Genomic DNA, 56,900 nt, shown 5'->3' on the forward strand with positions numbered 1-56,900 from the left:
AACCGAGCGACGGAGGCCGATAACAAGAACCCCCCCCCCCCCCCCCCTCGCTCCCCCCCCCCCCCCCCCCCCCCCCCCCCCCCCCCCCCCGGTACTGTGCTGAAGGCGTCAGCGCACCTGGTTGCGGCTGTGGCGGGCCAGGGCGAAGACGCCCCCCGCGGTGGCGAGCATGGCCAGGGCAGAGACGGCGAACACGACGATGTCGGTGGTCATGCGATTTTTCCCCTTGCGTTGATCTCCCACTCGTCTTGACGTCCGGGTACCCGGTTTCGTGGCCCGACAGTCGTGTAATTCACACGATCGTGGAGGTAGAGGCAGTGGGACTGCGCGCACTTGAGGGGCGGGTGCTCGCCGTCGCGCCGTGGATCCTGGGCGCGTCCCTGCTCGGGCACCTGGCGATGGTGGCGTTCCAGACCAAGATGACCATGGTGGACCTGATGGTCTACCGGAACGCCTCACCCGAGCTGTTCACCGGTTTCCTCTACGACTGGCGGCTCAAGGAGTTCTCCGACCAGTTCGCCCTGCCGTTCACCTACCCGCCGTTCTCCGCGCTGGTCTTCGTGCCGCTGTCGTGGGTGCCGTGGGGCGTGGCCCGCTGGTTCTGGCAGCTCGCCTGCCTCGCCTGCCTGTGGTTCGTCACCCGCAAGTCCCTCCAGCTCGTCGGCAGCAACGACCCGCGCCGCGCGATGCTGTGGACCGGCCTGTTCGTGTGGGTCGAGCCGGTCCGCACGACCCTGAACTACGGGCAGATCAACCTGGTCCTGGCCGCCCTCCTGCTCGCCGCCATGGTCGACGCCCGCAACTGGCGGCAGGGCGCGGGCGTCGGCATCGCGGCCGGGTTGAAGCTCACGCCCGCCATCTCCGGCCTCTACTTCCTGGTCAACCGCCGCTACCAGGCCGCCGTGTGGTCGGTCGTGGCGTTCTTCGGCACGGTCGGGCTCGGCTACCTGATCTCGCCGCGCCTGTCGACCGAGTACTGGTTCCACCTGCTCGGCGACGCCTCCCGCGTCGGCCCGGTCGGTTCGGCGATCAACCAGTCGCTGCGCGGCGCGCTGTCCCGCACGGTCGGGTACGACATCGGGACCGGGCCGATCTTCCTGGGCGCCGTCGTGGTCGCCGCCGTGCTCACGGGGTTCGCGCTGCACGCGTCGGTGAAGGCCAAGGACGTGGTGGCGATGATCGTGTCCGTCCAGTTCCTCGGCCTGCTCGTGTCGCCGATCTCGTGGAGCCACCACTGGGTGTGGGCGGTGCCCGCGCTGATGTGGCTCGTCTACGCGGCCAAGCACCGGCTCGCCACGATCACGGCCGTCGCGTGGATCCTGGCGATCGGCAGCTACCTGATCTCGTTCCTGCTCAAGACGCAGCCGTCGATCTGGATCGTCTCGCGCCCCTGGTACTACTCGGCGCTGGGCTGGGTGTACCCGGCCGTGGGCGTGCTCACGCTCGTCACGGTCGCCGTGGTGCTCCGGCAGCGGACGTCGTCGACGTCACAGGAAGACGTCGAGCACCCCGTCGATCTCCTCCGCGAGTGACACGTCCAGCGCGGTGATCCCGCCGCTGGAGTGCGTGCCGCAGCGGAACGTGAGCGTGCGCCAGCGGATGTCGATGTCGGGGTGGTGGTTGTCGTTCTCCGCGATCTCCGCCACCCGGTTCACCACCTGCAGCGCCTGGGCGAAGCTCTCCAGCTCCACCGTGCGCACCAGCGCGGCGTCCTTCGCCTGCCACGAGGGCAACGAGGTCAGCGCGGCGGTCACCTGGTCGTCGGTCAGCAGCTCGGCCATGGCCCCGATCGTCCCACCGAGCGGGGTAAGCTGCGCGTTCGCCACGGGAGTCCGGTGCTGCGCCGGGCTGAGAGGAAGGCGCGCGAGCCTTCGACCGTCCACACCTGATCCGGGTCATGCCGGTGTAGGGAGAGATGATGTTCCGACGAGTGCTGCCCGCCGTGACCGCGTTCGCGCTGCTCACGGCCTGCTCGGTGACCACGTCCAGCACGCCTCCGCCGGGGGAGCGGGTCGTCACGCTGGTGACGCACGACTCGTTCGCCCTCAGCCCCGGGCTGCTGGAGCAGTTCAAGGCCGACACCGGCATCACGATCAAGCCCCTGGCCAGTGGTGACGCCGGCGAGGTGACGAACAAGCTGGTCCTGACCAAGGACGCCCCGATCGGCGACGTCGCCTTCGGCGTGGACTCCACGTTCGCGTCCCGCGCCCTGAAGGAGGGGGTGTTCGCCGAGTACGCGAGCCCCGAGGCGCAGCAGGGCGCGCAGCGCTACCAGCTCGACCCGCCGAACCGGCTGCACGCCGTCGACGTCGGCGACGTGTGCCTGAACATCGACGTCGCGGCGTTCAAGGACGTCGGCGAGCCCAAGCAGTACGCCGACCTGGCCGACCCGAAGTACAAGGACATGCTGGTGGTCGAGGACCCGGCGACGTCCTCCCCGGGCCTGGCGTTCCTGCTCGGCACGATCGCCACGTTCGGCGAGCAGAACTGGCAGAACTACTGGGGCCAGCTCAAGGCCAACGGCGTGAAGGTCGTCAGCGGCTGGGAGGAGGCCTACACGCAGGACTTCTCCGGCTCCAGCGGCAAGGGGCCGCGGCCGATCGTGGTGTCCTACGCGTCGTCGCCGTCCGCGGAGATCGGTGACGACGGCGCGCCGCGCACCAAGGCGCTGCTGGACACGTGCTACCGCCAGGTCGAGTACGCGGGCGTGCTGAACGGCGCGAAGAACGCCGAGGACGCGAAGAAGGTCCTGGACTTCCTGCTCGGCGAGCAGGTGCAGGCCGACGTGCCGGGCCAGATGTACGTCTACCCGTCGCGGGAGGGCGTCGCGCTGCCGGAGGCGTGGACGAAGGCCGCGCCGCTGCCCGCCTCCGCGCGGTCGCTGCCGGCCGCCGAGGTCGACGCGAACCGCGAGCGGTGGGTCCAGCAGTGGCGCGCGTTGGTCCAGGGCTGAGCACACGGCCGGGTCCACCCCAGCGACGACGTCCGAGCCCTCGCCTGGCCTGGTCGCTCGCCGCGCTGCTGCCGCTGGCGTTCCTGGGCGTGTTCTTCGCGTGGCCGGTGCTGGCGATCGTCGCGCTCGGCCTGGACGAGGGCGGCGTGCTGCCGGTCCTCGCCCGGGCCGACACGTGGGACCTGGTCGGGTTCACCCTCGGCCAGGCCGCCGCGGCGACGACGTTGGCGCTGGTCACGGGCCTGCCGGTGGCGTTCCTGCTGGCCCGGTGCCGGGTCCGGGGCACGGGGCTGGTGCGCGCGGCGGTGATGGTGCCGTTCGTGCTGCCGACCGTGGTGGTGGGGCTGGCGTTCCGGGCGTTGTGGCCCGACGGCGGCGTGCTGCCGATCGTGCTGGCCAACGCGTTCTTCAACGTCGCCGTGGTCGCCCGCACGGTCGGCGGCCTGTGGGCTCGGGTCGACCGGCGGGCGGAGGACGCGGCACGGGCCCTGGGCGCGTCCCGCGCCCGCGCGTTCACCTCCGTCGTGCTGCCGTCGTTGGCGCCGGCGATCGGGTCGGCGGCGTCGGTGGTGTTCCTGTTCTGCGCCACCAGCTTCGGCGTGGTGCTGGTGCTCGGCGGCGCGCGGCACCGCACCGTGGAGACCGAGATCTACCTGCGCACGGTGGAGCTGTTCGACCTGTCGGGCGCCGCCGCGCTGTCGCTGGTCCAGTTCGTCGCCGTGATCGCGGTGCTCGTGATCGGCGGCCTGGCCCGCCGCAAGCGCGAGAAGTCTCTGTCGCTGCGGATCGAGCCACCCCGCCGGCCCACCGGCGGCGAGTGGGGCGTGGTCGTCGCGGCGTGGCTGGTCGTGGCGGCGCTGCTGGCCCCGGTCGTGGGGCTGATCGCCCGATCCCTGGCCACCGACGACGGCTGGAGCTTCGCCGGGTACGCGGCGCTGGCGGGCACGGGGGAGCGCGGCACGCTGGCGGTGTCCGGCCTGGACGCGGCGCTGAACTCGGTGCGCACGGCCACCGACGCCACGCTGGTGGCGCTGCTGGTCGGCGTGACGTCCTCGATCGTCCTGGTGGGGCTGCGGCGGCACCGGTCCTGGTTCGCGGAGACCCTGGACACCGCGCTGATGCTGCCGCTGGGCGTGTCCGCCGTGACGCTCGGCTTCGGCTACCTGATCACGATGGACGCGCTGCCCGGCGACTTCCGCACCTCACCGCTGCTGGTGCCGTTGGCGCAGGCGCTGGTGGTGACCCCGTTGATCGTGCGGATCGTGCTGCCGGTGCTGCGCGCGGTGGACGAGCGGCTGCGGCAGGCGGCGGCGACGTTGGGCGCGAGCCCGTGGCGGGTGTGGCGCGAGGTGGACCTCCCGCTGGCGTCGCGGTCGCTGCTGGCGGCGGCCGGGTTCGGGTTCGTGGTGGCGCTGGGCGAGTTCGGCGCGACGAGCTTCCTGGCCCGGCCGGACGCGCCGACGCTGCCGGTGGTGATCGCGCGGCTGATGTCCCGGCCGGGTGAGCTGAACAGCCAGATGGCCTACGCGGCGTGCGCGTTGCTGATGGTGGTGACCACGGTGGCCGTGCTCGTGATCGAGCGGTTGCGCGTGCCGAGCGGCGGGGAGTTCTGATGTCGTTGCGGGTCGGCGGGTTGAGCGTGGCCTACGGGCCGGTGACCGCGGTGTCCGAGGTGGACCTGTCCATCGGGGACGGCGAGGTGGTGGCGCTGCTCGGGCCGTCCGGGTGCGGCAAGTCGACGTTGCTGCGCGCCGTGGCCGGGCTGGAACCGCCTACCGCGGGCACCGTGTCGTGGGACGGCGTCGACCTGGCCGGCACCCCCGTGCACCGGCGGGGTTTCGGGTTGGTGTTCCAGGACGGCCAGCTGTTCCCGCACCGCGACGTGGCGGGCAACGTGGCGTTCGGGCTGCGGATGCGCCGGGTGGAGCGGGAGGCGCGCGAGAAGCGGGTGGCCTCGCTGCTGGACCTGGTCGGCCTGGCGGGCTACGCCGAGCGCCGCGTGACCGAGCTGTCCGGTGGCGAGCAGCAACGGGTGGCCCTGGCCCGCGCCCTCGCGCCACGCCCCAGGCTGCTCCTGCTGGACGAACCGCTGTCCGCCCTCGACCGGGCGTTGCGGGAGCAGCTGGCGGTCGACCTGGCGCGGCTGCTGCGCGACACGGGCGCGACCGCGCTGGTGGTGACCCACGACCACGACGAGGCGTTCACCCTGGCCGACCGGGTGGCGGTGATGCGGGCGGGTCGCATCGTGCAGGTCGGCGAGCCGGCCGCGGTGTGGAAGAACCCGTCCGACGTCGAGACCGCCCGGTTCCTCGGGTGCGGCAAGGTCCTGTCGCCTGAGGACGCCGAGCGCTTCGTGGGCGTGCGGGCGCGGGTCGGCCTGCGTGCGACGGCACTGCGCGCCGACCCGGCCGGCGCCGTCGAGGCGGAGGTCCTGGAACGCGTCCACCGCCGCGACCACGTGCGGCTGCTCGTGCGGCTGGCGGGCGAGGACTTCGAGGCGGTCGCCCCGGTCGCCACCCCACCGTCACCCGGCGACCGGGTCACCCTGTCCGTGGACCACGACGGCGTCGCGGTCATCGGGTGAGCCGACCGCCCGGCGACGCCCTTCGCCCGGCCGCCTCGCCGCCGCACGTAGGCTCCCGGCCGTGACCTCCAAGCCGGTGACCGACCTGCGCGGCCTCGCGGGCTTCGTGCTGATCTCCCGCTTCCTCACCGAGCTGGCCCTGCTGGGTGGACTGGCCGCGGCCGGCGCTCGCCTCGGCGGCGGAGCGGTGCTCGGCGTGGCCCTCGCCGTCCTGCTGCCGGTGACGGCGGCGGTCGTCTGGGGCGCGGCCATCGCGCCCCGCGCGCGGCGGCGGCTGCCCGAGCCCGGCCGGTTCCTGGTGGAGCTCGTCCTGTTCGGGGCCGCCGGCCTGGCGGTGGCGCGGTCGGGGTGGCCGGTGGCCGGCATCCTGCTCGCGGTCACCGGGATCGGGTTCGCCGCCCTCACCAGGGTCTTCGCCAAGGACGGCTGAACCACGCCGTCATCGGGCGAGGTCGAGCGCGTACTCCACGTCCCCGTGCTCGGCGCCCTCGATGTAGTCGGGCCACTCCTCGTGGAACGTCCGCACGTGCGCCAACCCGACCTTCTCCAACACCCGCCGCGACCCGGTGTTCACCGCCATCGCGTACGCCACGACCCGCGTCAACCCCGTCGCGCGCCCGTGCTCCACCAACGCCGCCGCGCCCTCCGCGGCGTACCCGCGCCCCCAGTGGTCGGGGTGCAGCCGGTACCCCAGCTCGGCCACACCCCCGCCCGCCGCGCTCAGCTCGAACCACCCGATGAAGTCCCCCGACCCCTTCAGGTGCGCGGCCCACCACCCGCCGCCGAGCAGCTTCGGCAGCACGACCCGCTCCACGTCCGCCCGCGACACCGGCTTGCCGTCCTCGATGTACCGCATCACCCGCGGCTCGGCCAGCAGCCACGCCACCGCGTCCACATCGGACTCGACGAACCCGCGCAGCACCAACCGCCCGGTCTCCAACGACACCACGTCCACGTCGCCGATTGTCGGCTAGTTGTCCTTGGTGGCCAACCGCATTGCCGCCAATGACAGCCCGATCAGCACGTAGCACCCCGCCAACGCCGTGCTGCGCCACAACCCCTCGGTCGGCAACGGGTCGCGCATCACGTCGACCAGGCCCTCCCACGCGGACGTGATGAGGTACGGGTGCAGCCAGTCCAACGCGCTGAAGACGCCCAGCACCGCGAACACGATCACACCGGCCATCGTCGCCGCCATCACCACCAACGGGTGCTCGGTGCACGCCGAGATCGCCATCGCGATCGCCGCCACACCCCACACCTGCACGGTGACCAGCAGGATCGTCAGCACGATCCGCCCGAGCGCCGCGCCGAACGACAGCGTGGACCCCGACAGCGTGAGCATCCCCTCGCCGCCGAACAGCACCACACCGGTGATCGCGCCGACGAACGCGATCAACGTCACCGCGAACAACGTCATCGTGGCCACGCCGAACGCCTTGATCCCCAGCAGCCGCAGCCGACCCACCGGCGAGATCATCAACCCGCGCAACGTGCCGTGCTGCGCCTCGCCGGCCAACCCGTCCGCCGCCCAGATCGCGCCGACCAGCGGCAGCAGCAGCGGCAGCGCCAGGAACAGCGTGAACACCGGCAGCACGAGCCCGTTGCCCGCGATGATGGCGGCCAGGCCCGGCCCCGCCGGACCGTCGCCGTCGGTGGCGAACCACAGGCCGATCCCGGCCAGGATCGGCACCAGGCACAGCGACGCCAGCCCGATCACCGTCCGCGGCCGGCGCACGATCCAGCGCAGCTCCGAGCGCAGTTGCCTGCCCAGCGGAGCGCGCGCGGCGACCAGCGCGCTCATCGGGACCCCTCCTCGATCGTGTCCACGGCGGACAGGTTGTGCTCGGACTCCTCGGCCTCGGTGAGCCGGGCGAACAGGTCCTCCAGACCGGTGCGGTGACGACGCGCCTCGTGCACCTCGACCCCCGCGTCCACCAGCGTCCGCACCACCACGGGCGCGGTCGTGCCGATCAGCTCGACCCGCACGCCCTCCTCGATCGGGCGCGCCGAGATCCGACCGGCGCGCAACGCGTTCAGCGCGTCGTCCACGTCCGGCGTGACGATCAGCAGCGCGCTGCTGTCCGCGTGCAGCAGCTCGGCCAGTTCCCCTTGCGCCACCACGGTTCCCCGGTGCAGCACGGCCACGTGCGTGCACGTCGCCTCGATCTCGCTGAGCAGGTGCGACGACACGACGACCGTGCTGCCCGCCTCGTGCAGGTCCGCGATCACCTTGCGCACCTCGCGCGTGCCCGCCGGGTCCAGCCCGTTGGTCGGCTCGTCCAGCACGATCAGCTTCCGCTTCACCAGCAGCGCCGAGGCCAGCCCCAGCCGCTGCTTCATGCCCAGCGAGTACCCCCGGTAGCGCCGGTGCGCGGCGGCGGCGAGGCCGACCCGCTCCAACGCGTCCTCGACGGCCTGCTTGATGTCGCCCGAGGCGAGCAGCGGCTCGAAGGCCGCCGCCCGCCGCAGGTTCTCCCGCCCCGACAGGAACGGGTGGAAACCCGGACCCTCGACCAGCGCGCCCACGTGCGGCAACGCCTCCGCGACGCCGTCGGGCAACGCCTTGCCGAGCAGCTCGACCTCGCCCTCGGTCGGCCGCACGAGCCCGAGCAGCATGCGGATCGTGGTGGTCTTGCCCGACCCGTTGGGGCCGAGCATCCCGAGCACCGCCCCCCGCGGCACGTCGAGGTCCACCCGGTCCACCGCGACCGTGCGCCCGTACACCTTGCGCAGTCCCCGCGTCCGGGCCGCGTGGACCGGGGTGGAGCCGGTGCTCACCGGCTCCACCCGCGCGCTGGTCGAGGTACTCACTTGACCTGGCCGATCGCGTCCACGAGCACCTGCTCCGGCACCGCGCCCGCGGCCACCCGGCCGTCGTCGGCGATCAGCAGGCCGCCGACCCGGGTGGTGATGAGCGTGCCCGATCCCCACTCGCCGCTGACCGGCTTGCCCAGCTGCTTGATCAGGCCCTGCACGTCGACGTCCCCGCCTTCGCCGCGCTCCTGCCAACGGCCCTCGCGCTCGCCCTGCCGACCCTGCTCGCCCTGCACGTCGGCGAGACCGCTCAGGGCCTCGTCCGTCACGCGGGCGGCCAGCACGACGTCCCAGCCCTCGCCGATGACCTGCGGGTTCGCCTCGGTGAACGCCCGCTCGGCGGCGGCCTTGTCCTCGGCCGACGGCTCGTCGACCTCGGGCTCGGTCACCTTAGCGCCGGCCGGCGGCGTGAACGCGAACAGCGACGCGTCCTGCGGGCCGACGTTCAGCTCGGAGAACCCGACCTGCATGGCAGGCGCGTCCGTGCCGTTGGTCAGCACGGCCACCCGCAGCGGCACCCGCAGCTCCGAGTCGACCGCGACGCGCACCTCGCGCAGCACCGTCTTCTCGGTCGGCTTCGGCGTCAGCACCAGCTCGTACACCGGCCGGTTCGCCACCCGGGCGGTGCCGTCGACGGTGACGTCGCTGTACTCCTGGATCGCCGCCACCACCTGCCGCGACAGCGTCACCGGGTCCGTCGGCACGGCCTGCTGCTCGCCGCCGAGCTCCGGCTTGCCGTGCTCGAACGCGCCGTGCGGCATCTTCGTCACGGTCTGCTCGGCCGAGTCCCACAGCCACGCCGTCTGGCCGTCGTCGACGAACGTGCGCTCGGAGTCGCCGCTGGGCAGCTGCACCCGGAGCTTGCCCTGGCCGTCGGTCCAGACGCGCAGGTTGCTGGCGCCGTCCGAGGCCTGCGGCACGCCGGCGATCGCCGGGATGCCCAGGTCGTTGTCCACGTCCACCGTGCCGCCGAACGCGGCCGGCTGGGCGTTCAGCACGGACTCGACCAGCGCCTCGGCGCTCACGTCCGGCAGCACCGGTGCGGGACCGGCGCCGGCGGGCATCGCGAGGAGCCCGAGCCCGGTCGCACCGGCGACCACGCCTACCGCCGCCGCCACGACGGTCACCCTTCTCCGGTTCATGTGTCCCCTCCTCCTACCGGGCAGCCCCTTGCGACCCGACAACCCAGACACTCCTCCGCGAGCCCTGAGATCGAGCTGAGAGCGGCCCGGACGCTGAGAGCGGACTGAGACTCCCGCGCCGATTGTCCTCCTCACGGGGCATGCTGTGGGACGTGAGACCACGGGTGCTGGTTGTGGACGACGAGATCGGCGTGCGGCGTGCGTTGGAACGCGGCCTGTCCGCGGAGGGCATGGAGGTGGTGACCGCCGCCGACGGCCCCAACGCCCTGCGCGTGGCGTTGACCGGCGCGTTCGACGTGGTGCTGCTGGACATCATGCTGCCCGGCCTGTCCGGCTACCGGGTGTTGCAGCGGATGCGCGCCGAGGGGGTGCGCACGCCCGTGCTGATGGTGTCGGCCAAGGACGGCGAGGTCGACCAGGCCGACGGCCTCGACCTCGGCGCCGACGGCTACCTGGTGAAACCGTTCTCGTTCGTGGTGCTCGTGGCGCAGGTCCGGGCGTTGCTGCGGCGCAACTCCGCCGACCTGGCGCGGCGCAGGCTCAAGCTGGGCGAGCTGGTGGTGGACCGCGCCATGCGCGAGGTGAGCTGGGCCGGCGAGCCGGTGTCGCTGTCGCCGCGCGAGTACGCCGTGCTCGACGTGCTGGCCAGCCGGGCCGGATCCGTCGTGACCAAGGACGAGCTGCTGCGCACGGTGTGGGGCGACGAGCAGGCCGCCACCCGCAACGCGGTCGAGGTCTACGTCGGCTACCTGCGGCGCAAGCTCGACGCGATGGGCGCGGGCGAGGTCGTGCGCACCGTGCGCGGCCACGGCTACCTGGCGTCCACGCCCGACCTCGACGCGGCGCTGGGTTCGGCGGGGACCAGGCGCAGGTGAACCCGCGCCGGTGGTGGCCACCGCGCCGGTGGTGGCTGCGGCGGACGCTGCGGTTCCGGATCACCGTCGTGGCGACCGGCGTGGCCCTGCTGTGCCTGCTCGCGTTCACCCTCCTCGCACCCCAGCTGATCGGGTACGTGCAGGTCAACGCGGTGGACCGGGAGCTGGCCAAGGCGGAGAACACGCGGGTGCTCGACACCGCGGGCAACCCGCTGGACGGCGGGCCGAAACCCGACCTGACCGCGGCGGAGATCCGCGCGCTCAAGTCCGGCGAACCCGTGCTGCGGATCGACGGCCCCAGCGCGCACCGGTGGGTCGGCCGGGTGGAGTTCGCCGCCGACGGCACGCCCCGGCTGCACGTCGCCGGCGACACGCTGGTCGGCTACCGCGAGGCGAACCAGCTGGGCACGCGGTGGCTCGCGGTGGCCGCGGTGCTGGTCGCGGGCCTGGTCGGGATCGCGACGTGGCTGGCCGTGCGGTCGTCGTTGAGGCCAGTGGAGCGGATGCGGGTGGCCGCGGCGGAGCTGCCGCGCGGCCGGCGGCTGCCCGTGCCGGCCGCGCGGGACGAGCTGCAAGCGCTCGCCGAGGCGTTGAACGCCCTGCTGGCCCGCCGCGACGAGGCCACCGAACGGCTGCGCCGGTTCACCGGCGACGCCGCGCACGAGCTGCGGTCGCCCGTGACGTCCGTGCGGGCGCAGGCCGAGGTGGCGGTGGCGCACCCCGACCCGGACTTCTCCATCGAGGTGCTCGAATCGGTGGTGGAGGAGTCCGAACGGCTGTCCGCGCTGGTGGACGCGTTGCTGATCCTGGCGCGCGCGGACACCGGCGAGCTGCCGCGCGCCGAGCCCGTCGATCTGGTGCTGCAGGCGCAGGCCGCCGTCGACCGGCTGGGGGAGACGGAGCTGCTCGTGCAGCTGGCCGCGCCGATGAGCGCGTGCCTGGTCTCCGCCGCGGGCGCGGAGGTCGAGCTGGTGCTGGACAACCTGCTGCGCAACGCCGCCCGGTACGCCCGGACGTTCATCCGGATCTCCGTGCTGCCGGCCGTGCGCGAGGTGCGGTTGCTGGTCGACGACGACGGGCACGGCATCCCCGAAGAGCACCGGGAGAAGGTGTTCGACCGCTTCTACCGGGTCGAATCGGACCGGGGACGGGCCACCGGCGGGTTCGGGCTGGGGCTCGCGCTGGTGGCGCACCTGGTGCGGCGGCGGCGCGGGACGATCCGGGCGGGCGAGTCGCCGGAGGGCGGCGCCCGGCTGGAGGTGCGCTGGCCGCTCTACCGGTGACGGGCGCGGCCGGCAGGATCGGCGACCGTGCCCGAGCTGAGAACCACCACCCTGGTCGACGCGCCGCTGCGGACCGTCGCCGCCGCGCTGCTGGACGCGCGACTGCTGGCCCGAGCCGTGCGAGGGCTGGGCGTGCGGATCACGGGTGGCGCGCCGGTGCTGTTCGCGGGCGCGTCGCTGGCCGGGTCCGTGGGGCCGGTGACCGGGACGCTGGTCGTGACGCGGGCCGACACCACGGGGGTGTCGGCGGAGCTGGTCGGTGGGCCGTTGCCGAGGTTCACGCTGGTCACGGACCTGCTGCACACCGGCGGCGGCACGATGGTGGTCGATTCCGTCGAGTGGTCCAGCCCCGGCGGCCCGTTCGGGCGGCTGGCGGACGTCCTGGTGGGGCGCGGCCTGGCCCTGAAAGTCCTGGAAGCCCGTGCCGCCGCCGTGTCCGCGCGCAGCATCGACCTGCTGAGCGCGCGCGTAGTAGTAGGTGCGGCGATCATTCGTGACGGCCTGCTCCTGGCCCAGCAACGCAGTTACCCGCCCGAGGCCGCCGGCAAGTGGGAACTGCCGGGCGGACGCGTCGAGCCGGGCGAAACCGACCACGCCGCCGTGATCCGCGAGTGCTCGGAGGAACTGGGCGTGACCGTCGCCCCGGGCGACCAGATCGGCCCGGACATCCCCCTCCGCTCCGACCTGATCCTCCGCGCCTACACGGCCACCCTGACCTCCGGCACCCCGACCCCGACCGACCACCAGGCCGTCCGCTGGCTGACCTCCGCCGGCCTGGACACCGTCGACTGGCTCCCCGCCGACCGCGTCCTCCTCCCCGCCCTCCACCCCCTCCTCTCCTGACCCCCGCGCGTCGAACGCCCGGGTCCCGCGTGTCCTGCGTTCGCGGGACCTGAGCGTTCGACTTGCGCAGTCAGCCCAGGCCGGACATGCGCAGGGCGGCGTCGAGGCGGTGACCGCAGCGCTCACGGGAGCGCTCCGCGCCGTGCGCCCGCGCCCGCTCCAGCTCGGCCGGGTCGTCGAGCAGCCCCTGCGTCACCTCGCGCACGGGCCGCAGCTCCTCGACCACCGCGTCCGCCGTCGCCTCCTTCAGCTCCGAGTAGTCCTTCAGCGAACCCGCCAGCTCCTCCGGGTCCTTCCGCGTGCACGCCGCCAGGATCTCCAGCAGGTTCGCCACGCCCGGCTGCTCCTCCGGCGCGTAGCGCACCTCGCCCCGGTCGTCGGTCACCGCCCGCCGGATCTTGCGCCGCACCAGGTCAGGCGGGTCGAGCACGAAGACCGTGCCCGCCGCGTCCTTCGCCGTCTTGGCCATCTTCCGCGACGGATCGGCCAGGTCGCGGACCCGTGACGCGGTCGGCGGCACGACCGAGCGCGGCATCACGAACACCTCGCCGTACGTGCCGTTGAACCGGCGCGCCAGCACCCGCGCCAGCTCCACGTGCTGCCGCTGGTCGTCACCGACCGGCACCTCGTGCGCGCCCTGCAGCAGGATGTCGGCCGCCATCAGCACCGGGTACGTGAGCAGGCTCAACCGGACCGACGACCGGCCCGCCGACTTCTCCTTGAACTGGATCATCCGGGCCGCCTCGCCGTACGTGCAGGTGCACTCCAGCACCCACGTCAACGCGCCCAGCTCGCGGACCAGGTCGGACTGCACGGCCACCGACCGCGGATCGACGCCGGCGGCGATGAGCACCGCCAACTGCTCCCGGGTCAGCGATCGCAGTCGTGACGGGTTGTGCGACGTCGTCATCGCGTGCAGGTCGCTGATGAAGTAGACGTCCTCTTCGGTGCCCTCGGCGGCCCACCGCCTGATCGCGCCGAGGTAGTTGCCCAGCTGGACGGGACCGGACGGGGTGATCGCGGACAGCCTGATCATGGTGATCCCTTCGGGGTGTGCCCGCTCGACGTGACCCCCGAAAGCACGAAGGCCGCCCCGGCGGGCGGCCTGCGTTCGTCTGACGCGCAGTTCTCAGGGCCGCCGGAAGGCGGACCACCAGAACGGGTAAAGAGTGCGCATAGCCGCGATCCTAGCGTGTTACCCGGGTGTGTCACGGGTCTACATTTCTTCTATGTACGTCGTGCTGCTGGAGTACACCGCACCGCTGGACGAGGTCGACTACGCGCTCCCGGACCACGTGGAGTGGCTGAAGAAGCAGTACGAGGCCGGGCACTTCCTGGCCTCGGGCCGTCAGGTGCCCCGCGTGGGCGGCGTGATCATCGCGCGGCCGATGTCGCGCGGGAAGCTGGACGCGCTGCTGGCGACCGACCCGTTCGCGACCGCCAAGCTGGCGAAGTACCAGGTGGTGGAGTTCCAGGCCACCCGGACCGCGCCGGAGCTGGCCAGGATCAACGAAGCGGTGATGGGCTAGCCCGCGGGCGGCCCCGTCCCACCCGGCGTCGGCCGGGCGGTGGCCCTCACGCGGCCACCTTCTTCTTGCCGGCCTTCTTCCCCGCCTTCGCCCCATCCGCCTTGCCGGCCTTCTTGCGCTCCTTGCGCTCCTGCTTGGCGGCCTTCTTCGCGGCCTTCTCCCGCGCCTTGAGCAGCACCACGACCGGACAGCTCTTGCACCTCGGCGTCGAACGGCAGCACTTCTTCTTCACCTTGACCTTGCCCACGCGGCGTGCTCCACTCATCCGGGTGTCCTCAGAGTAGGTGAGGCTGACCTCACCTGCCGTCCGTGTGTGGTAAGGGCACTGCGCCCGGTAAGCTGTACTCAGGCTGCGCGCGATCCAACGTCCGGCGCCTGGCTTCCCTCGCACAGACAGCTCTAGGAGTTCCGCGTGCCCACGGCCACCGCGTCGATCAAGGAAACGCTGGTCCGCAACGACCTGCGCAACGTCGCGATCGTCGCGCACGTTGACCACGGCAAGACGACCCTCGTCGACGCCATGCTCCGCCAGTCCGGGGCCTTCTCCGAACGTGCCGAGCTCGTCGACCGGGTCATGGACTCCGGCGAGCTGGAGCGTGAGAAGGGCATCACGATCCTGGCCAAGAACACCGCCGTGCGCCGCCACACGCCCGACGGTCCCGTCACCATCAACGTGGTCGACACCCCGGGGCACGCCGACTTCGGCGGCGAGGTCGAACGCGGCCTCTCCATGGTCGACGGCGTCGTGCTGCTCGTCGACGCCTCCGAAGGCCCGCTGCCGCAGACCCGGTTCGTGCTGCGCAAGACGCTGGCCGCCGGTCTTCCGGTGATCCTGGTGGTCAACAAGGTCGACCGCCCCGACGCCCGGATCTCCGAGGTCGTCGAGGAAGCCCACGACCTGCTGCTCGACCTGGCCAGCGAGGTCGGCGCCGACGACTCGGTGCTCGACCTGCCGGTCGTCTACGCCTCGGCGCGCGCCGGCCGGGCCTCGCTCAACCAGCCCGAGGACGGCGGCCTGCCCGACGAGGAGAACCTCGACGTGCTGTTCGAGGTCCTGTTCAAGCACATCCCGGCCCCGCTGGGCGACTCCGACGCGCCGCTGCGCGCGCTGGTGACGAACCTCGACGCGTCGTCGTTCCTCGGCCGCATCGCGCTGTGCCGGATCGAGGCGGGCACCATCCGCAAGGGCGAGACGGTGGCCTGGTGCCGCGAGGACGGCACGATCCAGAAGGTCCGCATCACCGAGCTGCTGATCACCGAGGCGCTGGACCGCGTGCCCGCCGAGCAGGCGCGGGCCGGTGACCTGGTCGCCATCGCCGGCATCCCGGACATCACCATCGGCGACACGCTCGCCGACGTGGACAACCCCGAGCCGCTGCCGCGCATCACGGTGGACGAGCCCGCGATCTCGATGACCATCGGCGTCAACACCTCGCCGCTGGCCGGCCGCGGGGGCGGCACCAAGCTGACCGCGCGGGTGCTCAAGGCCCGGTTGGACTCGGAGCTGGTCGGCAACGTGTCGGTGCGCGTGCTGCCCACCGAGCGCCCGGACACGTGGGAGGTGCAGGGCCGCGGTGAGCTGGCGCTGGCCATCCTCGTCGAGCAGATGAAGCGGGAAGGCTTCGAGCTGACCGTCGGCAAGCCGCAGGTGGTCACCAAGACCGTCGACGGCAAGCTGCACGAGCCGTTCGAGCGGTTGACGATCGACGCGCCGGAGGAGCACCTGGGCGCCATCACCCAGCTGCTGGCCAACCGCAAGGGCCGGATGGAGAACATGTCCGGCCACGGTTCCGGGCGGATCAAGCTGGAGTACGTCGTGCCGTCGCGCGGCTTGATCGGCTTCCGCACCGAGTTCCTCACCGAGACGCGCGGCACCGGCATCGCGAACGCGGTGTCCGAGGGCTACGCGCCGTGGGCCGGCGAGATCCGGACCAGGCACAACGGCTCGCTCGTCGCCGACCGGTCGGGCCAGATCACCGCGTACGCGATGATCCAGCTGGCGGACCGGGGCACGTTCTTCGTCGAGCCCGGCGCCGAGGCGTACGAGGGCATGGTCGTCGGCGAGAACCCGCGCGCGGAGGACTTGGACGTCAACGTCTGCCGTGAGAAGAAGCTGACGAACATGCGCACGTCGACCGCCGACGTGATGGAGACCCTGGCCCGGCCGCGGAAGCTGTCGTTGGAGGAGGCGCTCGAGTTCTGCGCCCCCGACGAGTGCGTCGAGGTCGCGCCGGAGGTCGTGCGGGTGCGCAAGGTGATCCTGGACGCGAACCAGCGGGGCCGCGAGCGCAGCCGCAACAAGTTGCGGGGCTGACCGCTACACCTTATATATAGGGTCTGCTCGACGGGCACCTCCGGCTTCGGCCAGGGGTGCCCGTCTGCATTCCCCAACGTCCACCCGTGGCCACCAAACACGATCGGGTGAACATAGGCCAAAAATGTACGGTAACACCGTTACCGCCCCTCGGTTGGAACATGAGGAAACCGACCGACCGCCCCGACCCCGACCACCCCACCCACCCCGCCTCCCAAACCCACCGGCTTCCCCCACCCCCACCTGCCACCCCCACAGCCCGCCCGCCGCCGGGCCCCACCGGCCCACCGGGCCCCGGACTTGCCGGACCTTGGACCTGCCGGGCCCCGGGCTTGCCGGACCCCGGGCTTGCCGGCCCCGGGCTTGCCGGACCTCGGACCTGCCGGACCTCGGACCTGCCGGACCTCGGACCCGCCGGACCGCGAGCCCTCTGGACCGCGAGCCCGTCGAACTGCCGGACCGCCCGACCTGCGGACCCGCCGACCGCCGACCCGACAGGCCGTCGGACCGCGAGCCCGCCGGGCCCCCGACCTGCGGACCCCGACCTGCGGCCCCGGATGTGGGACCCCGCGCGGTGAGGGGTGGGGAGTGGCGGGGGTTTGGCGGGTGGGAGTGGGGGAGATCGCGGTCGGGGAGTGGTGGGGTTGGGCGTCAACTGTCAGCGTCGTCTGGCACGCTCGTACCCATGGGGACGCGGAGGGTTCTTGCGGTTCTGGCTGCGCTCGCGCTGGTCGCGACGGGTTGCACGGCTACACCGCCGCCGCCCCTGGTGCCGTCGACGCCCGGCATGACGGTGGTCCCGAAGGAGAAGCAGAACGAGGTCGTCGTCGGCATGGACGACGTCAAGGGCGGCTACAACCCGCACACGCTGGCGGGCCAGAGCACGGTCACGACGGCGCTGGCCGCGTTGCTGCTGCCCTCGACCTTCCGAACCGACGCGGACGGCAGCCCGCGGCTCGACCTGGACCTCGTGGTGAGCGCCGAGGTGACCAGCGCGGAGCCGTACACGGTCACGTACGCGTTGCGCCGTGATGCCAGCTGGTCGGACTCGGCGCCCATCGCGGCCGAGGACTTCGTGTACCTCTGGCAGCGCATGCGGGAGGAGCCCGGGGTGATCGACCCCGCCGGGTACCGGCTCATCGACGACATCGCCAGCCGTGAGGGCGGCAAGGTAGTCGAGGTCGTGTTCACCAAGCCCTACCCCGGTTGGCGCAGCCTGTTCCGCAACCTGCTGCCCGCCCACCTGCTGAAAGACGCGCCCGGCGGGTGGAGCGCGGCGCTCGCGGACAGCTTCCCGGCCACGGCGGGGCCGTTCGCGGTCCGCACGCTGGACCAGCCGCGCGGCGAGATCATCCTCGAGCGCAGCGACCGCTTCTGGGAGGCGCCGCCCGCCCTCGACCGGGTGATCCTGCGCCGCGCCACCCAGCACGACACGGTCGAGGCGTTGAACACCGGCGACGACCAGGTCGCCCTCATCCGCGCGGACGCCATCGCGGTCAAGGACATCGACGAACTGGCCAAGACCACGTCACTCGCGAGCGTCGTCGTCCCGCGCCCGGAAGTCGTCCAACTCCTCTTCCGACCCGCCTCGCCACGAATGCAGGACCTCCGCGTCCGCACCGCGGTGATGAACCTGCTCGACCGCGACGACCTGATCGCCGCCGGCACCCGCAGCGGGCCCAGCGCGAACCTCCGCGCGGACGCCCAGGTGATCCCGCCGAGCAAGCCCGGCTACACCCCGACCATGCCCGCCAAGGCCGGTGACCCGGCGCTACTGCTCACCGAAGCGGGTTACACCCGACCGGAGGGTGGGCAGTGGGGGCGTGACGGCAAGCCCTTCGAGTTGACCATCGCCGCACCGGCCGGGATCGAGCCGTACGTGACCGTCGCCAACCGGGTTCAACGTCAACTGTCATTGTCCGGAATCGCCGCACGCGTCCTGACAACGCCGCCCAATCAGTTGTTCGGCCAAGATCTGTCGGATACCGCCGCTTCCAATGAGCCCGTCGACATTGCCGTCGTGCCCCAGGTCGACGCCGGCGATTCCGCGGCCGTTCTGGCATCCACATTCGGGTGCCGTCCGTCACCCGAGGACGGCGGTACACCCATTCCGGCGAATCTGTCCGGTTTCTGCGACCAGGCGGTCCAGCCGGTGATCGAACAGGCCCTCAGCGGGCAGGTGCTGCTCGCCGACGCCCTCAAGACCATCGAGCCGGTGCTCTGGCAGCAGGCGGTCTCGCTGCCGTTGTTCCAGGTAGCAGACCTGCTGGTGGTCCTGCCGGAGGCCGAAGGCGTCACCGCCGGTGCTCCGTTCGCCGGTCCGCTGAGCACCGCGCGGACCTGGCGACGGCAAGGCCGTTGACCGTTGACCCGGACGAAACACTGGCTTCAAGATGCGTTCGCGGTGCAGTATTGACAGTATTCCCGTCGTCCGGTTAACGAACGCTCCCGCCCGGTAACGACGGAGTCGCGTGCTGCGACCAACGTGTCACCCTTTGGTCACGATCGGCCGATGGGCAGTGACCGTGCCGCGCACTGGTTCTTATCGTGCTGCAACGGTGTGTCGGTTCGGGGCGCGTTTGGCACATCACGGTTATGGGTGGAAGTCGGCCCAAACGGTCGCTCCAACCCAGTGCTAGGAGGGCACGTGTCGATGAGGAGATCAAAGGCTGTCTCGGCGCTCGCGCTGCTGACCTCGGCCACGCTCGCGCTGAGCGCGTGCGGTGGCGGCGGGACGAGCGGCGATCAGGGCGGCCAGCAGAACGCCGACCCAGGCAAGATCGGCGCGCAGGACGAGGTGTTCCAGCGCCCGAAGGTTGACGACATCGGCGAGATCGCCATCGCCGTCGAAGAGGGCTTCGACGACTACCAGAACTACATCGGTGCGTCGAACAGCTTCGCCAACACGATCGCGTTGTCGAATGTGATCCCCTCGCCCTACTTCACCGACTTCGTCGACGGCAAGCTGGTCATCAAGGTCGACGGCGACCTGATGGAGTCGATCAAGGTCGTCTCGAGCGACCCGCAGGTCATCGAGTGGAAGGTGCGGAAGGAGGCGGTCTGGTCCGACGGCGAGCAGATCGACTGCGACGACTTCTACCTGAAGTGGCTGGCCGCGACGAGCAAGGCCACCATCAAGGGCGACGACGGCACCGAGGTCTCGATCTGGGACGCCACGCCGACCGGGTACGAGAACATCGAGAAGATCGAGTGCTCGGACAACGACAAGACCGTCAAGACCTCCTTCTTCAAGGACAAGCCGTACGCCGACTACCGCGGCATCTTCTCCACCCCCGGTAGCGACGGGCTCCTCCCGGCGCACGTCCTGGAGAAGCAGACCGGCATCGCCGACATCATGAAGGTCACGCCGGAGCAGAACGACGAGCAGGTCAAGAAGGCGGCCGAGTTCTTCACCAAGGGCTGGCGCGGCTTCAACAAGGACTTCTCGCTGTCCGGCAGCGCCTACATGATCGAGTCGACGGACCTGAAGGACCAGACGGTCCTGGTCCGTAACCCGAAGTGGTGGGGCAACCCCGGTGGCCCGGCGCGGGTCATCCTGAAGACCAACACCGACTCGCAGTCGGCGACCCAGCAGCTGCAGAACAAGGAAGTCGCCGTGATCGCGCCGCAGGCCGACCCGGCGGTCGCCCAGCAGCTGCGCGGCGACAGCGCGTTCACCGTCTTCGCGGCCGGTGGCCAGACCTTCGAGCACGTCGACTTCAACATGTCGCTGCCCCTGTTCAAGAACAACAAGGAACTGCGGCTGGCGATCGGGCAGTGCTTCGACAACCAGGGCCTGGTCGACAAGCTGATCAAGGACGTCGACCCGAACGCCACCCCGCTGGGCAGCCTCGTGATGATGCCCAACGAGGTCGGCTACGAGGACCACTACAGCGACCTCGGCAAGGGTGACGTGGCCGCGGCCAAGAAGACCCTCGAGGACGCCGGCTGGAAGCAGGGCGCCGACGGCATCTACGCCAAGGGCGAGTTCCGCGCGTCGTTCAAGCTGGGCCACAAGATCGTCCAGCGTCGTGCCGACACGGTCCGCATCCTGCAGGACAAGTGCAAGCAGGCCGGTATCGAGATCATCCAGGACCAGGCTGACGACTTCAACTCCAAGCGGCTCACCGCGAGCGAGTTCGACGCGGCGCTGTTCGCGTGGGTCGGCCAGCCCCTGAAGGCCGGCGCCTACGGCAACTACGCGTCGAAGGACGCGGGCGGCTCGGGCAACTACAACCTCTACTCGAACAAGCAGGTCGACGAGAAGTGGAAGGCCGCCAACGGCGAGCTCGACTACGCCAAGCGCCTCACCATGATGAACGAGGTCGACAAGCTGATGCGGGACGACCTGCACAGCATCCCGCTGTTCCAGCTGCCGGACTTCGCGGCGAGTGACGCGAACATCGGCCCGATCGCCTACGTCGGCGTCGGCGGCGGTGTCACGTGGAACCTGTTCGCGTGGCAGAAGAAGTAGGTTCGGCGCGGTTCGCTTGAGTTGTAGAAGATGAGTCCGGCCCGGGGGGTCGGTGCAGACCGCACCGACCCCCCGGACGGTGTCCGCGTTCCGGTGGGTGGGATCGCCGGCTGTCGCAGGCGGCTGGCCTGCCTGGGAAGACAAGAGACTTGTCATGTTCCGTTACATAATCCGGCGGTTGTTGATCGCGATTCCGCTGCTGATCGCCGCCTCGTTCCTCTGCTTCGGACTCACCGCCGCGATGGGCGATCCCCTGGACGAGTGGAAGCTCCAGAAGCCGCGGACCCCGGCTGAAATCGCCCTCGCCTACGAGCGCACGGGCTACAACAAGCCGTTCGTCGAGCGCTACGTCGACTGGGCCGGCAAGTTCGTCACCGGCGACTGGGGCGAGTCCGTCGTCCCCGGCAACGCCGGCAAGCCGGTCAAGGACGACCTGTTCAAGGCCTTCACCGTCACCCTGCGCCTGATCGTCGCGGCCGAGTTGATCGCGTTGATCCTCGGCATGGCGATCGGCGTGATCGGCGCGGTCAGACAGTACTCGATATTCGACTACACGGCGACCGGAATAGCGTTCGCGATGTTCTCGATGCCGCTCTTCTGCGTCGCCCTCATCCTGAAGGCGGGCGGCATCCAGCTCAACAACTGGCTGGAGTCGATCGGCGGGGACCGGTGGATCATCACCGCGGGACCGCCGGGTGACGGCTTCAAGGGCAGCTTCGGCGAGCAGGTGTTCCAGTACAGCGGTGCCTACATCCTGCCGACGATCTGCCTCGTGGTGATCCAGTTCGCGCTGTACAGCCGGTTCCAGCGCGCGTCCATGCTGGAGACGCTGAACGCCGACTACGTGCGCACCGCGCAGGCGAAGGGCATCTCGCAGGGGCGGTCGATCTTCCGGCACGCGTTCCGCAACGCCCTGATCCCGATCATCACCGTCTCGTCGCTGAACATCGGCGCCGGCTTCGGCGGCGCGGTGATCACCGAGACCGTGTTCGGCTGGTCCGGCATGGGCAAGTTCCTGATCGACGCGATCACGAAGAAAGAGCCATACCAGGTGCTCGGCTTCATGATGGTGACCGCGGTGTTCATCATCGTGTTCAACCTGATCGCGGATGTCCTTTACGCCTACCTGGACCCGAGGATTCGCCTTGACTGAGATCGGTTCGCCTGTGGCGCAGGCTCCAACGCCCACCTCGGCCGAGGCAAGTCAGTTCGACACCACCTCGGCCCGCAAGCAGTGGCAGGTCATCCTGCGCCGCTTCCTGCGACACCGCGCCGCCGTCGTCGGCCTCGCGTTGTTCGTCGTGCTCGTGCTGTTCGCCTTCCTGGGCGGGCTGATCTGGAAGTACTCCTACACCGACCTGGGCTTCCAGCGGTACCTGCCGCCCAGCGGCGACCACCCGTTCGGCACCGACCGGCTCGGCGGCGACATGGTCGCGCTGATCATCCGCGGCTCGCAGTTCTCGTTGCAGATCGCGATCGTCGTCGCCCTGGTGTCCACGGTGATCGGCGTCGTGCTCGGCGCGCTCGCCGGGTACATGCGCGGCTGGGTCGACAGCCTGATCAGCCGGTTCATCGACCTGCTGCTGGTCATCCCCGCGTTCGTGATCGCGGCCGTGCTGGTGCGCAACAGCTTCGTGCTCTCCGTCGCGGGCGGCAGCGGCAGCAACTGGCTCATCGTGGCGCTGTACCTCGGCCTGATCGGCTGGCTGTCGATCGCCCGGGTGATCCGCGGCATGGTGCTGTCGTTGCGGGAGAAGGAGTTCGTCGAGGCGGCCCGCGCGCTGGGCGCGTCCACCTCGCGGATCGTCTTCCGGCACATCCTGCCCAACACCGTCGACGTGATCATCGTGAACGCCACGCTGGCGGTGGCCCAGGCGGTGCTGCTGGAGGCCGCGCTGTCGTTCATCGGCCTCGGCGTGCAGCCGCCGGACACCTCGCTCGGGCTGATGATCAGCCTGAACAAGAACGAGCTGACGCTGCACCCGTGGTTGTTCTTCATCCCGTTCGCCTTCATCGTGCTCATCTCGCTGTCGGTGAACTTCATCGGCGACGGGCTCCGGGACGCCTTCGACCCGAGGCAGAAGAGGGTGAAGGCATGAGTGAGGTGGACGTGATGGGCGCACCGGAGTCCTCGGCGTGGCAGAGCACCGCCGGGAGCGGTGAGAAGCTGCTGCGAGTCGAGAACCTGTCGGTGGACTTCCCGACCGACGACGGCACCGTGCACGCCGTGCGCGACGTGTCGTTCACCCTCGGCCCCGGCGAGGTGCTGGGCATCGTGGGCGAGTCGGGTTCCGGCAAGTCGGTGTCGTCGATGGCGATCATGGGCCTGCTGCCCAAGACCGCGAAGATCGGCGGGTCGATCAAGTTCAAGGACCGCGAGCTCGTCGGCCTGAACTACAAGGAGATGCAGCCGGTACGCGGCAACGGCGTCTCGATGATCTTCCAGGACCCGATGACCTCGATGAACCCGGTCTACACGGTGGGCTGGCAGCTCGCCGAGGCGCACCGGGCGCACCACGACGTGTCGAAGAAGGCCGCCTGGGCCAAGGCCGTCGAGGCGCTGGAGCTCGTGGGCATCCCGCAGCCGGACCGCCGCGCCGCGCAGTACCCGCACGAGTTCTCCGGCGGCATGCGGCAGCGCGCGATGATCGCGATGGCGATCATCAACGACCCGGACGTGATCATCGCGGACGAGCCGACCACGGCGCTGGACGTGACCGTGCAGGCGCAGATCCTGGACACGCTGCTGCGCATCCGGGACGAGACGAGCGCGGGCATCATGGTCATCACGCACGACCTGGGCGTGGTGGCGGGCATGGTGGACCGCGTGCAGGTCATGTACGGCGGCACGGTCGTCGAGCAGGGCGCCGTGGACGAGGTCTTCGAGGCCCAGCGGATGCCGTACACCGTCGGCCTGCTCGGCTCGATCCCGAACCCGAACATGCTGGGCAAGCGGCTCACGCCGATCAAGGGCGCCCCGCCGTCGCTGATGAACCTGCCGCGCGGCTGCTCGTTCTCGCCGCGCTGCCCGTTGGCGATCGACGAGTGCCGCGAGACCGAGCCGCTGCTGCTGGAGACCGACCGGGCCGGCCACTTCGCGCGGTGCCACCGCTCCGCGCACCTGGCGACCATCGAGAACCCGCAGCGGCTGTTCGCCCACGACGAGATCGGCGTGGTCGAGAACCCCGCGTCGCTGACCATGGCGAACCCGGACATCCCGGTGAGCGAGGACGTCGACGTGGTCGAAGCTCGGTTGCACGAAGAGGAGAAGCCGACCTCATGACCTCGACAGAGATCAACGCCCAGGCCGGTGGCCTCGAGTCCGGCGCACGTCCGGGCGAGTCACCGCTGCTGGAGGTCAAGGACCTGGTCAAGTCGTTCCCGGTGCGCGGCGGTGGCATCATCCCGCGCACGGTGGGGCAGGTCCAGGCGGTGTCCGGCGTCAGCTTCGCGCTGCACCAGGGCGAGACGCTGGGCCTGGTCGGCGAGTCCGGCTGCGGCAAGTCCACCACCGGTCGGGCGATCCTGCAGCTGCACAAGCCGACGTCGGGCTCGGTGAAGTTCGAGGGCCGCGAGCTGACCACGTTGCGGGGCAAGGGCCTGCGGTCCGTGCGCCGGGACATGCAGATCGTGTTCCAGGACCCGTACGCGTCGCTGAACCCGCGCTGGCAGATCAACGAGCTGATCTCCGAGCCGTTCAAGATCCACGGCATGCCCGAGGGCAGCGGCACGGACGTGCAGGGCCGGGTCAACGAGCTCATGGAGCTGGTGGGTCTGAACCCGGAGCACCGCAACCGGTACGCGCACGAGTTCTCCGGCGGCCAGCGCCAGCGCATCGGCATCGCCCGGGCGCTCGCGCTCAACCCGAAGCTCGTGGTGCTGGACGAGCCGGTGTCCGCGCTGGACGTGTCGGTGCAGGCGGGCGTGGTGAACCTGCTGGAGGAGCTGCAGGAGCGCTTGGGCCTGGCGTACCTGTTCGTGGCGCACGACCTGTCGGTCGTGCGGCACATCTCCGACCGGGTCGCCGTGATGTACCTCGGCAAGATCATCGAGATCGGCGACCGGGAGGACATCTACGCCCGGCCGATGCACCCGTACACGCAGGCGCTGCTGTCCGCGGTGCCGGTGCCGAACCCGAAGCTGGAACGCGGGCGTCAGCGGATCGTGCTCACCGGTGACGTGCCGTCGCCGGTGAACCCGCCGTCGGGCTGCCGCTTCCGCACCCGGTGCTGGAAGGCGCAGGACATCTGCGCCGTCGAGGAGCCCAAGCTGGAACGGCGCGGCGACGCCGAGGGCACGCTCTCGGCGTGCCACTTCGCCGAGGTGGCGCCCGCCTTCGGCGGCTGAGCCAGAGGTCCCCGCCGCTGCTCCGCCGCCTGCGGAGCAGCGGCGGTTCCCCACCGATTACTCTCTTCCGGTGACGCTCACCGCTCCACCACGGTTGCTGCTGGTACACGCACACCCCGACGACGAGAGCCTGTGGACGGGGGGCACCATCGCCCGCTACTCGGCGATGGGCGTGCACGTCACCGTGGTCACCTGCACCCTCGGCGAGGAGGGCGAGATCATCCCGCCGGCGCTCCAGGAGCTGACCGCGGACGCCGCCGATCAGCTCGGCGGGTACCGGGTCGCGGAACTGAGATCCGCCTGCGCGGCGCTCGGCGTGACCGACCACCGGTTCCTCGGCGGCATCGGCCGCTGGCGGGACTCCGGGATGGCGGGCGTCGAGGCGAACGGGCACCCGCGCGCGTTCGTCAACGGCTCCCCCGACGAGCAGGCCGCCGCCCTGGCGGAGATCATCGCGTCGGTGAAGCCGCAGGTCGTCGTCACCTACGACGCCTTCGGCGGCTACGGGCACCCCGACCACATCCGGGCGCACGAGATCACCATGGCGGCGGCGACGGACGTCGACCGGGTCTTCCACGCGGTGACCTCCCGCGCCGCGACCGAGGCGGGCGCGGCGGCGCTGGCGGAGATCCCCGACCTGCCGTGGCGGCTGCCCGCCGAGGGCGAGCTGGCGGTCACCGACGACGCCGCGATCACCACCACGATCGACATCTCCGAGCACCTGGTCGCGAAGCTCAGGGCGTTGCGCGCGCACTCCACGCAGATCAGCGTGTGGCAGGACGGCTCGGGCCGGGCCGCCTACGCGCTGTCCAACGGCATCGCGCAGCCCGTAGTGCAGGCCGAGCACTACGTGCTGGCCAAAGGGCCCGCGGAGGGCGCGGAGGCCGACCTGTTCGGAGGGCTCGATTGACCGATCGCCTGGCTCTCGTCGGGATCGCGCTCGCGGCGTTCGCGCTCGCGGTGCTCGAGCTGTTCTTCCTGCCGATGCGGTTGGACGGCACGCTGCTGCCGCGGGTGGACGACCTGCCGTTCCCGATCACGGTGGTGCTCGCGATCGTGACCACGCCGATGCTGGTCGTCGCCGCCTCGCGGCACGCGCACCGCACGTTGGCCGCCGTGTCGCCGCTGCTGGTGTGGATCGGCACGTTGCTGCTGTTCGGCCTGTTCGGCCCGGGCGGTGACGTGGTACTCCTCGAAGACTGGCGCACCCTGGTGCTGTTCGCCGGGGGCGCGCTGCCGGGCGCCATCGCGGTGGGCGCGCACATGGGGAGGACGGCCGGTGCCGGAGACGATCACTGACCGGGACGTGGTGCGGGCCCTGCGCCCGTTCGTGCGGGCCACCGGTCCGCTGCTGGACACCCTGCGCGACGCGAACCTGCTCGGCCTGCGCGACCGCGAGGCGGAGCGCGACGCCGACCGCAAGCTCGTCGACAAGCTCTGGGACCAGCTGGCCGCGGTGAAGGTGCCGGGCACGGCCGCGTGGACGCGCATGGACGTGCTCCAGCGCGACGAGTTCTGGCTCAACCGGGTCGGCCGGGTGGTGTCGCTGGTGGCCGCGCTGCCCGGCATCGGCGGCGTGCTGGCCGACCGGCTGCCGATCCAGTCGGCGCTGGGCGCGGCGGGGCAGGGGCTGCTGCTGTCGGCGATCGCGGGCGAGCACGGGTTCACCTCGACCGAGGACCGCGTGCGGCTGCTCGCGCACGTGCTGTTCCAGCGGGAGGTCGACGGGCTGCCGGTCGACTCGGCCAAGGAGGACGAGCAGACCGCCGTGCTGACCGAGGAGCTGCGGGAGCGGTCCACGTTCCGGGCGATCGGCGCGACGATCTGGAAGCTCGCCAAGGTCCTCTGGAAGCTGGAGGACGAGCTGGACAAGCGCCCGCAGGGCCGGCTGTACCACCAGGCGCTGGGCATGCTGCCGGTCGTCGGCGTGGTGGGCGACTACTTCGGCGAGCGCTCGGCGTTGAAACGGGTCCGCAAGGCCGCCTACGCGTGGTTCGACACCCAGTAGCGGTAGCGGTGGTGCTCGACGCAGCCCAGCGACTCGTAGAGCGTGATCGCGGGCTTGTTGTGCTCGGCCACCTGGAGCGCGCACGTCGTCGCGCCGCGGTCGACGCCCCAGGCCGCCAGGCCGCCCATCAGCCGCCGTGCCAGGCCGAGCCGGCGCGCCTCGGGGCGGACGGCGAGCCGCGCCACGTGGAGCAGGTCGCCGACGACGGCGCCGCGCACGGCGGCGAGCACCCGGCCGTCCCCGACGACCGCGCCGAAACCGACCTGTCCGCCGGACGCCAGCACGTGCCGTTGCGCGGGGGTCGGGTCGGGTTGCGCGGCCAGCTCCCACCATCCGGGAGACGGGAAGTCCGAAATGACCACGTCGGCTTCCTTCGGGGTGGCGAACCCAGCCGTCGAGCCGGTCATCACCAGCGATTCCGCGCCGCCCGGGTGATCGACGTCGATCCGCCATCCGGCCGCTTCGACGCCCGCCTCGGCGGGTGCGCCGATCACCACGTGGGCGGCCGGCTTGATGCCGTTGGCGGTCGCGAAGTCGATCACCTCGGCGAGCGCGTCGGCGACCGGGATCCCCGGATCACCCGTGGTCAGGGCGCTGTTGGCACGTCCGGTGAAGCCGCCCGCGGCCCTGAGCCGCCACTGCCCGAGCGGCCGGTCGACCAGCGCCGGCCACGCGTCGGCACACCGTTGCTCCAACTCGGTGACGTGCTGCACCCCCGCATCGTGCACCGCGCAGGTGAGCGGCGGTCTGTGAGGTGGAGCACGGTGCTGATAAGGCAAGCCTGCGCGTTGGACAATCGACTCCGCCGCGTACTCTCCGGCTTGCGCGGTGTGGACCAGAACAAGAGCAGGAGAGCGCAGTGACCTATGTGATCGCCCAGCCGTGCGTGGACGTGCTCGACAAGGCGTGCATCGAAGAGTGCCCCGTCGACTGCATCTACGAAGGCGACCGGATGCTCTACATCCACCCGGATGAGTGCGTCGACTGTGGTGCTTGCGAGCCGGTGTGCCCCGTCGAGGCCATCTACTACGAGGACGACGTGCCGGACGAGTGGAAGGAGTACACGAAGGCGAACGTGGACTTCTTCGACGAGCTGGGCTCACCCGGCGGCGCCTCCAAGGTCGGCAAGGTCAGCGCCGACCCCGCGTTCATCAAGGCTCTCCCCCCGCAGGCGTCGCACGAGTGACGTCCAGCAGGAGGCTCCCGGACTTCCCCTGGGACTCGCTGGCCGACCACGCCGCCAAGGCGCGCACGCACCCCGGCGGCGTGGTCGACCTGTCCATCGGCACCCCGGTGGACCCGGTCCCGGAGCTGATCCGGCACGCCCTCGGCACGGTGGCCGACGAGCCGGGCTACCCGACCACGCACGGCACGCCCGCGTTGCGCGAGGCGGTCGTCGGCGCGCTGGCGCGGCGGCACGGCGTCGTCGGGCTCGACCCGGCGGCGGTGCTGCCGACCATCGGGTCGAAGGAGCTGGTGGCGTGGCTGCCGACGTTGCTGGGCCTGGGGCCGGGCGACGTGGTGGCCATCCCGGCGTTGGCGTACCCGACCTACGAGGTGGGCGCGCGGCTGGCGGGCGCCACCCCCGTGCGGCTGGCCGACGGCGAGCCGCCGCCGCCCGGGACGTCGCTGGTGTGGCTGAACTCGCCGTCCAACCCGACCGGTCGGGTGCTGTCGGAGGCCCAGTTGGCGCAGGCCGTGGCCGACGCGCGGGCGGTCGGGGCCCTCGTCGCGTCCGACGAGTGCTACTTGGCGCTCGCGTGGGACGCGCAGCCGGTGTCCGTGCTGCTGCCGTCGGTCAACGGCGGATCGTTGGACGGCGTGCTGGCCGTGCACTCGTTGTCGAAGTCGTCCAGCCTGGCCGGGTACCGGGCGGGGTTCGTGACGGGCGACCCGGCGCTGGTGGCGTCGTTGCTCGAGGTGCGCAAGCACGCGGGGATGATCGTGCCGCGGCCCGTGCAGGCGGCGATCACGGCGGCGATGAACGATGACGCGCACGTGGCCGAGCAGCGCGAGCGGTACCGGGCGCGGCGTGCCGTGCTGCTGCCCGCGCTGACCGCGGCCGGCTTCACCGTCGACCACTCGGAGGCCGGCCTCTACCTGTGGTCGACCCGTGACGGCGAGAACGCCTGGGACACCATCGGCTGGCTCGCGGACCGCGGCGTCCTGGCCGCCCCGGGCACGTTCTACGGCCCGACGGGCGACCGGCACGTCCGCATCGCGCTGACCGCCACCGACTCCGCCATCACCACGGCCATCGCCCGCCTGAGCGACTGACCGCCTCCTCCGCCCGGCCGTAACGTCCCGCCGCCTCACCCGATGGTGAGGTCGATGGCGCTCGGCACAACGGTGCCGCGGGTCACCGGAACGGCGGGACGGGCGTGGCACGCAGAACGACGGAGCAGGGCCTCCGATTACGCCGTGACGAGCGGTCGGGCAAGCACGTCTGGCGCTGGTCCGCCGCCGCGGTGTTCGTGGCGGGCGCCGCCGTCGTGCTCACGCAGGCGCCGCCGGCCGACCTCGGCAACGGGTGGACGGGGTCGGCTCCCCAGGTCAGCGCCGCCGCGGCCACGTGCGCCATGGTCGTCGCGCTGCTCACGTTCGTCTGCGTGCAGGTGCGGGAGACCCGCAAAGAGCGGCGCGAGCGGCGGGCGCGGGAGAGCGCCGAGTGGACGAGCTTGCGCGAGCACATCCACCTGTTCGTGGACGGCCGCTGCCCGACGGTGCGCGAGGTGACCGACCACGCCGCGGTGGGCGTGACCAGGTCGCTCGACCTGCCCGGTGCCGGTGGCGCGGCCGCTTACGTGCCGCGTGACCTGGATGAGAAGCTGGTCGCGCTGCTGAAGGAGTCCGCTTTCACGCTGCTGCTCGGGGAGTCGAAGGCGGGCAAGACGCGGACGGCGTTCGAGGCGGTCCGGGCCGCGCACCCCGATCGGGCGCTGGTCGTGCCGCGCACCCCGGGCTCGCTGGACGAGCTGATCTCCTTGGGGGTCGACTTCGGCGACTGCGTGGTGTGGCTGGACGACCTGGACCGCTACCTGGGCGCCGGTGGCGTCTCGTTGCAGACCATCACCGCCCTGACCGCCGGCACCTGCCGCGTCGTGGCCACCATGCGCAACAACGCCAAGAGGGTCTACGCGCCGGTCAACGGGCAGGACGGCCCGGAGTGGCGGGTCATCCGGCAGGCCGAGTCCCGGTCGCTGGAGCGGGTGCTCACCGAGGGCGAACTCGACCGGATGGCCGCGGTGCTGCCCCACGTCCCACCGTCCGCGCTGGCGGACCGGGGACTGGCGGAGTACCTGTCCGCGGCGCGTGACTTGGTCGACCGCTTCGACGACGCTGCCTCCGCCAACCCTTGCGGGCACCACCTGGTGCTGGCTGCGGTCGACCTGATGCGCTGCGGGCTCCGCGTCCCCACGACCGCCGACGTGTTCGCGGTGGCCCGGGCGATCCGGCCCGCCACCGAGCCCGAGTGGTCCGACGACGACCTGCACGAGGCGCTGCGCTGGGCGTGCGAGGCGGTCTACGGCACCAGCGCGCTGGTGCGGTCGGCGGACACGGGTCTGCGGGTCTTCGACTACCTGGTCGACGAGGTGGACGCCCGCCGCCAGGACGTCCGCGACGAGGCGTGGGAGTTCGCGGGGGCGGTGACCGGGGAAGCCGAGCGGGTCGACGTCCTGCGGGCCGCCATCGCCTACGAGCGGGTGGACGTCCTCGTGCCGCTGTGCCGCCGGCTGGCGACCAGCCCCGACCCGACGCTCGCCGGCAACGCCCTGTACAACCTGGCGATCCACGAGCGCCGCGGCGGTGACCGGGCGGAGGCCCTGCGGCTGCTGCGCGAGAGCCAGGCGCTCGACTTCCCGTTCGCCTACCACCGGGAGGCCGTGTGGGAGCTGCGGGCGAAGCACTGGCGGAAGGCCGACCGGCTCGCGGAGAAGGCCTTCAAGCTCGGCGACCGGGACGTCGCGTCCATGATGGGGCACCACGCGATGCGCCGGAACGACATGCCCCGGGCCCGGCTTTGGTTGGCGCGCGCGGCCGACCAGGGCAACCGCGACTGCCTGCGGCACCTGGTGGGCATCGAAGCCGAGCTGGGCGCGTCGCCGACCGCCCGGACCCGGATCGAGGAAGCGGCGCGTGACGGCGACCCGTTCAGCAGGTTGGCGTTCGCCGAGATACTGATGCACGAGGGACGCCGGCGCGCGTCCCGCGCCCTGCTGCGCGACCTGCCGTCGGACGACGAGGCCTACCAGCGGCACGCGATGTTCATCGGGCGGATCCACGCCGGCACGGGCAGCACTGCGAAGGCGCTGGAGTGGTACCGGCTGGCCGTCGCGCGGGGCGTCGAAGCCGCCCGGGTGGACCTGGCGATGCTCCTGCTCAAGCGGCCGGGCGAGGCGGGGGAGGCCTGGGACATCCTCCAGGGCGAGGCGGCGGCCGGGTCGCGCAAGGCCAAGCGGGTGCTCGCGCGCGAAGCGGTGCGCCGCCGTGACTGGGCCGAGGCGGAGCGGTGGCTGGTCGAGCTGGCGGGGGGCGACGACCTGCGGTCGACGCACGACCTCGCCCGCCTCTACGAGGTCACCGGCCGCTTGGATGAGGCCGAGAAGCACTTCAGGCGCGCGTTCAAGCAGGGGCACCACCACTGCGCCGACCACGTGGCCGTGCTGGTCCTGGCCCGGCGCGGCTACGAGGAGGCCCGCACGTGGTTGGAGCGGGTGGCGCGCGGGTCGACGTCGATCGCGCGGGTCGTTCCCCTGATCGACGAGCAGTCGGCGCCGTTGATCGCCAGGATTGTCGGCTGGCAGTTCACGCCTCTCGGCCTGCGGGTCCAACGGCTGCTGTGGTCGTCACCGCTGCTGGGCCGCGTGCTGCGGAAGGTGACCGAGACCATGGACGTCCGCCTCTCGGACGTCAAACTCGTCGCCTTCCACACCGACGACTGACCGCGTGTCGAACGCTCAGGACCCCCGAGTTCGACGCTCAGGTCGCCTGAACGCGAACTCGGGGGTCCGACGCGCGGGGTCAGTCGTTGGCGTGCAGGGCGGCGTTCAGCTCGATGCCCGTGCCCTTGCGGGGCAGGACCTTGACGACGCCAGTGGTCGAGTCGCGGATGAACAGCAGGTTCGACATGCCCGACAGCTCACCGGCCTTGACGACCGCGCCGTCCGCGCCGGTGACCTTCGTCCCCGCCGTGATGTAGAGGCCGGCCTCCACCACGCAGTCGTCGCCCAACGAGATGCCCACGCCGCCGTTCGCGCCGATCAGGCACCGTTCCCCGACCGAGATGACCTGCTTGCCGCCACCGGACAACGTGCCCATGATCGACGCGCCGCCGCCCACGTCCGAGCCGTCACCGACGACCACACCGGCCGAGATGCGGCCCTCCACCATGGACGTGCCGAGCGTGCCGGCGTTGAAGTTCACGAAGCCCTCGTGCATCACGGTCGTGCCCGACGCCAGGTGCGCGCCCATGCGCACGCGGTCCGCGTCCGCGATCCGCACCCCGGACGGCACGACGTAGTCCACCATCCGGGGGAACTTGTCGACCCCGTACACGGTCACCGGACCACGCGCCCGCAGCCGCAGCCGGGTCTGCTCGAACCCCTCCACCGCGCACGGGCCGAAGTTCGTCCACACCACGTTGTTGAGCAGCCCGAACAGCCCGTCCAGGTTCGCGCCGTGCGGCCGCACGAGCCGCGACGACAGCAGGTGCAGCCGGAGCCACACGTCGTAGGTCGAGGTGGGCGCGTCGGCCAGCGAGCCGATGCCGACCCGGACGCCGACGACCTCGACGTCGCGCTCGGCGTCCGCGCCGAGCTGCTTGGCGGCGGCCTCACCGAGCGCGGCCGAGACCTCCGCGGACGACAGCAGCGCCACACCGGGCTCCGCGTCCCCGAGGGACGGCGACGGGAACCACGTGTCCAGCACAGCGCCGGTAGGGGTGACGGTGGCGAGTCCGACGCCGTACGCGCCGGTGGGGTTTGCGGTGCTCACGGGTGTCAACGGTAACGTGCGCCGCGTGGCCGACACCTTGCACCTCGCCGCCGATCCCGTCGAGCTGACCGCCGCGCTGGTCGACACGCCCAGCGTCTCCGAGGACGAAGCGCGGATCGCCGACCTCGTCGAACGGTCCCTCAAGGACCAGACCGCCCTCGAAGTCACCAGGTCCGGCAACGCCGTGCTGGCCCGCACGAACCTCGGCCGCCCGTCCCGCGTCGTGCTCGCCGGCCACCTCGACACCGTGCCGATCAACGACAACCTGCCGTCCCGCCTGGAGAACGGCATCCTGCACGGCTGCGGCACCGTCGACATGAAGGGCGGCGACGCGGTCATGCTGCACCTCGCCGCCACGGTCGCCGACCCCCGCCACGACCTCACCTTCATCTTCTACGACTGCGAGGAGATCGAGGCCGTCCGCAACGGCCTCGGCCGCATCGAGCGCGAGCTGCCCGAGTGGCTGCACGGCGACCTCGCGATCGTGTGCGAGCCGTCCAACGGCGTGATCGAGGCCGGCTGCCAGGGCACGATCCGCGTCGAGCTCCGCACGAAGGGCGTCCGCGCCCACACCGCGCGCGGCTGGATGGGCGTGAACGCCATCCACGCCATCGGCGACGCCCTGAACCGCCTGGCCGCGTACGAGCCGCGCCAGGTCGAGATCGACGGCTGCCTGTACCGCGAGGGCCTGCAGGCCGTGAAGATCAGCGGCGGCGTCGCGGGCAACGTCGTGCCGGACGAGGCCGTGCTCACGGTCAACCACCGCTTCGCCCCCGACCGCACCCCCGAGCAGGCCGAACAGCACCTGCGCGAGGTGTTCGAGGGCTACGACCTCACGGTCACCGACAGCTCGCCGGGCGCGCTGCCCGGCCTGAACGCGCCGACCACGAAGGAGCTGGTCGACGCCGCCGGCGGCACCCCCGTCGCCAAGCTCGGCTGGACCGACGTGGCCCGCTTCGCCGCCCTCGGCATGCCGGCGGTGAACTTCGGGCCGGGCGACCCGACGCTCGCGCACACGCAGCAGGAGAACGTCCCGGTGCACCAGATCCGGCAGTGCGCCGACGTGCTGCGCCGCTTCCTCGGCCCGGCGCGCGGCTAGACTCCGGCCAATGACGGACAGCGTGGACGAGCACCCCAAGGAGAAGCAGCGCGGACCGGTCGTCCTGCGGCGCGAACGCCGCGACGAGCTGACCACCACGGACCAACGGCTGCTGGACTCGCGCGGCCCGAGCGACTGGGTGCACACCGACCCGTGGCGCGTGCTGCGCATCCAGGCGGAGTTCGTCGAGGGCTTCGGCGCGCTGGCCGAGGTGCCCAGCGCGGTGACCGTGTTCGGCTCCGCCCGCACCGGCCGCGACCACCCCGAGTACGAGACGGGCCGCAAGCTGGGCGGCGCGCTGGCCGAGGCCGGGTTCGCGGTGATCACCGGCGGCGGGCCGGGCGCGATGGAGGCGGTCAACCGGGGCTGCTCGGAGGCGGGCGGGTTCTCCATCGGCCTCGGCATCGAGCTGCCGTTCGAGCAGGGCCTGAACCCGTGGGTCGACCTCGGCGTGAACTTCCGCTACTTCTTCGTGCGCAAGACCATGTTCATCAAGTACTCGCAGGCGTTCATCTGCCTGCCGGGCGGGTTCGGCACGCTCGACGAGCTGTTCGAGGCGTTGACGCTCGTGCAGACGAAGAAGGTCACCAAGTTCCCGGTGGTCCTGTTCGGCAAGGCCTACTGGCAGGGCCTCTACGACTGGGTCCGCGACTCCGTGCTGGCCAGTGGCAAGGTCGGCGAGAAGGACCTCGACCTGCTGTACCTGACCGACGACATCGACGACGCGGTGCGCGTGGTGAACGACGCGCACAAGGCGTGGGCGGACGCGCACTGACCTGGTGGGGTCGCGCGCGTCCCGTCAGCTGACGCGCGCCTCCTCCAGGCCTCGTGCGGCGGCCAACCGCGTCGCCTCCTCCGCGAACATCCCCACGTCCAGCGGCACGAACGGCGACACCTTGACGTCCAGCCGCGCGCCCGTCGCCCTGGCCTGCCAGGTGCCCAGGATCTCGCCGTCCACGAGCAGCGCGCCACGGCGGCCCAGGATGCGCCACACCTGCTTCTGGTGCGCCTTGTCCGGCACGAGCAGGTCGCGGTCGCGCGCGTTCAGGTAGGGGTCCAACGGCGGCAGCAACCGCACCACCTCGGGCTCCGACGGGTTCTCGAAGGCCGCCATCCGATCGGCCGGCAACCACGCCCGCTTGGACACCGCCACCAGGTCGTCCGGCCACACGTCCTTCACCTCGCGCACCGGCGCGCCGAAGTAGTGCGCCACCTCGGACGGCCCGGCGGGACCGTGCAGCCGCAGGTAGTCCGCGATCAGCGCCTCGAAGCCCTCGTTCGCCCGGGGCACCTCGCGGCGGCCCTCCAGCGGCACGAACGTCACCGTCCTCTCCGCCGGGTCGAACCGCAGGCCGGCGGGCAGCACGGCGAGGCGAAAGACCGGGTCCAGCACGTGCGTGGCGTCGCACCCCCGGCACCAGGCGGTGACCTCCGGCCGCACCTTCGCGGTGAGCCGGGACGACGCCTCACCCTTCGTCATCGGCCCGCTCACCACCTCGCGCAACGCCGCCGCGACCTCGTGCAGCACCTCCAGCCCGTCCGCCACCGGCGGCCGGTTCATCCGGGTCACCGCGTCGGCGTCGCTCAACGGCCACAACCGAGCCGCCAACGCCGCCACCTCGTCGGTCCGGTGCCAGTGCGGCGCACCCCGCACGCTCCACGTGAGGGTGAACGCGTCCAACTCCGGCACCGTCGCCAACCGCGCCGCCAACCCCACCACCGCCGACCGCTCGGAGTCCTGGAGCCCGAGGTCGAACACCCGCAACCGGGACGCGTCGGCGACGGACCGGTCGAACTGGTGCGCCGCGACCCGGTACGCGATCACCCGTTCGCGGTCAGCCAAGGTCGGCGTCCAGGATGATGAGCTCGTGCTCCAACCGGGCCGTCCCGGAGATGCCGGCGAGCTCACCGGTCCCCGACCCGGGCACGATGTGCCCCCAGAACTGCGCCCCGTCCGGCGACATGATCGCGCCGTGCTGGAGCACGAACGTCCCAGCCTTCCCCTCAACCGTCCCGGTGAACCTCTCGGTGCCCACGTACCCGGCGGCGCCGTCCGACGGCTGGCACATCGTCAACTCGGCGGTGCTGGTGCCCTCCATCGCGCCGCTGTACGCCTTGTCCACGAGCGCCCGGCCCAGCTGCGGCTCCGCCTCGTCGTAGACGGTCTGGTCCCATCGGGTGATCTTGAACGTCGCCTTCGCTTCCATGCGGGTGATCCTCGCAGGAAATCCTGTCACCCGCTGTCAGCTACCCCCCCGTCCACTGACACGCGTTGCCCACACCCTTCCCCAAAGGAAGGGCTTCGTGTCATCCCGCCGACCTGGCTCCGCCCTACCGCGCGTGTCAAGGGGGGCGCTGTTCACCGATGCCCGCACCGTCCACTGATGTCGCCCCCCTTGATACGTGTGGTAGCCCGTAGGGAGGTCGGTGGGATGACACGAAACCCGACCAACAACGGACCCGGCACATCCCCACCCACCCCGCCGTCATCCTGCTGATCTGCCCGTCCGGCGAGGACTCTTTAGCTTTCAGCTTTTCGGCCCTCAACCCTTCGGACCTCACCCGCTCGCGAACACTCACCCTCGCGGCACCGTCAACCACGACTCCGCCCCGAACGTCACCGACGACCCCAGCACGCTGGACCCCTCGTACCGGGCATCCACGGTGTCCACGACCAGCACCAACCGGTTCCCGGCCGCCACGTCCCACACCACCGGCTCCAACTCCACGTCCACCACCCGCGCCCCGCTCCCCGCCACCGTCACCGGCTTGTGCGTGACCAACGCACCCAACCCCAGCGCGTTCACCTCGTACAGGTACGCGTACAACGTCGTCCGAGCCGCACTGGGCGTCACAGTCAAGCGCACCCGAGGCGTCCCGCTGACCGTCGTCCCGCGCCACTCCACCGGCCCCCGCCACACCGCCGCCGCACCCCGGTCGATCAACGGCGTGGCCACCCCGACCGGCACCCGCAAGAACCCCTGCAACGCCCCCGACACCAGCACCACCCCGCTCTCCGCGAGCGTCGGCCACCCAGCCGCGATCCGATCACCAGCTCCGAACCGATCCGCCGCCAACGCCACCGCGTCCGTCCGAGCCGTCACCGCCGCCCACGACGCGAACGATCGCCAACCACCACCGTTGTTCGGTTTCACGTGCACGGGCAGCTCACGCTCGACCCCGTTCGCCGCACCCTTCAAGTGGTGGTCGAACCAACGCCCCACCGACGTCCAAATCTCGTTCGGCAACCCGGCCGCCCCGAACAGCTCCGCCGTCGCGTGGTCACCCGGCGACAGCATCAACCGCTTCGGGCCGGTCAACGCGCCGAAGAAGTCCGTGATCTGGCTCGGCGGGAACAGCCCGTCGTTCCACGCGTTGCCGATCATCACCGCCGCCTTGATCGACGACACGTGCGAAGCGGGTGACCGCGGCGGCGAGATCGGCAGCACGTCGGCGAACCGGTCGTCCCGGTAAGCGGCTTCGGCCTCGCGCAGCACCGGCCCCGGCCGTCCGGTCAGCTTCCCGGCCGCCAGCAGCAACTCCACCGCCTGCGCGCTGACCGTCTCGTTCGGGTACAGCGAGCGCCCGAGGTCGGTCCACGTGCTCAGCGCCGCCACCGCCTTGATCCGGGGGTCGCGCGCCGCGGCCAACAACGACTGCCCCGCCCCGTACGAGATCCCCCCGACGCCGATCCGCGCCGGGTCGCCGCCCGCGTGCGCCAAGCCCCAGTCGATCACCCGGCTGACGTCGGCCACCGTGTCCGGCCCGGCCACGTCGATCTCACCCGCCGAGTCGTGGAAGCCGCGCGACGTGTAGCTGATCACCGAGTACCCGGACTCGTACGCCAGCTTCGCCGCCGCCCCGACGTACTCGATGTTGTTCACGCCCCAACTCGACGGCAGCACGATCAACGGGAACGGCCCGCTGCCCCGCCCGGTCGGCGTGACGACGAACGCCTTCAACGGCGTCCCACCCTCACCGGGAACGGTCTCGTACGCGACCGCGAACCCGGGCTCCACCGCCCGGACCGGCGGCGCCACCACGAGCGCCACCACAGCGGCGAACACCAGGGAAAATGATCGGCGCACGAGGTCCTCCTTGACCTTGCCCTTGACTGACCACACCCGCACCCGCACCGGCACCGGCACCGGAACCAAAACCGGCACCCGCATCAGGACCGTGACCGTGACCGGGATCACGCACCACGCTACCGGCGAGTAAACACGAACCCTACTCACCAGTAGCAGCACACTGTGACACGGAACACGCCACCACCCGACATGGCACGATGCCGCTCATGCGGTTCGGCTCACGAGAAGTCCCCGGAGATCGCGCCCTGGTGATGGCGATCGTCAACCGGACGCGCGACTCGTTCTACGACCGCGGCGCCACGTTCTCCGACGACGCCGCGATGGCCGCGGTGGACCGGGTCGTCGCCGAGGGCGCGGACATCGTCGACATCGGCGGGGTCAAGGCGGGCTCCAAGGGCGAGGTGGTCGACGCCGCCGAGGAGGCGCGCCGCGTCGTGCCGTTCGTCGCCGCGGTCCGCGAACGGCACCCGGACCTGGTCATCAGCGTCGACACGTGGCGGCACGAGGTGGGCCGCGCGGTGTGCGAGGTGGGCGCGGACCTGATCAACGACACGTGGGCGGGCGCGGACCCGGCGCTGGCCGACGTGGCGGCCGAGTTCGGCGTCGGCATCGTCTGCTCCCACACCGGCGGCCTCCCGCCGCGCACCGACCCGCACCGCGTCCGCTACGCCGACGTGGTCGCGTCCGTGGTGGCGGAACTGGTCGAGCGGGCCGAGCGGATGGTGGCGCTGGGCGTGCCCGCCGAGGGCGTGCTGATCGACCCGACCCACGACTTCGGCAAGAACACCTGGCACGGCCTGGAACTGCTCCGCCGGCTGGACGAGCTCGTGGCCACCGGCTGGCCGGTGCTGATGGCGTTGTCGAACAAGGACTTCGTCGGCGAGACCCTGGGCGCCGACGTCGACGACCGGGTCGACGGCACGCTGGCCGCCACCTCCGTGGCCGCGTGGGCGGGCGCGAAGGTGTTCCGGGCGCACCAGGTGCGCCAGACCAGGCGCGTGGTCGAGATGGTGGCGAGCATCGCGGGCACGCGTCCGCCGGCGCGCGTGCTGAGGGCGCTGGCCTGATGGCGGACTGGTTCGCGGCGAACACCTGGCAGCATCCACAGTGGACTGTTCAAGAACTCCTGGCGCACAAGGGCACTCGCACGGTCAGCGTGGTCCTGCCCGCGCTCGACGAGGAGGGCACGGTCGGTGACGTGGTGGCCGTCGTGCGCCCGCTGCTCGGCGGCCTCGTGGACGAGCTCGTCGTCATCGACTCCGGCTCCACCGACAACACCGCCGAAGTCGCGGCCGCCGCCGGCGCGCGGGTCGTGCACCGGACCGACGTGCTGCCCGACCTGGAACCGCGCCCCGGCAAGGGCGAGGTCCTCTGGCGCTCGTTGGCCGCCACCACCGGCGACCTGGTCGTGTTCCTCGACTCCGACCTGGTCGACCCCGACCCGGAGTTCGTGCCCGCCCTGCTCGGCCCGCTGCTCACCCGCGACGACGTGCACCTGGTGAAGGGCTTCTACCGCCGGCCGCTGCGGCTGGAGAGCACCGGCGGCGGCCGGGTCACCGAGCTGGCGGCACGGCCGCTGCTCAACGCCCTGCGGCCCGAGCTGGCGGGTGTCGTGCAGCCGCTGGGCGGCGAGTACGCGGGCACGCGCGACTTCCTGGAGTCGGTGCCGTTCGCGCCCGGCTACGGCGTCGAGATCGGCCTGCTGCTCGACGCGCACACCCGGTACGGCCTGGACGGGATCGCGCAGGTCAACCTGGGCGTGCGCAAGCACCGCAACCGCGACCTGCGCCAGCTCGGGCCGATGGCGGCTCAGATCGCGGTCACCGCGCTGCGCCGCTGCGGCGTGCCGGTGGCGTCGTCGACGCTGACGCAGTTCGTGCCGTTCGACGGCGAGTGGCTGCCGTCGCCGGTGGACGTGCCCGCCGAGGACCGGCCCGCCATGCGCTCGGTGCTCCAGCGGTCGCGGTAGTACCCGTCAACGGCGACCAACTCCTCGTGCGAACCCTCCTGCACCACTCGACCGCCCTCGAACACCACGATCCGGTCGAAGTCGACCAACGGCGCCAGCCGGTGCGTGACCAGCACGACGGCGCCGACACGATCGAGCACCCGACGCAGCACGGCGTCACCGTGGTCGACGGCCAGGCCCTCGACCGGTTCGTCCAGCAGCAGCACGTCCGGGTCGGCCAACAACGCCCGCGCCAGCAGCAGGCGTTGCCGCTGACCGCCGGACAACGCGTCCCCGTCCTCACCCACGACGGTGTCCCACGGGACGTCCAGGTCCACCACCCGGGCGACCCGCTCCAGCTCCTCCCGCGACGCCTCGGGCCGGGCGAGCCGCACGTTCGCCTCCACGGTCGCGTGGAAGACGTGCGCGTCGTCCAGCACGCCCTTGGCGACGCCGGGGTGCGCGGCCGCCAACGCCCGCAGGAACGTGCTCTTCCCAGCCCCGCTGGCACCCACCACCCCGACCCGGCCCACGGGCAACGCCACGTCCGGCACGGGCGCCGGCACCGCCCGCACCGCCTCCCGCACCCGCCCGACCGACCCGCGCACCTCGGCCCACCGCTGGGCCGCCGCCGCCAGCGGCACCGCCACCTCCAGCACCGCGACCGAGCCGAGCACGACGTGCGCCGGCGCGCCGGACCGCAGGAACGCCACCGCCACCCCGAACTGCACGACCACGGCCACCGCCGCCAACGCCGCCGCGCCGAACCCGCCCCGCCGCTCCCGTTCGGCCACCGCGTCGACCACCCGGCCGGTCGCGTCCAGCTCGCGGTCCAGGGCGCCGAACGCCGTCAGCTCCGCGGCGCCGTCCAGCAGCACGACGGTCCGCTCCGCCAACTCCGACCGCAACGGCGCCAGCGCCCTCAAGTGCCGCACCGCGAGCCCGTACGCGGCCCACGGCACGAGGAATACCGTCACCACCAACCCGATCGCCAACGGCCACGCGAAGCCCGTCGCGACCAACGCCACCGCACCCACCACGACCGCCACCGCGGCGGGCAACGCGCACCGCAGCAGCGCGTCCTGCACACCGTCCACATCGGACACCAGTCGGGTGAGCGCGTCGCCGTCGGCGAGCGGACGGCGCAGCAGCGCGTCGTACACCCGGCCGCGCACCTCCGCCAGGTGCCGCAGCACGGCCGAGTGCCCGGCCAGCCGCTCGGCGTACCGCAGGCCGCCGCGCGCCAGGGCCAGCGCCCGCACCGCCACGATCGCCACCGTCAACGCCGACAGCGGCGGCTGCCCGGCCGCGCGCACCACGAGCCACACGGCGGTGGTCATCAGCCCGATCCCGGCCAGTTCGGCGGCCACGCCGGCGACCACCGCGAGCGCCAGTCGCCTCATCCGAACGCCACCACCCGGTCCACCTCGCCGAGCATCACGGGCCGGTGCGCCACGACGACCGCCGTCCGCCCGGCCGCGAGCCGCCGCGTCGCCCGCAGCACCGCGTCCTCCGTCCCGCCGTCCAACCGGGACGTCGGCTCGTCCAGCAGCAGCATCCGCGCGTCGTCGCGCACCAGCGCCCGCGCCAACGCCACCCGCTGCCGCTCACCGGAGGACAACGGGTGCTCGGCGTCGACCAGGTGCGCCAACCCCATCTCGGCCGCCGCGGTCCGCACGTCTCCCGACGACCCCAGCGCGATGTTCTCGCCGACCGTGCCGGGGAACAGCGTCGGCCGCTGCGGCACCCACGCCACCTGTCGCAACCACGACTCGCGGTCGATCTCCCGCAGGTCCACCCCGCCGACCAGCACCCGTCCCGACGCGGGCGTCACGAACCCCATCAGCACGGCCAGCAACGTGCTCTTCCCGACCCCGCTGGGCCCCACCAGCCCGACCCGCTCACCGGCCGCGATCCGCAACGACACCTCGCCCAACGCCTCCCTGCCCGGGTACCGGACCACGACCCGCTCGACCACGATCTCGGCCGTCCGAAGATCGGGCGCACGCATCCCACCTACCACCACCGTGCTCGCCCGCGATGTGGCTTGCGCACCTGCGGAGGCCTGCGGCACGGCCCGCGGCACGGCCTCCAGCACCGCCTGGCCCTCGGCGGAGGCGTGGAACTGCGAACCGGCCGCCCGCAGCGGCAGGTAGGCCTCCGGCGCCAGCAGCAGCACCAGCAGCGCCACCTGCAACGTCACCCCGCCGTGCAGCAGGCGCAACCCCACCGGCACCGCCACCAGCGCCACCGACAACGTCGCCACCAGCTCCAGCACCAACGCCGACAGGAACGCCACCCGCAGCGTCCGCATCGTCGCCGCCGCGTGCGCGCCCGCCATCGCCCGCACGGTCGCCGCCTGCGCCGTCGCCCGCCCGAACACCTTCAACGTCCCCAGCCCGCGCACCACGTCCAGGAAATGCCCGCCCACCACCGCCAACCCGGCCCACTGCGCGCGCGTCCGATCACGGGTGTGCAGGCCGACCAGCGCGGCGAACACCGGCACCAGCGGCAACGTCACCAGCACCACCACCGCCGACGTCAGGTCCGCGAACGCCAACCGCACCACCACCGCGACCGGCACCACCGCCGCCGCCACCACCTGCGGCAGGTACCCGGCGAAGTACGGCTCGACCGCGTCCACCCCCTTCACCACCAGCGTGGTGACCGCCCCGGACGACCCCTCAACCCCGGACGCCTTCGAAGCCCTGGACGACCCCTCCGCCCCGGAAGAAATGCAAGACCCCGAAAACTCACGCAACACCCGCTTCCGCAACGCAACCTTCATCGAACTCGCGCAGCGCTGCGTCACCACCCGCCCGCCCCACACCAAACCCCCGCGCACCAGGACCACCGCCATCACCCACCACGCCGACAACCCACCCGCCACCACCGCCGCCACCACCTCGGCCTGCGCCAACACCACCGCCGCCGTCAGCACCGCCAGCACCACCAAGACGACGACGTACCCCCGGTCAACGTGCCGCACGGGACATCCGCCAAGTCGACCACTGGAACCCGAGCACCAACGGCACCACCACGACCGCCGCCCACGTCAGCACCCGCAACGTCGACACCTCCGCCATCACCGACACCGTCACCACCGACCGCGCCCCGAACACCCCCACCACGGGCACCGCGCACAACACCGCGCCGCACCCGAAAGCCACCCGGTACCGCCCCGCCCGCAACGCCGCCCACACCCCGCCCAACAACCCCAGCGCGACCACCGCCGCCACCCCGAACGCGGGCGCGGGCACCGACCCGGCCGTGGCCACCGCCGCCACCGCGAAACCCGCACCCGGCAGCACCAGGAACCCCGCGATCCGCACCGCCCGCGCCCGCAACCCGCCCGACAACCGCCAAGCCAGGAAAACCGCCCCGTGCAACGAGAACAACACCAGCATCCCCGCGCCCCACAACCACACCGGCCCGCCGAGCACCCGCCCCAGCAGCACACCCCACCCCACGGCGACCACCAGCGCGCCGCCCACCAGCGGGACGTCCCAACCGGGTGACCGCAACTGCACCGCCACCGTGAAGCACACCAGCCCGGCCAGCAGCACCGCGAACACCGTGTGCTGCGACGACAGCAGCTCGCCCTCCAACCGGGGGAACGCGCCGAACAGCACGCCCACGGCCGCGACCAGCCACACCTCGTTGCCGAGGAAGAACGGCGTCACCGCGCGCAGCACCGCCCGTCGCGCCGGCTCGTCCCGCCCGACCAGCCGCAACAACACCCCGACCCCGTAGTCGAACCCGGCCAACGCGAAGTAACCGCAGGTCAGGAACGCCAGCAGGGCAACCCAGACACCTTCCACGACACACCCCTCACAGAGCCGGGACGAGCGGCGACACCGGCGCCTCGTCCGAGGAAACGGGTCCACGGCGCGCCAGCCGGGCGATCAGCACCCAGTCGGCGACCGCCAGCACCGCGAACACGGACGTGAACGCGATGAACGACACGAGCATCTGCTCCGCGCTCACGTGTGACATCGCGTCCTGCGTGGTCAGCACCCCCTGGATCAGCCACGGCTGCCGCCCGACCTCGCGGAACAGCCACCCGCCGATCGCCGCCACGAACGGCAGGGGGATGCCGAGCACCATCAGGTACAGCGGGAACCGCAGCCGCACCACCCAGTCGCGGACCAGCAGCGGCACGGTCGCCCAGCTCACCAGCAGCAGCACGAACCCGATCTGGATCATGAACCCGAGCCCGGCCCCGTCCAGCGCGCCGACCGTGTCGAGCTTGTCCGGCTGGTAGCGCTCCACGATCGGGAACTGCCCGAACCCGAACCCGATCAGCATCGGCGTGGCGAGCGCCGTGAGCACCACGCCCAGCCGCAGCGACCGGCGGAAGAAGTCGACCTCCGTCGTGCGCCGCAGGAAGTGGTAGGCGCTCACGCCGGTCAGGAACACGCCGCCGACGGTCAACGACGCGAAGCACACGTGCAGGAACGCCGTGCCGAACGTCGGGTTGGCCACCAGCGCCGAGAAGTCGACCAGCCGCAGCACGCCGTCCCGCGCCTCGTGCCCCGCGGGGTGCTGCAGGAACGCGTTCGCCATCATGATCCAGAACGCCGAGGCGAACGCGGTCAGCGCGACCAGCCAGATCAGCGCCAGGTGCGCCCACTTGTTCAGCCGGTCCCAGCCGAAGATCCACAGGCCGAGGAACGTCGACTCCAGGAAGAACGCCACCAGCGTCTCCAGCGCCAGCGGCGCGCCGAACACGTCGCCCGCGACCGTCGACAGGCCCGACCAGTTCAGCCCGAACTGGAACTCCATGACGATGCCGGTCGCGATGCCGAGCGCGTAGTTCACCACGTAGAGCCGACCCCAGAAGCGCGTCATCCGGGCGTGCACGGGGTCGGCGGAGAGCGTGGCCCGGGTCTGCATCACCGCCACCGACGTCACCAGTCCGAGCGTCAGCAGCACGAACAGGAAGTGGAACGACGTCGTGGTGGCGAACTGGAGCCGGGCCAGTCCGAGAGCATCCATGAGTAGGGACGGTATATGTAGGCAGACAACCTAACATCGGGGATGTCCCGGATTCCGACCCCGGCCCTGGATCAGTAGAGTGCCTACCCATGAAGTCCGACGCGTTGCGGGGGCATCTGGACGCGCTCCTGCTGGCCACGCTCGACGGCGGCCGGCTGCACGGCTACGCCATCATCGAGGCGCTGCAGCGGCGCAGCGGCGGCGCCCTCGACCTGCCCACCGGCACCGTCTACCCGGCCCTGCGCCGGCTGGAGACCGCCGGCCTGGTGACCAGCGAGTGGAGCACCGTCGGCGGCCGGCAGCGCCGCACCTACCGGCTCACCAAGGCGGGCCGGCGCGCCCTGGCCGCCGAGCGCACCGCGTGGCGCGAGTTCACCACCGCCATCGAGGGCGTGCTGGGAGGTGGGCCGTGGCCGGCCCAGGCGTGATCGACGACTACGTGACCGCCCTGGACCGGCGGCTGCGCGGACCGGACCCGGTCAAGGACGACCTGCTCGCCGAGGCCAGGGACAGCCTCCACGACGCCGCCGCCGCGCACCGCGACCAGGGCTTGGCGGAGGAGGACGCGCAACGCCGCGCCGTCGCCGAGTTCGGCCCGGTCGCCGCCATCGCCCGCGAGTACCAGGGCCTGCTCGGCCTCGCCTACGGCGCCCGCACGCTGCGCTCGGTGATGCTGGTGATCCCCCTCGCGTACGTGATGTGGGAGCTCAACCGCCGGTTCTGGATCGGGGCCTGGAACGACTTCGACGCCCCGCCGCCCGACTGGTACCTCGTCGTCGCCCGGTTCAACGACACGTCGGCGTGGCTCGTGGCGGGCGTCGCGGTGCTGGCGCTGCTCGTCGGGCGGCGCCTGGCCCGCACGACGGTCAGCACCCTCACCCTGGCCCGGCTCGCCGGCGTGGTGGCAGTCGTCGCGGTCGGCGTGTCCTTGCTCGGCAACGTGGCGATCCTGGCCGCGACCGCCTACCTGGACGCGACGAGGCTGCTCATGTCGCCCCCGGTGGCCGCCGCGACCGCGTTCTCGTTCGCGATCGCGCTGCGGCTGGCCGTGCTCGCCCGGCGCTGTGTGGTGTTCTCCTCGGTCTGACCGGCGGGGCATGTGTCACGATCGTCACGTGACCTCAGCGCTCATCTACATCGTCGTCATGGCGCTCGTCGCGGCCGTGGTCTTCCTGCTGGCCGCGTTGGTGTTCGGGCGCGGCGAGGAACTGGCGCCGCTGCCGCCGGGTGCGTCGCCGACCCGCCTGCCGTCCGACGACGTGACCCCGGACGACGTGCGCGACCTGAAGTTCCAGCAGGTCCTGCGCGGCTACAAGATGACCGAGGTGGACTGGGCGCTGGACCGCCTGGCCGGCGAGGTCGAACGGCTGCGGGACCGCGTCGCGGAACTGGAGGCCGAGCTGGGCGTCGACCACCGGGCGGCGGCCGACCCCGACCAGGTGGCGGCCGACCCCGAGCGGGAGCCGGAGCATGACCCGGCTTGACCTGCGCGTCGAGGTCGAGGCGCCGGCCGCGACCACCTGGGCCGCGCTGACCGACTGGGCGCGGCAGGGCGAGTGGATGCTCGGCACCACCGTCCGCGTGACCAGCGGCGACGGCGCGAGCGAGGGCAGCGGGCTGGCGGCGTTCACCGGCCTCGGCCCGCTCGGGTTCACCGACACCATGCGCATCACCGCGTGGGAGCCGCCGGTGCGCTGCGCCGTGGAGCACACCGGCCGGCTCGTGCGCGGTACCGGCGAGTTCGTCGTCGTCCCCCGCGGTGACGCGCGCAGCGAGCTCGTCTGGTCCGAGGACATCGCGCTACCGCTCAACCTGGCCTTCGCGCCGGGTGTGAAATGGTCGCTGCGCCGCTTCGCCGCCTTCGCCCGGGAGTACTCCGCATGACCGACCTCGTCCGCTGCCCGTGGGGCGACAGCACGCCCGACTACGCCGCCTACCACGACACCGAGTGGGGCGTCGAGCTGCACGGCGAGGCGGCCCTGTTCGAGCGGATGTCGCTCGAGTCGTTCCAGTCGGGCCTGTCCTGGATCACCATCCTGCGCAAGCGCGAGAACTTCCGGGCGGCCTTCGAGGGGTTCAAGCCCGAGCTGGTCGCGCAGTTCGACGCCGCCGACTTCGACCGGCTCATGGCCGACGCGGGCATCGTCCGCAACCGCGCCAAGATCAACGCCACGATCGCCAACGCCCGCGCCGTCGGCGAGCTCGACGTGCCGCTGGACGACCTGCTGTGGTCGTTCGCCCCCGAGCGGCACGAGCGCCCGGCCACGAGCGCCGACGTGCCCGCCGTCACACCCGAGTCGAAGGCGATGGCCAAGGAGCTCAAGCGCCGCGGCTTCGCGTTCCTCGGCCCCACCACCTGCTACGCGTTGATGCAGGCCACCGGCATGGTCGACGACCACATCGCGGCCTGCTTCCGCGCCGCGCCCTAGCCGCCCGGCCGTCCGCTCAGGAAGGGGGCCGACCACCCGCACGAGTGATCCGCCCTGGCCGGTCGAGCCGTCAGCGCCCGGTGAACGCCGGCTTCCGCTTCGCCACGAACGCGGCCACCGCCTCCCGGTGGTCGGCCGTCGCGCCCGCCTCCGCCTGCGTGCGCGCCTCCACGTCCAGCGCCGCCGCCAGCTCGCCGGAGAACGCCATCGCCTCCTTGATCTTGGCGTACGCCGTGGTCGGCCCCGCCGCGAGCTGACGGGCCAGCGCCTGCGCCGTCGACAGCACCTCGCCGTCCGGCACGACCTGGCCCACCATGCCGATCCGCAACGCCTCCTCCGCGCCGACCGGCTGCGCGAGCAGCATCATCTCCATCGCCCGGCCGTGCCCGATCAGCCGCGGCAACGTCCACGACGCGCCCGAGTCCGCGGTCAGCCCCACGTTCGCGAACGCCATCAGGAACTTCGCCCCCGCCCCGGCCACCCGCAGGTCGCACGCGTACGCCAGCGACGCCCCCGCGCCCGCCGCCATCCCGTTCACCGCGGCGATGACCGGCTTCGGCATGCCCACGATCGCCTTGATCAGCGGGTTGTAGTGCTTCTCCACCGTGGTCAACGGCGCCGGGTCGCCCGCCTCCAGCAGCGCGACGTGCTCCTTGAGGTCCTGACCGGCGCAGAACGCCTTCCCCGCGCCGGTGACGACCACCGCCCGCACGGCGTCGTCCGCGGCGGTCTCGACCACGGCCTCGAGGAACCGCTCCTTCAACGCCACCGTGAACGAGTTGAACGACTCGGGCCGGTTCAGCGTGAAGGTGCGAACGCCGTCAGCGTCGTCGATGAGGAGTTCGGACACGGGGTGACCTCCGGTTAGTGGTGTGCGAGGCAGTCGTCGACGAACTTGGCGACCGCCGGCGCGAGGCGGTTGGTGTGCCGGTCGAAGAACTCGGCCGCCTCCGCGCCCGGCCAGCCGGCGGGCAGCAGCTCGCGCGGCAGGCCGGGGTCGCGGAACAGGAACTTGCGCCAGGCGTGCAGGAACCGCTGCGAAGCCGCGAACGCCGCCGCGGGCGACGTACCGTCCACAGCGGACATCACCGGCTCCCACTCGGCCACGAACCGCGCGTAGTCGCGCCCCAGCGTGGCCAGGTCCCACGCGCGGGCCGCCAGCTCCGCCGGGTCGCCCTCGTGCTCGCCGTGGAACGTGCTGCCCACCACGTTCTCCGCGGTGAGCACGTCCGCCAGCTCCGGCGACGGGCGCGGTGCGATCCACGTCACGGGGCCGAGCGCGCCGTAGCCGAGCAACTGCAGCGAGGAAGCGAGCCGGTCGCGCGCCTCGCGGGCCGGCAGCTCCTCCAGCACCACCACGTGCCACCGACCGTCCCAGGTGGACGGCCGGGTGCGGTAGATGCGGGCCGCCGCCTCGTCCAGCCGACGTTCCGCGCGAGGTGTCATCGCGTAGCCGGGGCCGTCCGGCAGGCGGACCGGTTCCAGCCAGCCCTGCCGCACGGTGCGCGACACGGCCGTGCGCACGGCGGGCGCGGCGAAGTCCAGCGGCTCCAGCAACCGGACCAGCGCGGCGATCGTCGCCGCGCCACCCCGCTCGCGGAGGTGGCCGCCGTAGACGTCGAAGAGCGCGGAACGGGCTCGCACGAGAGCCGAGTCTGTCAGGGCCACCCCGCGACACGCCACAAAGCGGTGCACGGTCACGACCAGGTGACGGTCGGCGGTCGTCGCGGAAGTCGTTGGCGCACGGCGATCCTGGCCGTGATCTGCGGCTTGGCGAAGATCGCCTGACCGTCGCCGGCGGGCCGGAAAGATCGGTTCGGTTTCGCTGCCGAGTCCGCATAGGGGAGAATGGCCGGAGTATCCGGCCCTGGTCGGACGGGGAAGATGTTGACGGAGGGAGCACGCGATGGCGGCCATGAAGCCCCGGACCGGCGACGGTCCCCTCGAGGTGACCAAGGAGGGGCGCGGCATCGTGATGCGCGTTCCGCTCGAGGGTGGTGGGCGCCTCGTCGTCGAGATGTCGGCGGACGAGGCCAACGCCCTGGGCGACGCCCTCAAGGCAGCCGCCGGCTGACCAGCCGGACAAGAGAAAGCGTCGACGCCCCGGTTTCCACTGTGGAACCGGGGCATCGCTACGTCGTGCCGCGCCGGTGACGTGTGCACTCGCCCGTAGGCGCTGATCTGCGGTTTCTCCAGTTCCACCCCCTGCCCGGCCCTATCGGAGGTCCCCCCGTGCGAGCACCCCTGCCCACCCCGCTGGTCACCGTCGAGGTGGCCGACACCCTCCGGCGAGGTGTGCCCGCGGTGCTCGTCGCGTTCCCCGGCGACCCGGTGCGGCTGGGGCCGGGCGCGGAGGACGTGGACGACCTCGGTGACGTGAGCGGCACGGCCGGCGCGACGTCCAGGCAGGGGCGGACCTGGGTCGTCGGCGTCGGCGACGGCGGGGCGGGTGACTGGCGCAAGGCGGGCGCGTCGCTGGTGCGGGCGCTGCACGCGGACGCCGAGAAGAAGGGCGGGACCACGTTCGACGTGCGGCTGCCCGCCGACGTGACGGCCGAGGCGGTGGCGGCGTTCACGCTGGGGGCGGCGGTCGGCGGCTACCGGTTCAAGGTGACCGCCGAGGAACCGCCGCCGCGGGTGAAGTCGTTGCGCCTGGTCACCGGGGGCGCCGGGCTGGCGGACGCGGTGCGGAAGGCGAACACGCTGGCCGCCGCGACGTCGTTGGGGCGCGACCTGGCGAACACGCCGTCAAATGTGAAGGATCCGTCGTGGCTGGCCGCCGCGGCGGTGAAGGCCGCGCGGGCCGTGCCGGGGCTGCGCGTCGACGTGCGGGACGAGAAGTGGCTGGCCGAGCAGCGGTTCGGCGGTGTGCTGGCGGTCGGCGGCGGCTCGGCCCGGCCGCCGCGGTTCATCGAGCTGACGTGGCCGGGCACCGGCGCCGGGCAGCCGCACCTGGTCCTGGTCGGCAAGGGCATCACGTTCGACACCGGCGGCATCTCGATCAAGCCGGCCGAGGGCATGCACCTCATGCGCACGGACATGTCCGGCGGTGCGGCGGTGGTGGCGGCCCTGGTGGGGATCGCCCGGCAGAGCCTGCCCGTCCGGGTGACGGGGCTGGTGCCGGCGGCGGAGAACCACGTGTCGGGCTCGGCGTACCGGCCGGGTGACGTGATCACCCACTACGGGGGCACGACGACCGAGGTGACGAACACGGATGCCGAGGGCAGGCTGGTCCTGGCCGACGCGCTGGCCTACGCGGTGCGGAACCTGCGGCCGGACGTGCTCGTGGACGTGGCGACCCTGACCGGTGCGATGAAGGTCAGCCTGGGGCTGCGCACCGGTGGCCTCTTCGCCACCGACGACGACCTGGCGGCACGCGTGGCCGAGGCCGGCGCCCGCGTCGGCGAGTCGTGGTGGCGGATGCCACTGCTGGAGGACTTGGTCGAGGACGTCCGCAGCGACATCGCCGACGTCCGCCAGTGCCCGCCGGGACCCGGCGGCATCACCGCGGCGCTGTTCCTCAAGGAGTTCACGGGCGACGTCCCGTGGGCCCACCTGGACATCGCCGGTCCCGCGCGCGCCGACAAGGTCTACGACGAGGTGGTGGCGGGCGCCACCGGCTTCGCCGCCCGGACCCTCATCGAACTGGCCGAGACCTACGCGCCGTCGAACACGATCGGGTGATCATGGCCCGAAAATGTACGGAAACACCGTTACCGTCCCTCGGTTGAATCGAGGAACCGCAACCACCCCCAACCACGGCCTCACACGGATGGCGGGGCCTGCGCGGCGGACACGGGAAGGCGGGGTGCGAACGGTGGGCGCGGACGGCGGTGAGCGCGGACGGCGAGCGCAGATGCTGGCGAGCGCAGATGCCGGGCGCGGGATGCCTGTCGAGTGCAGGCGCGGAAGCCAGGCGGCACCCGAACCCGGAGCCAGACGACAGCCGGGCCGGGGCCAGTCGGCAGCCGGACCGGGGCCAGTGCGGCAGCCGGACCGGACGCGGGTGGTCCAAGCGGCGAGCCGTGGGCGCGGACACCGGGCCGGGTCGGGCCGGGTCGGGTCGGGTCGGGTTGGGTTGGGTTGGGTTGGGTTGGGTTGGGAAACGTGATCAGGTCGCCAGCGCGTGGTCGCGGAAGGCTTGGACGGCGGGTGGCAGGGGTGCGTCGGCCGGCCAGACCAGCGCGATCTCCCGCGCCGCACGCGGGCTGAGCGGGATCTCCGGCAGGCCCGACGGCGAGTCGGCGTGCGGCAGCAGGGCGACGCCCAGGCCCGCGGCGACCAGGCCCCGGACGGTCTCGGTCTCCTGGCCCTCGAAGGCCGGCGTGGGCACGAAGCCGGCCGCCGCGCACAGGTCGTCGGTGATCTGCCGCAGGCCGTAGCCCGGTTCGAGGCCGACGAACTCCTCGCCCGCCAGCTCGGCCACCCGCACCGACGGCCGACCGGCCAGGCGGTGGCCCGGCGGGACGACGAGGATCAGCTCCTCCTCGCGGACGACGGCGTGCGCGAACGCGGGGTCGGTCGGCGGCGGGGAGACGAGGGCCAGGTCGACGACGCCGTCGGCCAGGTGGGCGAGGATGTCCTGCCGCGAGTTCTGGACCAGGCGGAATCGCACGGACGGGTGACGTTCGCGGAAGCTGCTGACCAGGGCCGGGACCACCGACCTGCCCAGGAGGTGGAGGAAGCCCAGCGCCACCTGGCCACGTTCGGGTGACACCTCCTCCGCCGCGGCGCGGTGGCCCGCTTCCAGGACGGTCAGCGCGCGGTCGGCGGCTTCGCAGAGCAGGCGGCCTGCCCTGGTCAGGCGGACCCGTCGCCCCGATCGGATGACCACCGGCGCGCCCAGCGACGTGCCGAGCGCGGCCACCCAGCGGCTCACGGTCGGCTGCGGCACGCCGGCCGCCTCGGCGGCGTGGGTCACGTGCTCGTCCGCGGCCAGCGCGCGGAGGACGGCCAGACGCTGGACCAATTCATCCATCACCGCATGGATTCTGGCAAACCGGCGCATTGGACGCATCGATTAGCGTCGAAGACGTGCCCAGCCGCCTCACCACCGCCGTCGCCGCCACCGGCCTGGCCACGTTCGCGCTGCTCTACGCGCCGCAATCGGTCCTGCCCGACATCGCCCGCGACTTCCACCTCACGCCGGCCGAAGCGTCCCTCGCCATCAGCGCCGCGACCGGCGCCCTGGCCCTCGCGATCATCCCGATGGCCGCCCTCGCCGACCGCGTCGGCCGACGCCGCGTCATCGTCTGGTCCGTCCTCACCGCCGCCGCCCTCGGCCTGCTCCTCCCGCTCGCCCCGACCTACGAAACCCTCCTCGCCGCCCGCGCCCTGCAAGGCGTCGCCACCGCGGGCGTCCCGGCCACCGCGATGGCCTTCCTCGCCCAGGAAGCACGCAAGGCGCACGTCGGCGCGGCCATCGGCGCCCTCGTCGCGGGCAACAGCGCGGGTGGCATGCTCGGCCGCCTCATCACCGGCTTCACCACCGACGGCACGTCGTGGCGCACCGCCCTGGCCCTCGCCGGCGCGTTCGGCGCGGCCTGCGCGATCACCGCCGCCCTCCTGCTGCCCCGCGGCCACCACGCCGAACGCCGCCCGAGCGCCCTCAAAGACGCCCTCACCGACCGCGTCCTGCTCTGCCAGTACGCGATCGCGATCCTCGCCGTGGCGGCGTTCATCTCCGTCTTCAACGTCATCGGCTTCCGCCTCACCACCGACCTGGGCCTGCCCACCGGCGTGGCCACCCTGGTCTACCTCGCCTACGCGGCGGGCGGCGGCACGTCCGCCGCCGCGGGCCGCCTGGCCGACCGCCACGGCCGCGCCCGCGTCGCCCTCGCCGGCCTGGCGCTGGCCGCCGCCGGGGCCGCGATCACCCTCCCCGACCACGTGGCCGCGATCGCGGTCGGCCTCACCCTGTTCACCGGCGGCTTCTTCGCCGCGCACGCGGTCGCGAGCGGCTGGGTCGGCGCCCACGCGCCCGAGCACGTCCGCGGCCAGGCCTCGGGCGTCTACCTGTTCGCGTTCTACGTCGGCAGCAGCACCGGCGGCACCGCGGGCAGCGCCGCCTACCAGGCCCGCGGCTGGCCGGGGTTGACCGCCCTGGTCGCGCTGTGGCTGGCGCTGGCGGCCGTCGCGGTCGTGACCGCGCGCAAAGCCCAGGCCGGTCAGAAGTCCAGCGGCACCTCGACCCCGGTCCCACCGGTCACCGCCACCTCGCCCAGCTGCGGCAACGACACCGTCCCCGGCGTGACCGAGAACGTCGCCGACCGCACGTCCTCCGGCACCTCGTACACGACCGCCACCGGCACCGTGTCGCCGCCGTAACGCGCGCCGACCTGCCGCGCCGCCTGCCCGCCCGGCACCGTCAAGGTCAGCAGCGGCGACGTCTGCCCCGCGCCGACCACGCTCGGCAGGCCGTGCCCGACCATCCGCAGCTCCACCAGCGCCATCCCGGCGCCGGCCGTCGCCAGCTCGTACTGCCCGCCCGCCGACACCGGCCGCTGCCGACCCACCTTCGCCCGCACGACCTCCACCGACCCGGCGGACGCGCCCACCGCCATGGGCGTCGACACCGAGATCGCCTCCGGCCCCGGCGCGCGCCGCAGCACCTTCGGCGCCTCGCCGACGACCACCCCGGTCGGCACCTCGACCCGCTGCTGCAGCGACTTGGCCCCCACGGTGTCGAGCACCAGCGACTCCTGCCCGCCCGCCACCGGCACGGTGTAGACGATCAGCGCCGACCCGTTGTCCGGCAGCCGGTCGGCCGGCAGGCGGTGCCGCCGACCCGGCACGTCCAGCGACAGCTCCGGCGGCTGCGGCAGCCACCCGCGCCACGGCGTCTGCCCGAACGCCGAGTCGACCTCGCTGTGCCGCGTCACCCGCACCCGCAGCACCCGCAGCGCCACCCCGTGCTCGGCCCGCAGGTCGCCCTCCGCGGTCGGCCACACCGACGGTGACGCGTACCCCGTCACGTGCACTTCGAGCTGGTCGTCGCGCACCATCGCGGACGCCGCGTCGAGCACCTGCCCGTCGTCGGGCAGCACGGCCAGGAAGTCCGGCCCCGCCTGCCCGACGCCCTGGTCGGCGTCGGCCTCCCGCCCGTCGGTGCGCACCAGCTTCCCCACCGGCGTGCTCCGGGCGCCCTGCGCGGGCACCTGCGGCGGCTGGACCTCGAGCCGGATCCCGGCCGCGCTGCGCTCGACCTGCTTCAACGGCACCGGCACCCAGTCGGTGGCCGCGGCCGTGCCGGGCACCTGCACGGGACCGCACCACAACCGCGTGTCGACCTCGAACGCCTCACCCGTGCGCGCGAACCAGCAGCTCACCGCGTCCAGACCGGTCCGGGCGACGTACCCGAACGACAGCGTGTAGCTCAGCTCCGCCTCGGCTCGCGCCTGCAGGGCGGGCGCGTCCAGCACCGCCTCTCCCTCGATCGTCAACCTGACCTGCTCCGCGCTGAACGCGGGCGTGGCGCACCCACCGGCCACCAGCGCGAGCAGGAGCACAAGCCACCGCATACCGCCCCCAGTAGTCGCCCCTACTGGTTAAAGGCGGTCGGCACCCCATACCGTTGCATCACGATCGAGTGGCGCACATCACACCGTGCGGTCAGGTGATCACCGGGAGCCGTTGAGCGCCGCCGAGTACACCGCCACGGTCTGCTCGGCCACCGTCGCCCACGAGAACTCCTCGATCGCCCGCGCCCGCCCGGCCTCGCCGAACGCCGCCGCCCGCGCCGGGTCCCCGAGCACCTCGTTCACCGCGTCGGCCAGCGCCACCCGGTACGCCTCGACGTCCTTCTCGTCGTAGTGCACCAGCAGCCCGGTCCTCCCGTGGTCCACGACCTCCGGGATGCCGCCCACGTCGGAGGCCACCACCGCCGTGCCGCACGCCATCGCCTCCAGGTTCACGATGCCCAGCGGCTCGTACACCGACGGGCACACGAACACCGTCGAGTGGCTCAGGATCTGCCGCACCTCGGCCGGCTGGAGCATCTGCTGGATCCAGAACACCCCCGGCCGCGACGCCGCCAGCTCCGCCACCGCCAGGCGCGTCTCCTCGGCGATCTCCGGCGTGTCCGGCGCGCCCGCGCACAGCACGACCTGCGCGTCCGGCGAGATCCGGTGCGCGGCGGCGACCAGGTGCCCGACGCCCTTCTGCCGGGTGATCCGCCCGACGAACGTCACGATGGGCCGCGCGGGGTCGATGCCGTGCCGGAGCAGGGCGTCGGTCTCGGGCACGGGGTGGTAGGCCGACGTGTCGATCCCGTTGCGCACCACGTGCACGCGGGCCGGGTCCAGCGCCGGGTAGCAGTCCAGCACGTCGGCGCGCATGCCCTCGCTGACCGCGATCACCGCGTCCGCCGCCTCGTACGCGGTCCGCTCCACCCAGGAGGACACCCGGTAGCCGCCGCCGAGCTGCTCGGCCTTCCACGGCCGGCGCGGCTCCAGCGAGTGCGCGGTCACCACGTGCGGGATGCCGTGCAGCAGTTTCGCCAGGTGACCGGCCATGTTGGCGTACCAGGTGTGCGAGTGCGCCAGCTGCACGTCGCCCAGCGCGGCGGCCATCTCCAGGTCGACCGACAAGGTGGCCAGCGCGGCGTTCGCCTGCTCCAGGCCGTGCGCCGGGTTGTGCGCCCTGGCGTCCGCGCGCGGCCCGCCGAAGGCGTGCACGTCCACGTCCACCAGCTCGCGCAACCTCGGCACGAGGAAGCCGACGTGCACCCCAGCGCCGCCGTAGACCTCCGGCGGGTACTCCCGTGTGAGCAGTCCAATTCGCACGACGCTCACCGTAACCCGGTTGCCGGGGTCAGCCGGGTGAACGAGCGGAGTTTGCGTTACTTCGCCGTTGGTGGGGCGGTGCTCACCCCGTTAGGGTCGTTGTCGTGAAAGGGCAACCGCACGTTCTAGGAATTGTCCTCGCCGGTGGCGAAGGCAAACGGTTGTGGCCGTTGACCGCCGACCGGGCAAAGCCGGCGGTGCCCTTCGGCGGTAACTACCGGCTGGTGGACTTCGTCCTGTCCAACCTGGTGAACGCGGGTTTCGTCAAGCTCTGCGTGCTCACCCAGTACAAATCCCATTCCCTGGACCGGCACATCTCCACGACGTGGCGACTGTCCAATGTGCTCGGCCAGTACGTCACGCCGGTCCCGGCGCAGCAGCGGCTCGGG

At 72.2% G+C, this 56,900-nt stretch carries 54 protein-coding genes and 1 pseudogene (1 of these 55 only partly in view); 35 read left to right on the forward strand and 20 right to left on the reverse strand.

Features of this window, described 5'->3' with window-relative positions; genetic code table 11:
- The first annotated feature begins 317 nt into the window (after window positions 1-317).
- Complete coding sequence (locus ACZ7GX_RS08390; protein ID WP_498774266.1) at window positions 318-1,532, forward strand: mannosyltransferase; 1,215 nt, start codon at window positions 318-320, stop codon at window positions 1,530-1,532.
- Here ACZ7GX_RS08390 and ACZ7GX_RS08395 read toward each other — a convergent pair.
- The gene (locus ACZ7GX_RS08395; RefSeq protein ID WP_498774268.1) at window positions 1,488-1,781 is read right to left on the reverse strand and encodes a 4a-hydroxytetrahydrobiopterin dehydratase; all 294 of its coding nucleotides are present in this window, start codon (window positions 1,779-1,781) and stop codon (window positions 1,488-1,490) included. The two genes, ACZ7GX_RS08390 and ACZ7GX_RS08395, sit on opposite strands and share 45 nt — an antisense overlap.
- Window positions 1,782-1,918: 137 nt before the next feature.
- On the opposite strand from ACZ7GX_RS08395, the gene ACZ7GX_RS08400 reads away from it, so the two are divergent.
- From ACZ7GX_RS08400 to ACZ7GX_RS08415, 4 genes are all read left to right on the forward strand, one after another.
- Window positions 1,919-2,953 (forward strand): thiamine ABC transporter substrate-binding protein, encoded by a 1,035-nt coding sequence (locus ACZ7GX_RS08400; RefSeq protein ID WP_498774270.1) that lies wholly within the window; start codon window positions 1,919-1,921, stop codon window positions 2,951-2,953.
- A complete protein-coding gene (locus tag ACZ7GX_RS08405) occupies window positions 2,929-4,566 on the forward strand; it encodes an ABC transporter permease (RefSeq protein ID WP_498774272.1) in 1,638 nt (545 codons plus the stop codon). Before ACZ7GX_RS08400 ends, ACZ7GX_RS08405 begins: the two co-directional genes overlap by 25 nt.
- Window positions 4,566-5,537: an ABC transporter ATP-binding protein gene (locus ACZ7GX_RS08410; protein ID WP_498774274.1), complete on the forward strand. Its 972-nt coding sequence runs from the start codon at window positions 4,566-4,568 to the stop codon at window positions 5,535-5,537. Before ACZ7GX_RS08405 ends, ACZ7GX_RS08410 begins: the two co-directional genes overlap by 1 nt.
- A gap of 61 nt (window positions 5,538-5,598) precedes the next feature.
- Window positions 5,599-5,967 (forward strand): YrdB family protein, encoded by a 369-nt coding sequence (locus tag ACZ7GX_RS08415; protein ID WP_498774276.1) that lies wholly within the window; start codon window positions 5,599-5,601, stop codon window positions 5,965-5,967.
- A 9-nt stretch (window positions 5,968-5,976) separates the two neighbouring features.
- Here ACZ7GX_RS08415 and ACZ7GX_RS08420 read toward each other — a convergent pair whose 3' ends face one another.
- Genes ACZ7GX_RS08420 through ACZ7GX_RS08435 form a run of 4 tightly spaced genes read right to left on the reverse strand, consistent with a single transcriptional unit; the run spans window position 5,977 to window position 9,496 of the window.
- Window positions 5,977-6,492, reverse strand: coding sequence for a GNAT family N-acetyltransferase (locus ACZ7GX_RS08420; RefSeq protein WP_498774278.1), 516 nt, complete (start codon window positions 6,490-6,492; stop codon window positions 5,977-5,979).
- A gap of 15 nt (window positions 6,493-6,507) precedes the next feature.
- A complete protein-coding gene (locus tag ACZ7GX_RS08425) occupies window positions 6,508-7,341 on the reverse strand; it encodes an ABC transporter permease (RefSeq protein WP_498774280.1) in 834 nt (277 codons plus the stop codon).
- Window positions 7,338-8,351 carry an ABC transporter ATP-binding protein gene (locus ACZ7GX_RS08430; protein ID WP_498774282.1) on the reverse strand — a complete coding sequence of 338 codons (1,014 nt, stop codon included), beginning with the start codon at window positions 8,349-8,351 and terminating at the stop codon, window positions 7,338-7,340. The genes ACZ7GX_RS08425 and ACZ7GX_RS08430 overlap by 4 nt, the downstream gene beginning before the upstream one ends.
- Window positions 8,348-9,496, reverse strand: coding sequence for a LolA family protein (locus ACZ7GX_RS08435; RefSeq protein WP_498774284.1), 1,149 nt, complete (start codon window positions 9,494-9,496; stop codon window positions 8,348-8,350). Before ACZ7GX_RS08435 ends, ACZ7GX_RS08430 begins: the two co-directional genes overlap by 4 nt.
- 140 nt (window positions 9,497-9,636) lie before the next feature.
- Here ACZ7GX_RS08435 and ACZ7GX_RS08440 point away from each other — a divergent pair, with 140 nt between their 5' ends.
- From ACZ7GX_RS08440 to ACZ7GX_RS08450, 3 genes are read left to right on the forward strand one after another with little or no spacing between them, the layout of a single operon-like run.
- Complete coding sequence (locus ACZ7GX_RS08440) at window positions 9,637-10,371, forward strand: response regulator transcription factor (RefSeq protein ID WP_053723208.1); 735 nt, start codon at window positions 9,637-9,639, stop codon at window positions 10,369-10,371.
- A complete protein-coding gene (locus ACZ7GX_RS08445) occupies window positions 10,368-11,654 on the forward strand; it encodes a sensor histidine kinase (protein ID WP_498774286.1) in 1,287 nt (428 codons plus the stop codon). The genes ACZ7GX_RS08440 and ACZ7GX_RS08445 overlap by 4 nt, the downstream gene beginning before the upstream one ends.
- Window positions 11,655-11,681: 27 nt before the next feature.
- Window positions 11,682-12,497: a (deoxy)nucleoside triphosphate pyrophosphohydrolase gene (locus tag ACZ7GX_RS08450; protein ID WP_498774288.1), complete on the forward strand. Its 816-nt coding sequence runs from the start codon at window positions 11,682-11,684 to the stop codon at window positions 12,495-12,497.
- A gap of 70 nt (window positions 12,498-12,567) precedes the next feature.
- Here ACZ7GX_RS08450 and trpS read toward each other — a convergent pair whose 3' ends face one another.
- Window positions 12,568-13,533: a tryptophan--tRNA ligase gene (gene trpS, locus ACZ7GX_RS08455; protein ID WP_498774290.1), complete on the reverse strand. Its 966-nt coding sequence runs from the start codon at window positions 13,531-13,533 to the stop codon at window positions 12,568-12,570.
- A gap of 193 nt (window positions 13,534-13,726) precedes the next feature.
- Here trpS and ACZ7GX_RS08460 point away from each other — a divergent pair, with 193 nt between their 5' ends.
- The gene (locus ACZ7GX_RS08460) at window positions 13,727-14,026 is read left to right on the forward strand and encodes a YciI family protein (RefSeq protein ID WP_498774292.1); all 300 of its coding nucleotides are present in this window, start codon (window positions 13,727-13,729) and stop codon (window positions 14,024-14,026) included.
- Window positions 14,027-14,072: 46 nt separating this feature from the next.
- Here the strand turns inward: ACZ7GX_RS08460 and ACZ7GX_RS08465 are convergent, their stop codons facing one another.
- Window positions 14,073-14,291 carry a hypothetical protein gene (locus ACZ7GX_RS08465; RefSeq protein ID WP_498774294.1) on the reverse strand — a complete coding sequence of 73 codons (219 nt, stop codon included), beginning with the start codon at window positions 14,289-14,291 and terminating at the stop codon, window positions 14,073-14,075.
- A 147-nt stretch (window positions 14,292-14,438) separates the two neighbouring features.
- Between ACZ7GX_RS08465 and typA the strand changes: the two genes are divergently transcribed.
- From typA to ACZ7GX_RS08515, 10 genes are all read left to right on the forward strand, one after another.
- Window positions 14,439-16,340, forward strand: coding sequence for a translational GTPase TypA (typA, locus tag ACZ7GX_RS08470; RefSeq protein ID WP_498774296.1), 1,902 nt, complete (start codon window positions 14,439-14,441; stop codon window positions 16,338-16,340).
- 574 nt (window positions 16,341-16,914) lie between these two features.
- Window positions 16,915-18,702, forward strand: coding sequence for an ABC transporter family substrate-binding protein (locus tag ACZ7GX_RS08475; protein WP_498774298.1), 1,788 nt, complete (start codon window positions 16,915-16,917; stop codon window positions 18,700-18,702).
- Window positions 18,703-18,993: 291 nt separating this feature from the next.
- The gene (locus tag ACZ7GX_RS08480) at window positions 18,994-20,814 is read left to right on the forward strand and encodes an ABC transporter family substrate-binding protein (RefSeq protein WP_498774300.1); all 1,821 of its coding nucleotides are present in this window, start codon (window positions 18,994-18,996) and stop codon (window positions 20,812-20,814) included.
- A gap of 154 nt (window positions 20,815-20,968) precedes the next feature.
- A complete protein-coding gene (locus ACZ7GX_RS08485; protein WP_498774644.1) occupies window positions 20,969-21,967 on the forward strand; it encodes an ABC transporter permease in 999 nt (332 codons plus the stop codon).
- Window positions 21,960-22,913 (forward strand): ABC transporter permease, encoded by a 954-nt coding sequence (locus tag ACZ7GX_RS08490; RefSeq protein ID WP_498774302.1) that lies wholly within the window; start codon window positions 21,960-21,962, stop codon window positions 22,911-22,913. Before ACZ7GX_RS08485 ends, ACZ7GX_RS08490 begins: the two co-directional genes overlap by 8 nt.
- Window positions 22,910-24,097 (forward strand): ABC transporter ATP-binding protein, encoded by a 1,188-nt coding sequence (locus tag ACZ7GX_RS08495; protein ID WP_498774304.1) that lies wholly within the window; start codon window positions 22,910-22,912, stop codon window positions 24,095-24,097. Before ACZ7GX_RS08490 ends, ACZ7GX_RS08495 begins: the two co-directional genes overlap by 4 nt.
- Entirely contained in the window at window positions 24,094-25,161 is a 1,068-nt protein-coding gene (locus tag ACZ7GX_RS08500) for an ABC transporter ATP-binding protein (protein ID WP_498774306.1), read from the forward strand. Before ACZ7GX_RS08495 ends, ACZ7GX_RS08500 begins: the two co-directional genes overlap by 4 nt.
- 70 nt (window positions 25,162-25,231) lie before the next feature.
- Window positions 25,232-26,071 (forward strand): N-acetyl-1-D-myo-inositol-2-amino-2-deoxy-alpha-D-glucopyranoside deacetylase, encoded by an 840-nt coding sequence (gene mshB, locus ACZ7GX_RS08505; protein WP_498774308.1) that lies wholly within the window; start codon window positions 25,232-25,234, stop codon window positions 26,069-26,071.
- Window positions 26,068-26,460 carry a hypothetical protein gene (locus ACZ7GX_RS08510; RefSeq protein ID WP_498774310.1) on the forward strand — a complete coding sequence of 131 codons (393 nt, stop codon included), beginning with the start codon at window positions 26,068-26,070 and terminating at the stop codon, window positions 26,458-26,460. Before mshB ends, ACZ7GX_RS08510 begins: the two co-directional genes overlap by 4 nt.
- Window positions 26,441-27,169, forward strand: coding sequence for a hypothetical protein (locus ACZ7GX_RS08515; RefSeq protein ID WP_498774312.1), 729 nt, complete (start codon window positions 26,441-26,443; stop codon window positions 27,167-27,169). Before ACZ7GX_RS08510 ends, ACZ7GX_RS08515 begins: the two co-directional genes overlap by 20 nt.
- Here ACZ7GX_RS08515 and ACZ7GX_RS08520 read toward each other — a convergent pair.
- The gene (locus ACZ7GX_RS08520; RefSeq protein ID WP_498774314.1) at window positions 27,145-27,882 is read right to left on the reverse strand and encodes a GNAT family N-acetyltransferase; all 738 of its coding nucleotides are present in this window, start codon (window positions 27,880-27,882) and stop codon (window positions 27,145-27,147) included. The two genes, ACZ7GX_RS08515 and ACZ7GX_RS08520, sit on opposite strands and share 25 nt — an antisense overlap.
- 146 nt (window positions 27,883-28,028) lie before the next feature.
- Between ACZ7GX_RS08520 and fdxA the strand changes: the two genes are divergently transcribed.
- The 3 genes from fdxA to ACZ7GX_RS08535 all read left to right on the forward strand — a co-directional run bounded on the left by fdxA (window position 28,029) and on the right by ACZ7GX_RS08535 (window position 32,112).
- Window positions 28,029-28,355: a ferredoxin gene (gene fdxA / locus ACZ7GX_RS08525; RefSeq protein ID WP_053716290.1), complete on the forward strand. Its 327-nt coding sequence runs from the start codon at window positions 28,029-28,031 to the stop codon at window positions 28,353-28,355.
- On the forward strand, window positions 28,352-29,446 hold the full coding sequence (gene dapC, locus ACZ7GX_RS08530) for a succinyldiaminopimelate transaminase (RefSeq protein ID WP_498774316.1): 1,095 nt from the start codon (window positions 28,352-28,354) through the stop codon (window positions 29,444-29,446). Before fdxA ends, dapC begins: the two co-directional genes overlap by 4 nt.
- 104 nt (window positions 29,447-29,550) lie before the next feature.
- Window positions 29,551-32,112 carry a tetratricopeptide repeat protein gene (locus ACZ7GX_RS08535; protein ID WP_498774318.1) on the forward strand — a complete coding sequence of 854 codons (2,562 nt, stop codon included), beginning with the start codon at window positions 29,551-29,553 and terminating at the stop codon, window positions 32,110-32,112.
- A gap of 79 nt (window positions 32,113-32,191) precedes the next feature.
- On the opposite strand, the gene dapD is transcribed toward ACZ7GX_RS08535, so the two are convergent.
- Window positions 32,192-33,163: a 2,3,4,5-tetrahydropyridine-2,6-dicarboxylate N-succinyltransferase gene (dapD, locus tag ACZ7GX_RS08540; protein ID WP_498774320.1), complete on the reverse strand. Its 972-nt coding sequence runs from the start codon at window positions 33,161-33,163 to the stop codon at window positions 32,192-32,194.
- A 25-nt stretch (window positions 33,164-33,188) separates the two neighbouring features.
- On the opposite strand from dapD, the gene dapE reads away from it, so the two are divergent.
- Window positions 33,189-34,262, forward strand: a complete 1,074-nt coding sequence (dapE, locus tag ACZ7GX_RS08545) for a succinyl-diaminopimelate desuccinylase (protein WP_498774322.1) — start codon at window positions 33,189-33,191, stop codon at window positions 34,260-34,262.
- Window positions 34,263-34,272: 10 nt separating this feature from the next.
- The gene (locus ACZ7GX_RS08550; RefSeq protein WP_498774324.1) at window positions 34,273-35,037 is read left to right on the forward strand and encodes an LOG family protein; all 765 of its coding nucleotides are present in this window, start codon (window positions 34,273-34,275) and stop codon (window positions 35,035-35,037) included.
- 24 nt (window positions 35,038-35,061) lie between these two features.
- Here ACZ7GX_RS08550 and ACZ7GX_RS08555 read toward each other — a convergent pair whose 3' ends face one another.
- From ACZ7GX_RS08555 to ACZ7GX_RS08565, 3 genes are all read right to left on the reverse strand, one after another.
- Entirely contained in the window at window positions 35,062-36,105 is a 1,044-nt protein-coding gene (locus ACZ7GX_RS08555) for a DNA glycosylase AlkZ-like family protein (protein ID WP_498774326.1), read from the reverse strand.
- Window positions 36,098-36,469 carry a DUF3224 domain-containing protein gene (locus tag ACZ7GX_RS08560; protein ID WP_498774328.1) on the reverse strand — a complete coding sequence of 124 codons (372 nt, stop codon included), beginning with the start codon at window positions 36,467-36,469 and terminating at the stop codon, window positions 36,098-36,100. The genes ACZ7GX_RS08555 and ACZ7GX_RS08560 overlap by 8 nt, the downstream gene beginning before the upstream one ends.
- Before the next feature lie 369 nt (window positions 36,470-36,838).
- Window positions 36,839-38,461, reverse strand: coding sequence for a CocE/NonD family hydrolase (locus ACZ7GX_RS08565; RefSeq protein ID WP_498774330.1), 1,623 nt, complete (start codon window positions 38,459-38,461; stop codon window positions 36,839-36,841).
- Between the two features lie 89 nt (window positions 38,462-38,550).
- Here ACZ7GX_RS08565 and folP point away from each other — a divergent pair, with 89 nt between their 5' ends.
- Both folP and ACZ7GX_RS08575 read left to right on the forward strand, forming a co-directional pair.
- Complete coding sequence (folP, locus tag ACZ7GX_RS08570) at window positions 38,551-39,420, forward strand: dihydropteroate synthase (RefSeq protein WP_498774332.1); 870 nt, start codon at window positions 38,551-38,553, stop codon at window positions 39,418-39,420.
- Window positions 39,420-40,322 (forward strand): glucosyl-3-phosphoglycerate synthase, encoded by a 903-nt coding sequence (locus ACZ7GX_RS08575; RefSeq protein WP_498774334.1) that lies wholly within the window; start codon window positions 39,420-39,422, stop codon window positions 40,320-40,322. The genes folP and ACZ7GX_RS08575 overlap by 1 nt, the downstream gene beginning before the upstream one ends.
- Before the next feature lie 194 nt (window positions 40,323-40,516).
- Here ACZ7GX_RS08575 and ACZ7GX_RS08580 read toward each other — a convergent pair.
- The 4 genes and pseudogenes from ACZ7GX_RS08580 to ACZ7GX_RS08595 form a co-directional block, all read right to left on the reverse strand.
- Window positions 40,517-41,704: pseudogene (locus ACZ7GX_RS08580) on the reverse strand (ATP-binding cassette domain-containing protein); the annotation flags it as partial.
- Window positions 41,701-43,290, reverse strand: coding sequence for a thiol reductant ABC exporter subunit CydD (cydD, locus tag ACZ7GX_RS08585; protein WP_498774336.1), 1,590 nt, complete (start codon window positions 43,288-43,290; stop codon window positions 41,701-41,703). The pseudogene ACZ7GX_RS08580 and the gene cydD, both read right to left, overlap by 4 nt.
- Window positions 43,277-44,122 carry a cytochrome d ubiquinol oxidase subunit II gene (locus tag ACZ7GX_RS08590; RefSeq protein ID WP_498774338.1) on the reverse strand — a complete coding sequence of 282 codons (846 nt, stop codon included), beginning with the start codon at window positions 44,120-44,122 and terminating at the stop codon, window positions 43,277-43,279. Before ACZ7GX_RS08590 ends, cydD begins: the two co-directional genes overlap by 14 nt.
- Before the next feature lie 10 nt (window positions 44,123-44,132).
- Entirely contained in the window at window positions 44,133-45,299 is a 1,167-nt protein-coding gene (locus tag ACZ7GX_RS08595; RefSeq protein ID WP_498774340.1) for a cytochrome ubiquinol oxidase subunit I, read from the reverse strand.
- Between the two features lie 89 nt (window positions 45,300-45,388).
- On the opposite strand from ACZ7GX_RS08595, the gene ACZ7GX_RS08600 reads away from it, so the two are divergent.
- The 5 genes from ACZ7GX_RS08600 to ACZ7GX_RS08620 are packed head-to-tail and all read left to right on the forward strand — an operon-like array spanning window position 45,389 to window position 47,728.
- Window positions 45,389-45,727, forward strand: a complete 339-nt coding sequence (locus ACZ7GX_RS08600; protein WP_498774342.1) for a PadR family transcriptional regulator — start codon at window positions 45,389-45,391, stop codon at window positions 45,725-45,727.
- Window positions 45,709-46,386, forward strand: coding sequence for a permease prefix domain 1-containing protein (locus ACZ7GX_RS08605; RefSeq protein ID WP_498774344.1), 678 nt, complete (start codon window positions 45,709-45,711; stop codon window positions 46,384-46,386). The genes ACZ7GX_RS08600 and ACZ7GX_RS08605 overlap by 19 nt, the downstream gene beginning before the upstream one ends.
- Window positions 46,387-46,414: 28 nt before the next feature.
- Window positions 46,415-46,783 (forward strand): DivIVA domain-containing protein, encoded by a 369-nt coding sequence (locus ACZ7GX_RS08610; RefSeq protein WP_498774346.1) that lies wholly within the window; start codon window positions 46,415-46,417, stop codon window positions 46,781-46,783.
- Window positions 46,770-47,183, forward strand: coding sequence for an SRPBCC family protein (locus ACZ7GX_RS08615; RefSeq protein WP_498774348.1), 414 nt, complete (start codon window positions 46,770-46,772; stop codon window positions 47,181-47,183). The genes ACZ7GX_RS08610 and ACZ7GX_RS08615 overlap by 14 nt, the downstream gene beginning before the upstream one ends.
- The gene (locus ACZ7GX_RS08620; RefSeq protein WP_498774350.1) at window positions 47,180-47,728 is read left to right on the forward strand and encodes a DNA-3-methyladenine glycosylase I; all 549 of its coding nucleotides are present in this window, start codon (window positions 47,180-47,182) and stop codon (window positions 47,726-47,728) included. The genes ACZ7GX_RS08615 and ACZ7GX_RS08620 overlap by 4 nt, the downstream gene beginning before the upstream one ends.
- 70 nt (window positions 47,729-47,798) lie before the next feature.
- Here the strand turns inward: ACZ7GX_RS08620 and ACZ7GX_RS08625 are convergent, their stop codons facing one another.
- Window positions 47,799-48,578 (reverse strand): enoyl-CoA hydratase-related protein, encoded by a 780-nt coding sequence (locus tag ACZ7GX_RS08625; protein WP_498774352.1) that lies wholly within the window; start codon window positions 48,576-48,578, stop codon window positions 47,799-47,801.
- A gap of 14 nt (window positions 48,579-48,592) precedes the next feature.
- A complete protein-coding gene (locus ACZ7GX_RS08630) occupies window positions 48,593-49,372 on the reverse strand; it encodes a PaaX family transcriptional regulator (protein WP_498774354.1) in 780 nt (259 codons plus the stop codon).
- A gap of 262 nt (window positions 49,373-49,634) precedes the next feature.
- Here ACZ7GX_RS08630 and ACZ7GX_RS08635 point away from each other — a divergent pair, with 262 nt between their 5' ends.
- A complete protein-coding gene (locus tag ACZ7GX_RS08635; RefSeq protein ID WP_012783412.1) occupies window positions 49,635-49,802 on the forward strand; it encodes a DUF3117 domain-containing protein in 168 nt (55 codons plus the stop codon).
- A gap of 158 nt (window positions 49,803-49,960) precedes the next feature.
- Window positions 49,961-51,412: a leucyl aminopeptidase family protein gene (locus ACZ7GX_RS08640; RefSeq protein WP_498774356.1), complete on the forward strand. Its 1,452-nt coding sequence runs from the start codon at window positions 49,961-49,963 to the stop codon at window positions 51,410-51,412.
- A 427-nt stretch (window positions 51,413-51,839) separates the two neighbouring features.
- On the opposite strand, the gene ACZ7GX_RS08645 is transcribed toward ACZ7GX_RS08640, so the two are convergent.
- Window positions 51,840-52,706 carry a LysR family transcriptional regulator gene (locus tag ACZ7GX_RS08645; RefSeq protein ID WP_498774646.1) on the reverse strand — a complete coding sequence of 289 codons (867 nt, stop codon included), beginning with the start codon at window positions 52,704-52,706 and terminating at the stop codon, window positions 51,840-51,842.
- Window positions 52,707-52,762: 56 nt separating this feature from the next.
- On the opposite strand from ACZ7GX_RS08645, the gene ACZ7GX_RS08650 reads away from it, so the two are divergent.
- Window positions 52,763-54,055 carry an MFS transporter gene (locus ACZ7GX_RS08650; RefSeq protein ID WP_498774358.1) on the forward strand — a complete coding sequence of 431 codons (1,293 nt, stop codon included), beginning with the start codon at window positions 52,763-52,765 and terminating at the stop codon, window positions 54,053-54,055.
- Between the two features lie 1,292 nt (window positions 54,056-55,347).
- Here the strand turns inward: ACZ7GX_RS08650 and glgA are convergent.
- A complete protein-coding gene (glgA, locus tag ACZ7GX_RS08655) occupies window positions 55,348-56,511 on the reverse strand; it encodes a glycogen synthase (protein ID WP_498774360.1) in 1,164 nt (387 codons plus the stop codon).
- A gap of 104 nt (window positions 56,512-56,615) precedes the next feature.
- On the opposite strand from glgA, the gene glgC reads away from it, so the two are divergent.
- A protein-coding gene (gene glgC, locus ACZ7GX_RS08660; protein WP_053716266.1) for a glucose-1-phosphate adenylyltransferase crosses the window boundary here: on the forward strand, window positions 56,616-56,900 show its 5' portion. 930 nt of this gene lie beyond the right edge of the window; 285 of the gene's 1,215 nt are visible here — the first part of the coding sequence; the start codon lies at window positions 56,616-56,618; its stop codon lies beyond the right edge, outside the window.

It is taken from the genome of Actinosynnema sp. NPDC037264, assembly GCF_055603705.1.

Bases quoted from the DNA above. Each gene is read 5' to 3' on its own strand.
- ACZ7GX_RS08425 (WP_498774280.1), bottom strand. From the start codon at position 7,341: ATGAGCGCGCTGGTCGCCGCGCGCGCTCCGCTGGGCAGGCAACTGCGC.
- ACZ7GX_RS08560 (WP_498774328.1), bottom strand. From the start codon at position 36,469: ATGGAAGCGAAGGCGACGTTCAAGATCACCCGATGGGACCAGACCGTC.
- ACZ7GX_RS08495 (WP_498774304.1), top strand. From the start codon at position 22,910: ATGAGTGAGGTGGACGTGATGGGCGCACCGGAGTCCTCGGCGTGGCAG.
- ACZ7GX_RS08595 (WP_498774340.1), bottom strand. From the start codon at position 45,299: ATGGATGCTCTCGGACTGGCCCGGCTCCAGTTCGCCACCACGACGTCG.
- ACZ7GX_RS08550 (WP_498774324.1), top strand. From the start codon at position 34,273: ATGACGGACAGCGTGGACGAGCACCCCAAGGAGAAGCAGCGCGGACCG.
- ACZ7GX_RS08400 (WP_498774270.1), top strand. From the start codon at position 1,919: ATGTTCCGACGAGTGCTGCCCGCCGTGACCGCGTTCGCGCTGCTCACG.
- ACZ7GX_RS08645 (WP_498774646.1), bottom strand. From the start codon at position 52,706: ATGGATGAATTGGTCCAGCGTCTGGCCGTCCTCCGCGCGCTGGCCGCG.
- ACZ7GX_RS08615 (WP_498774348.1), top strand. From the start codon at position 46,770: ATGACCCGGCTTGACCTGCGCGTCGAGGTCGAGGCGCCGGCCGCGACC.
- ACZ7GX_RS08600 (WP_498774342.1), top strand. From the start codon at position 45,389: ATGAAGTCCGACGCGTTGCGGGGGCATCTGGACGCGCTCCTGCTGGCC.
- ACZ7GX_RS08440 (WP_053723208.1), top strand. From the start codon at position 9,637: ATGCTGTGGGACGTGAGACCACGGGTGCTGGTTGTGGACGACGAGATC.
- ACZ7GX_RS08460 (WP_498774292.1), top strand. From the start codon at position 13,727: ATGTACGTCGTGCTGCTGGAGTACACCGCACCGCTGGACGAGGTCGAC.
- folP (WP_498774332.1), top strand. From the start codon at position 38,551: ATGCCGCTCATGCGGTTCGGCTCACGAGAAGTCCCCGGAGATCGCGCC.
- ACZ7GX_RS08395 (WP_498774268.1), bottom strand. From the start codon at position 1,781: ATGGCCGAGCTGCTGACCGACGACCAGGTGACCGCCGCGCTGACCTCG.
- ACZ7GX_RS08620 (WP_498774350.1), top strand. From the start codon at position 47,180: ATGACCGACCTCGTCCGCTGCCCGTGGGGCGACAGCACGCCCGACTAC.
- trpS (WP_498774290.1), bottom strand. From the start codon at position 13,533: ATGATCAGGCTGTCCGCGATCACCCCGTCCGGTCCCGTCCAGCTGGGC.
- ACZ7GX_RS08435 (WP_498774284.1), bottom strand. From the start codon at position 9,496: ATGAACCGGAGAAGGGTGACCGTCGTGGCGGCGGCGGTAGGCGTGGTC.
- ACZ7GX_RS08465 (WP_498774294.1), bottom strand. From the start codon at position 14,291: ATGAGTGGAGCACGCCGCGTGGGCAAGGTCAAGGTGAAGAAGAAGTGC.
- ACZ7GX_RS08410 (WP_498774274.1), top strand. From the start codon at position 4,566: ATGTCGTTGCGGGTCGGCGGGTTGAGCGTGGCCTACGGGCCGGTGACC.
- ACZ7GX_RS08500 (WP_498774306.1), top strand. From the start codon at position 24,094: ATGACCTCGACAGAGATCAACGCCCAGGCCGGTGGCCTCGAGTCCGGC.
- ACZ7GX_RS08480 (WP_498774300.1), top strand. From the start codon at position 18,994: ATGAGGAGATCAAAGGCTGTCTCGGCGCTCGCGCTGCTGACCTCGGCC.
- ACZ7GX_RS08635 (WP_012783412.1), top strand. From the start codon at position 49,635: ATGGCGGCCATGAAGCCCCGGACCGGCGACGGTCCCCTCGAGGTGACC.
- ACZ7GX_RS08485 (WP_498774644.1), top strand. From the start codon at position 20,969: ATGTTCCGTTACATAATCCGGCGGTTGTTGATCGCGATTCCGCTGCTG.
- ACZ7GX_RS08575 (WP_498774334.1), top strand. From the start codon at position 39,420: ATGGCGGACTGGTTCGCGGCGAACACCTGGCAGCATCCACAGTGGACT.